This is a genomic window from Methylovorus sp. SPW-M1 (genome assembly GCF_053848825.1).
Window position 1 is genome coordinate 1,151,501 of record NZ_CM132626.1, and the last position, 57,671, is coordinate 1,209,171.

Below are 57,671 nucleotides of genomic sequence, written 5' to 3' on the forward strand. Positions count from 1 at the left end.
CGCAGTGTAACGTGAATAAATCGATACAAAAAGCACCTCGTGTTGATAGGGCAGCAAAGCGGGTGACGAATAAAAAAACAGCCACTGCCCAGACAGGCACGTGGCTGTTTTGCTCAGGGTGTAGCTATTGCTAGAAGTCGTACCGCAGGCTGGCACCTATGGTGCGCGGCTGGGCCGCGGAACCGGCATAGACGCCATTGCCGGAATTCACCAAACCCAGGAAGTAGTGTTTATCAAACGCGTTCTTGGCCCAGATGGATAAATCCCACTGATTCTTGCCTTGCGGGATGCGGAACCCTGTTGTCAGGTTGAACACGCCATAGCTCGGAATTTTGGAATAAATCGAGTTGTTGATATCGGCATAGGTCTCGGAGCGCCAGCTATAGTTGGCGGAGGTGTAGTGCTCGACATTGCTCGTGATATTCCACTTGTGCACAAGGCCGGTATTGGCCGTCCAGCGTGGGGCACCATTGACCCGGTTGCCGGCAATGCTGCGATAGCCACGACCGTAACCCACGCCGTCAAACTCTTCAAATGGGGTGGGAGCCGTGCCTTTATCAAACGTGGCATCGGTGTAAGCCGCATTGAAATTGAGTTCCAGGTGATTATTTGGCTGTGCCTTGATATCCAGCTCGACGCCCTTGCTGGTGAGGTCGCCCACATTGGTGAGCAGGCCCACATAGGTGCCGTTGAAATCCGTCGTGGTGATGGCTTGATAGTCGGATATCTTGGTCAGGAATAGATTGGCATTGATATTCAGGCGATTGTTCAGCCAGTTTGTCTTCAGCCCAAACTCCAGATTGCGTGCTTTTTCCGGATCAATATACAGCGCCTGGCTGCCGAGGATGGCGCCGGGACTGGCCACGCTATTCACGTTGAAGCCGCCCGATTTTTCTCCTGTGGAATAGGTAATAAAGCCCAGCAGATCATTGGTGAAGTGGTAGCTCGCGGTCAGTAATCCAGCCAGATTTTCATCGGTACGGCTCATGGTGCCTGAGTCGTATGCCCGGAACAGCGGGCTCAGCCCGCCATAGATGCTGGGTGAAATCGTATTCTGGTCAACGCGGCCTTCTTTCTTTTCCTGGGTGTAGCGCAAACCTCCCGTGAAGTCCAGCTTCTGGGTGGCATGCCAGGTAGCCTGGCCAAACACGGCATAACTATCCGTTTTGGAAGTGCCCTGCCCAGATAGCGAAGCATTGGGCGGGTAGGCAAACGTCAGGGCCGATGCACGCGCGCCTGTTTCGTAGGCATTGTCACTGGTAATGTCCTGATGGTAGTAATACCCGCCAACAACATAGTCGTAGACCTCACCCAGCGGCGAAGCCAGCCGGACTTCCTGCGAATATTGGCTTTCGTCAATCTTGAAGCCGCCGGTAATGCCGGCTAGGCGGGTGAAATCCAGATCATTTTCCGGGCTGAATTTCCAGTCGCGCCATGCCGTAATGGAAGTGAGCTTGTAGCCATTGATATCCCAGTTGGCTTCTGCAGACAAGGCATCCTGATTGACCTTGGCACGCTGCCTGCCATCAAAATCCACCTTGTAATCATAAGGGCTGCGCGCAATATTCACGGCTCCCAGCGCGGTGGCATTCTGCGCATAGGTCGTGCCGTTGGGGCGCCATGGTGCGAAGCTGTATGGAATAAGGCTGCCGGTGCTGGAGTCTTCTTCGTTGTGCTCGCCAATCAGGCGCAGGCTGAAAGTCTCGCTGGGCTTGATCAGCACTTGGCCGCGTGCGCCCTGACGATTGATCTCATTCAGGTTTTTTCCATTGTATGTGTTCTTGATCCACCCATCGTCATGGGTGTCATACGCGGAAAGGCGCACGGCCACATTGTCGCTCAGGGGCTGGTTGATGCTGGCTTTTACCTGGCGATAGCCGCGTTCGCCTCCGGACACTTCCACCGAACGCTCTTCCTTGAAGGATGGCTGGCGTGAGGAAATATTAAGAACGCCAGCGGTGGTGTTCTTGCCGAACAGCGTACCTTGCGGGCCGCGCAGCAGGTCGACTTGCTCAATATCCAGCAAGTCAAAAACGGCCTGACCTGGGCGTCCCAGGTAAACGTTATCGAGATAGATGCCGACGCTGCCTTCCAGGCCCTCATTCGCCGTATTGTTGCCGATACCGCGCACTGCCACGCTGGATTGGCGGGCGTGAATGAATTGCGATGTGAAGTTGGGCAGCAGTTGCTGCAAATCCTGCACCTGATAGATTTTGGTTGCTTCTAGCTGGTCGCCCTTGACTACGCTGATAGGGGCCGGGACATCCTGCTCTTTTTCCGTCCGCCTTCTGGCGGTCACGGTAATGCTGCTCAGTGGATTGCTGTCCCTGGCTTCCTCGGTCTGATTGCTGTTCGCGACCGGCTGCTCCTCGGCATACGCCGGGCTATACGCCGCCTGGATCGCCAGCGCAAGACTGCTGATGATAAATGGATGGTGAAACTTCATACTTCGATTCCCCTTTGATTTGCCTATGGTTGGTTTATGCATTAATGACATCGTTGTTCTGGTGTGCTCTTCATGACTAGGCTGCCTGGGGCCGGTAGTGGACGACTTTTTCCAGGTCACGCGCATAAAAACGCAAGGCGGCGACGAGAAGAATCACCGCGAGCGTGCCGCTCACGAGAGGCAGGATGAACAGGGCTTGCCCCAGGCCGTAATGATCGGAAATCAGGCCTGCAAGAAAGGGCCCGGGCACTGATCCCAAGAGGTGCAGTGTCATCACGGAAGTGGTTCCCGAGAGGGCGCGCCCCGATGGATGCGCCAGTTCCTGTGTCATGCTCAATGGGCCTGATCCGCTAATGCTGCCAGCGAAGCTCGCGAGCAGAATCAACAGATATTGCTGCTGGTAATCATGACCAGTGCTGAACGCCAGGGCATACAGCGCTGCGGCGGCGGCAAACGCTGTTGCCGAGAAGTAAATCTTGGCATTGCGGTGGCGCTGGGTGAGTCGGTCCATGAGCCAGCCGCCCAGCGGGATGGCAATCACACCAACGATCAACAAGCCACTGGTCATGAGCGAAGCCTGTTGCAGGGCAATACCGTGGATACGATTCAGATAGGTGGGCAGGAAGAACACAATCGGCACCCACTGCAAGGTGGCCATGGCACCGCTCAGATAGGCGAGCAGCAACGATGGCGTGCGGATAATCGCCTTCCAGTTCTGGCGGATGACTTGCCAGTGACTGAGCGTTTGCGGGGTGTTCTCGTCTACGCCGGGTGGGGGTGGGTTGCGGTAGTCGCGGCAGCGGTAAAGGGCGATCGCCACCAGAATGCCAGGAATGGCCAGCAATCCCAGGGCATGGCGCCAGCCATAATGTGCCGCAATAAAACCACCCAGTGCAATGCCTAGCGCCATGCCGATAGGCTGGCTGGCAGAAAATACGCCCAGGGCTAATTGCAGCCTGCGTCTGGAGAAGGCTGCTGTGATCCAGGCATAAGAAGCAGGCGCATAGGCCGCTTCGCCAGCGCCGACCAATGCACGACTGGCCGCCAGCTGCGTGAAGTTATGAGCAAAGGCGCCGCTGGCCGATGCCAGACCTCAGAATATGCCCATCAGGCTGGCGGTCTTGATTCTGCTCCAGCGATCAATGGCGATTGATACCGGAAATGCGAACAGGACCATGCCCAGTGTCAGCAGGGAACTCAGCAGGCCGGATTGCGCATCGCTCAATCCCCACTCGGCCTTGATGTAAGGCAGCAGGCCGGCAATGATGAGTCTGTCGGCAAAATCAAACACCATCAGCAGGCACAGCAAAGAGAAAATCCCCAGCGTGCCTGCTTTGCCAAACAGATAGGTATTGGAATGGGCGGCGCCAGAGGTTATCTTGGCCGATTCAAGGGTAGGGGTGCTCATTGATATTGACTCCGGGGGCGAGGTAGTTCCAGGTGTTCACGCAATGTGTTGCCTGTGTATTCAGTACGGAAAAGGCCGCGGCGTTGCAGCTCGGGAATGACCTGATCTACAAACTCACTTAAGCCATGTGGGAAGGTGGGTGCCAGAATATTGAAGCCATCGGCTGCGCCCTCGGTAAACCATAGTTCCAGTTGGTCGGCGATGCTGCTGGCGGTGCCGATGACAATGCGATGCCCGCGCGCACCGGCGACTTTTTGATAGAGCTGGCGTATGGTGAGGTTTTCGCGCCTTGCCAGATCGATGAGTAATTGCTGACGGCTTTGCCAACCTTCGGTATTGGGAAAATCAGGCACCGGGTCGTCAATGCCATGCTTGCTGAGATCGATATTGCCCAGAAATGCCGATAGCAGGGCAATCCCCACCGCCGGATCAATCAGGGACTGCAATTGCTCATATTTTTCCTGCGCCTCTGCTTCGGTTCTGCCGATGATAGGCATCACCCCCGGCATGACCTTGAGGCTGTCCTGTTCACGACCATGCTGTGCCAGTTGGGCTTTCAGGCCGCGGTAGAAGCCTTGGGCATCCTGTAGAGACTGTTGGGCAGTAAAGACGATTTCGGCCGTGGCGGCTGCCAGCGCCTGCCCGTCGCTCGATGAGCCTGCTTGCACGATAACCGGATACCCCTGCACTGGCCTGGCTGATTGCAAGGCGGCATGGACGGAAAAATACTCCCCTTGGTGATGAAGGAAATGGAGCTTTTGCGGATCAAAGAAATTGCCTGAGGTTTGATCGAAAAGATAAGGCTGATCCCCCCAGCTATCCCATAAGCCTTTCACCACATCGACATATTCACGAGCACGCAGATATCGCTCTGTATGCGGTATCTGGTTGTTGAGGCCAAAGGCATTTGCTTCAAAGTCAGTCCCAGACGTGACCAGGTTCCAGCCCGCGCGCCCCTCGCTGATATGATCAAGGGAGGCAAATAGTCGTGCCAGATGAAACGGGTGCAGATAAGAGGTGGATACCGTGCTGATGAGGCCGATTTTTTCTGTGCTGCCTGCAATCGCGGCCAGCGTGGTCAGGGGTTCCCAGAAATAGGCGATAGCGCCTTTTGCCAGCAGCCGATTGTCTATCTCGGGCAAGCCAAGGACATCGGCAAAGAAAATGGCATCAAATTTTCCGCGCTCGGCAATCTGGGCCAGGTTTTTCAAGTGCGACAACCGGGTGGCATCAGCGGGATTTACATCCGGATGGCGCCACGCTGCCACGTGATGTCCGACGCCTTGTAAAAACGCCCCTAGTTTCATTTGTTTTTTGGTGGTTACCATGCGCTGCCTAATGCAAAATAGTCGTCGTAAAAGCTTGAGGAAAGCTTGTTGTTTGTCATTAAGTAAACGATACTGTTTACTTAATTGAGCCCAATGTAATGCAATATTTTTATAATTAAAAATATTTATTTGTAATATTTATATTCTTTTATCGAATATTAGAAGGGCTGTCGGCAACTACAGGCAGCATCAGAAAAGCCGCATTGAAAAATGCAACATGGAGTCTTAAGTTGATGAGTACAAAGGCGAATAGTGGAAGGCCAACGCGGGAAGGGTCCGAGTTGCTGGGGCGGCATATGATGGACATTGCCGCCCAGACCTTTCTGGAGAAAGGATTTCACGGGGCCAGCATTGAAGGTATTGCCAAGGCGGCGGAGGTCTCAAAACTGACCATTTACCGGCATTTCGAATCCAAGAGCAGTCTGTTCCTGGCGGTAATCAAGGTTCACATGGATATTTATGTCTCGGCATTGCTGGAAAAAATCAACACGCAAAAACCTCCTGCCGAAGCCTTGTTCGAGATCGGCTATTTCATTTCGAACCAATGGTTCAAACCGGACAATATCAAGCTGAGTCGTATGGTGATTGCCGAGGTGCACCGGATTGAAGGCTTGTCGGCGCTGATCGACCAGATGCTGAACGAAGCACGCCAGCCTGTTGAAAAGTACCTGGTGCAGTTGATGGATGCGGGCTTGGTGCGGTTTACCGATGTGCGGGCCGCGACCATCCAGTTTGTGCAGCTCTGTGTTTCGGGGCACTATTTTCTGTTACGCGATGATGCGCTGACGCCCAACGCAGAAGAGCGTGCCCGGCTGGTGAAATCCGCGGTGGATGTCTTCATGTACGGACATTTCAAACAGCCCCCGTCGGCGGTCTGAGCATGTGATCTTGTAAGCAAGCGGATATAGACGCTATTTGTCTGTGCAAGCAGGCATGGCACTTCATTCATTCACTCCGGCGCTTGAAATCCGAGCGCTACTCCCCAATATTGCAAACACAATCCAAATTTAGCCTATGGGAGCTTTACCAATGTCCGCTGAGACACTAACCAAAGAAACGCTAGGTTTTCAGGCCGAAGTAAAACAACTGCTGCAGTTGATGATTCATTCGCTCTACAGCAACAAGGAAATTGTGCTGCGTGAGCTGATTTCCAATGCCTCGGATGCGGCAGACAAATTGCGCTTTGAGGCGCTGTCTGACAACAGCCTGTATGGCAATGACAGTGATTTGAAGATTCGTGTGTCCTTTGATAAGGATGCCCGTACGCTGACAATTTCGGATAACGGTATCGGCATGAACCGCGCTGAAGTCATCAGCAATATCGGCACCATTGCCAAGTCTGGTACCAAGGAGTTTTTCCAGTCGCTGACCGGTGATCAGGCCAAGGATGCTAATCTGATTGGTCAGTTTGGCGTGGGCTTTTACTCGGCATTCATTCTGGCTGACAAGGTCACCCTGATTACCCGCCGCGCGGGCAGCGATGAAGCCGTGAAGTGGGAATCGGCAGGCGAGGGCGACTACACCCTGGAAGCCGTTGAGAAAGCTGGCCGTGGCACCGATATCATCCTGCACCTGCGTGAAGGTGAAGATGAATTCCTGAATGACTGGAAGCTGAAGAGCATCATCCGCAAGTATTCCGACCATATCACGCTGCCCATCATCATGAAGAAGTCGGAATGGAAAGACGGCGAGCAGGTGCCAACCGATGAAGATGAAACCGTCAACAAGGCGTCTGCCTTGTGGGCGCGCTCTAAGAGCGATATCAGCGACGAGGAATACCAGGAGTTTTACAAGCATGTATCGCATGACTTTGAAAATCCGCTGGCCTGGAGCCATAACCGCGTAGAAGGCAAGCAGGAATATATCTCGCTGCTGTATGTGCCTAGCCGTGCGCCGCTTGATCTGTATGACCGCGAGCGCAAGCATGGCATCAAGCTTTACGTGAAGCGCGTGTTCATTATGGACGATGCGGAGAAGCTGATGCCGCAATACCTGCGCTTTGTACGCGGGGTGATCGATAGCGCGGATTTGCCACTGAATGTGTCGCGCGAAATCCTGCAGTCCAGCCGGGATATCGACAATATCAAGGCCGGTTCGGTGAAAAAGGTATTGGGTCTGCTGGAGGATCTGGCAGAAAACAAGCCGGAAGAGTATGCCGGTTTCTGGAAGGAATTTGGCCGCGTGCTGAAAGAAGGCCCGGGCGAAGATTTTGCCAATCGCGAAAAGATCGCAGGCCTGCTGCGCTTTGCTTCCACCCATGCCGATACCGATGCGCAAGTGGTGTCCCTGAAGGATTACATCGGCCGCATGAAGGAAGGCCAGGACAAGATTTACTACATCACGGCTGATAGCTTCGCAGCCGCCCAGCATAGCCCGCACCTGGAAATCTTCCGCAAGAAGGGCATTGAGGTGCTGCTGATGTCTGACCGCGTGGACGAATGGATGCTGTCCAGCCTGACCGAGTTTGATGGCAAGGCCTTGCAGTCGGTAGCCAAGGGCGACCTCGATCTGGGCAATCTGGAAGACGAAGCCGAAAAAGAGCAGCAGAAGAAGGTGGAAGAAGAGGCGCGTGACTTGATTGAGCGCGTGAAAACGACGCTGGGTGAACGCGTGAAGGAAGTGCGCGTAACGCACCGCCTGACTGATTCCCCGGCTTGTCTGGTGGCCGGTGAAAACGATCTCTCGGGTAATCTGGAGCGGCTGCTCAAGGCTGCCGGACAGAAAACGCCGGATAACAAACCTATCCTGGAAGTGAATCCTGAGCACAAGCTGGTTGCCAAGCTCAAGACCGAGTCGGATGACGGCCGTTTTGCCGACCTGGCAAACCTGCTGTTTGATCAGGCTTTGCTGGCAGAAGGTGGGCAACTGGAAGATCCTGCCAGTTTTGTGCGTCGCATGAATAGCCTGATTAGCTAAATACATCGCGCACAGTGATGATCCCCAATGCCCCGCTTGTCGGGGCATTTTTATGCCTGCAATCCTTTGTAACTGCTCGGTTTCATCATCCTGTCACACATCATCTTTACATTTATTAACATTGCCTGTTGCACGCAGGCATTTAACACACACACCAATCACACACCTAATAACAAGGATGGGAAGATGAAAAAGAAACTGATCACACTGGCGGTTTTCGCCCTTTGCCTGCCGGCGATGTCGTACGCTGCAGACACGCTGAGTCTGAGCAAACTCTGGACATATAACCACGCATCCACCGGCGTGGCTGGTCAAACCTCTGAAATTTCCGCCTATGACAAAGTCACCAACACGGTATGGGTGGCTGGTATCAATGGCGTTGATGTATTGAACGCGACCAGCGGCAGTCTGGTGCAGCATATTGATACGACCGCCTATGGCTCGATCAACAGTGTAGCCATTCACAATGGCCTGGCCGCTTTCGCCATCGAATCCACCGTGGATCGTACCGCCCCTGGTGTGGTCAAGCTGTTTGATACTTCCAGCCGCGCGCTGACGTCTGGCGTGAACTCAATCACAGTTGGCGCCTTGCCTGATATGCTGACCTTTACAGCAGATGGCTCGCGTCTGCTGGTGGCCAATGAAGCCACGCCGACCAACTATGCAGGATATGACCCTGCTGGCAGTGTCAGCATCATCAACATGACATCACGCAGTGTGATCACAAATGCTGGCTTCACCGGCGTACCGACCACCGGCAGCAACATCCGCACCAATACGGGCATGGATTACGAGCCCGAATATATTGCGGTGAACAAGGCAGGCACCAAAGCCTACGTATCCCTGCAGGAAGCCAACGCGATGGGTGTGCTGGATCTCAAGACCAATAGCTTCAGCAGTGTGATTGGTCTTGGCACCAAGGATTTCAGTCAGGTTGGCAACTGGATCGATCCCAACCATAAGGATGGCAAGGTTGAGCTGCGCGCCAGCGACGTGAAAGGTCTGTACCAGCCAGATTCAATGGCAGCATATGAAGTGGGTGGCAAAACTTTTATCGTGATGGCGAACGAAGGGGATACCCGTGAAGATGACGGCGACAAGGCACGCGTAAAAGATGTTCCAGCTCTGAAAGCATCTGCACCGGCAGATTTGAAAGAGCTGAATATTTCTGTGCCGGATTCCACCCCGGGCAATCTGGTCACCTTTGGTGCCCGCTCCTTCTCGATTCGCGATGCTTCTGGCGCCATTGTGTTTGATAGTGGTAATCAGCTGGATGCCAAGGCCATTGAGCTCGGCATCTACGATGATGGTCGCAGCGATGACAAGGGCGTAGAGCCGGAAGGTGTTGCCTTGCTCGAACTGGGTGGCCGCACCCTGGCCTTCATCGGTCTGGAGCGCACCCTGAAAAGTGCGGTGGCGATTTATGACATTACCGACCCCAGCAAAGCCAGCTTCCTGGACATGATCGTGACCGATGGCGATGTGGCACCTGAAGGCCTGATGACCTTTGTGCGTGATGGCAAATACTATCTGTCGATTGCCAACGAAGTCAGCGGCACGACCAGTCTTTACAGTATTTCTGGTGTATCGCCAGTGCCAGAAGCCCAGACCTACGGTATGCTGCTCTTGGGGATGGGGCTGATGGGTTTTGTGACATATCGTCGTAAAGTCTGATTTCCCTTAGATTGCCACGCTAGAAACACAAGCCACCGCAGTTGCGGTGGCTTTTTTATTTGAGGCGGTTTTACCCGAATTTTCATGATGCGTGTTGACTTAACAAATGCGAATCATTATCATTATTAAAACTTGGTTAACAAGGATAGTCCGTGAAACCCAAAGAAGCGATATTTGATCCAGAATTGCCGAATGCGAATGCCGTGCTGGCTTCGCTGTGCTGCGTGACGGCGCGTTATGCAAGTCATCCATCGGCTGAACTTGCCGAGCTGGCACTGGATCTTTCACGCAAGCTGACTGCTCCGCAATATGCCGAATCCAAACTGGTATCGGAAGTGGCCCAGCGGCTGATGCGCGACTGGGAAGCGATTGCCCATGAGCAGCATGCCATGCAGGCGGTGGTAGTGCCTGGCAGTCGTCATCTGCAATAAAACTAACATTATCGATATCGGAGTATAGAGTATGTCCCGTTTTACCGGCCCCCGTCTGAAAGTCATGCGCGCATTGGGCGTCGATCTGCCAGGCCTTTCCCGTAAAAGCATAGAGCAGCGCCCAACGCCGCCTGGTCAGCATGGTGCCAAGGCTGTGCGCCGCAAGAAATCAGACTTCGGCATCAAACTGATGGAAAAGCAGAAGCTGCGTTTCAACTACGGTTTGTCCGAGCGCCAATTGCGTCGCCTGATGGTGGATGCGCGCCGTGGCAAGGCACCTACCGGTGAAACATTGCTGCAGTTGCTGGAGCGTCGTCTGGATAACGTGGTATTCCGTGCGGGCTTTGCCCCCACCATTGCAGCTGCCCGCCAGCTGGTATCGCATCGTCACCTGCAATTGAATGGCAAGGTGGTAAGCATTCCTTCCATCCGGTTGCGAGTAGGGGATGAAATCAGCCTGAAGCCTGCGAGTGCACAGATTCCTATTGTGAATGAAACACTTAAAGATATGCCCTTGATTCGGCCTGAGTGGCTGAGTTGGGATGATACGCAGCGCGTTGCCCGTATCGCGCATTTGCCTGCTGCTGAAGATGTGCCATTCCCCGTGGATGTGCAGCAGGTGGTTGAGTATTACGCCAACAGACTCTAGTTCTGCTGGTTGTTCCTGGTCTCCTCTCTCGGTCGTCGTTGCTGGCGGCCGTTTTTTTTAGGGAAAAATTCCCTGTTCTCATGGCTATTCAAGGTGAATAATCAATTGTAAAATTAGGCTTGACCGTCTAATTGAGAATCGTTATCATTTGTTTTATCCTGAGTGACTAGGCTCAGGTTCAATTATTTCAGGTTCAAGTGAGGGTCATATGACAGCGACGACATTGTTAACAGATGCACCTCGAGGAGCGGATGCCGGCGTGCAACCGTCCATGACGAACGCGAAACTGCGTCAGCTCGACAGCAAGGAGCTGTTTAATGGGCAACGCGAACTGGAGATTGCGCACGGCGATCAAACCTATCGTCTGCGGCTCACCCGTCAGGGCAAGCTGATTCTGACGAAGTAAGGAGTTCGCATGAAACCGGAAAATCCTTGTAAGCGCATTGTGCTCGCGGGTAACGAAGGCTGCAGGATATTATTCTGCGAAGAGTGCAATGTGGCTGAGCTGGAAGTAGGTGCGCTTAGTCTTAGGCTGGACATGCAGGCGTTTGGCTCCCTGGCTGAATTGCTGCAGGAGGGCGCGGCCAGAATGGCTATATATAATGCTGTACGAGAAAGAAACGATGCAATGATGAATGGGGTAGGGAATGTACACTGAAATGAGGCTGGTAAAGCCTTCATTCCAACCAGCGCAAGCGCCGATTGCCATGATCCGTGGCCTCAAGCCGCGCGGTGGCAATCAGGGTGGGCAAACACCATCGCGTGCTTCGTATTCGGCCTTGCTGGCAGTATTGCTGGCACATGCCGCGATCTTTGCAGCAGTGGTCTGGCTCAAGCCAGAAGAAGTGCGCATTGAGCAGCCGGATACGCCTATGGTGGTCAATCTCGTGAGCGACCCCAAGTCCATCACCGAAGAGCCACAACCCGAACCCACTCCCCCCAAGCCGGTCGTCAAGATTCAAAAACAAAAGCCGGTCAAACAGCAAATCAAGCCCACGCCCGAACCGCAGCCACAAGTGGCTGAACCTCAGCCTGCTGCCCCGGTAGAAGCGCCGCGCGCAGTAGAGGAGGCCAAGCCTACGCCCCCACCGCCGCCAGCCGAGATCGTGGAAAAAGCACCACCTCCACCGCCACCTGAAACGCATGAACCAGAACTGGTGACGGGCGTCGCTTACCTGTATGAGCCTGAGCGCAAATACCCCACGCTCTCCAAGCGTTTGAAAGAGGAGGGCAAGGTCAAGATGAAGGTACGTATTTCAGCCACTGGAATGCCGGAAGACATTCAGCTGCTGGAACGCTCCGGATTTGAACGACTGGACAATGCGGCGGTAGAGTGGCTGAAGGCAGCCCGCTTCACGCCGTATCGCAAGAATGGCAAGGCGGTAAGTGTGTACGCGATTGTGCCGATGAGCTATTCGCTGCACGACTAGTCAGAATATTGTCAAAAGCACCATTATTATTTAGTTAAAACAAGAAGGAATATTGCATGCAAAGCGGTTACGAGTTTAATAGTCTGGCCTTTATTACCGATGGCGGCGTGGTTTCGATCACCGTTGCACTCTGTCTGCTGGTCATGTCCGTCGCCAGCTGGTACCTGATTATCGTGAAAGGCATCCAGTCCCTGCGCCTGCGTGCAGCGTCGCGCAATTACAGCCAGCGTTTCTGGGATGCCAGCTCGCTGGAAGTGGCTATCCGTGAAAACGGTGTCTCCACTCCGATGTCACGCCTCGCCAATCAGGCAGTCGAAGCCGCAGAACATCATCAGCGTCACGCCTCCAAGCGTCTGGCGGATGCCTGCAATCAGGATGAATTTGTCGCACGCAGCATGCGTCGCGTTATCAGCGATGAAGGTGCGCGGCTGGAAAACGGCTTGACCATCCTGGCGTCGGTCGGCAGCGTGTCACCCTTCGTTGGTCTGTTTGGTACCGTATGGGGTATTTACCACGCGCTGGCCAGCATCAGCATGAGCGGTCAGGCGACACTGGATAAGGTGGCAGGCCCGGTAGGTGAAGCGCTGATCATGACGGCATTTGGTCTGGCCGTGGCGATTCCTGCAGTGCTGGCTTACAACGCCTTGGTGCGCAGTAATCGCGTGCTGATGGCGCAACTGGATAGCTTTGCCAACGATCTGCATGTCCTGCTGACCACCGGTGCTCCGCTGACTCATGGCAATACGCCAGGAGAAAGCGCACTAAAGCCCCAAAGTCACCTTAAAGAGGTGACAGCATGATAGGTTCAGGCAACGGTTTTGGCTCGGGCAGCCATTCTGCCCCGATGGCCGAGATTAACACCACGCCGCTGGTGGATGTGATGCTGGTGCTGCTGGTGATCTTCATCATCACCGCGCCTTTGCTGACCCACGCTGTGCGCATTGACTTGCCGCAAGCCAGCAGCCAGCCTCTTCCAGAAAAACCCGAGTCATTCACCATCTCGATTGATAACGCCGGGCAGATTTACTGGAACGATACCCCGCTGGTGGAAGGCGAACTGGTGCTCAAGCTGGAGCAGGCTTCCAAGAAAGAGCCGCAGCCTGATATCAATCTGCGCGCCGACAAGGAAACCCGCTACGAAGTCATCGCCAAGGTGATGGCAGATGCCAAGAATGCGGGCGTGCAAAAGCTGGGGTTTGTTAGCGAACCTGCTGCAAACTAAGCTCTGTCTGCTGTCTCTTGCATCAACAAAACCCCGTCTCTTGACGGGGTTTTGCTTTTGGGTGGTCCACATTCGCACATTAAACGGGCTTGTTTTTTGCTAGACTAGATGACAAGTCGTCACTGTGCGCTGCGCGCCTGCTGGTATTTTGAGCGGATTTTCCTGCCTGGGAATGTCATCTCCAGATCACGGTGGGCCGTTAGCCTGTACTGAATCTCCAGATATATGACAGGAATCTAACCGCCATGATAAGTTCAAATGCGTCCCAGCCCTCCGAGTTCACTCCCACCGTTACTACTGAAAAAACCCCGATAGCACAGGCTTTACAGAACCACCTGATATTTTCGGCATTCAAAACCAGTGCAACGGCAACGCCTCGTGACTGGTATGCCACGACCGCCTATACCGTTCGCGACCATGTGGTGGAACGCTGGGTCAAGACCTCTGAGGCTTATCAAGAGCGTGACCCCAAGCGCGTGTATTACCTCTCGCTGGAGTTCCTGATTGGGCGCATGTTGTCCAATGCTGCCCTAAATCTGGGCATAGCACCGGAAGTGAGCGAAGGCCTGCACGCGCTGGGGCGCGATATGGAGCAGGTGGTGGAGATGGAAACCGACGCTGCGCTGGGTAATGGCGGCCTGGGGCGTCTGGCCGCCTGTTTCCTTGATTCCATGGCCAGCATGGATATTCCCGGCACTGGCTATGGCATTCGCTATGAATACGGCATGTTCCGCCAGTCCATCAGCCATGGTCAGCAGATCGAAAATCCGGACAACTGGCTGCGCTACGGCAATATCTGGGAATTCCAGCGCCCTGAGAGCACCTATATCGTGCGCTTCTTCGGGCATGTGGTGGAGTTCCCCACCGAGCAGGGCATTGAATATCATTGGGTGGATTCCGAGGCTGTCGTCGCCATGGCCTATGATGTGCCGATTCCCGGCTATGGTACGGAAACCGTGAACAACCTGCGTTTGTGGTCGGCCAAGGCCACGCGCGAGTTTGACCTCATGCATTTCAACGATGGCAATTACGAAAAAGCCGTGGAAGAGCGCAATGCCACCGAGAATATCTCCAAGGTGCTTTATCCAAACGACACCTCGGTCTCAGGCAAGGAGCTACGCCTCAAACAGCAGTATTTCTTTGTCTCCGCCTCGATTCAGGACATCCTGCGCCGTTTCCTTGCCAGTCATCACGACTGGAACATGCTGCCGGAAAAAGTGGCGATTCAGCTGAACGACACCCATCCGGCCATTGCCGTGGCCGAAATGATGTATCAGCTGGTCGATGTACACCGGCTGGAGTGGAGCCATGCGTGGAAGCTGGTGGTCAAGATCTTTGCCTACACCAACCACACGCTGATGCCGGAAGCGCTGGAGACCTGGTCGGTTGATCTGTTCGGCCGTCTGTTGCCGCGCCACCTGGGCATCATTTACAAGATCAATCATGAATTTTTGCAGATGGTTAATCACCGCTTCCCCGGCGATACCGATCTGCTGAGCCGCGTATCCATCATTGATGAAACTCACGGCCGCCGCGTGCGCATGGCGCACCTGGCTGTGATCGGCAGTCACACGGTTAATGGCGTGGCGGCGCTGCATAGTGAGCTGCTCAAAACCACCTTGTTTGCCGATTTCAACCGGATTTATCCCGGCAAGTTCATCAACATCACCAACGGCATTACCCCGCGTCGCTGGCTCAACCAGTGCAACCCTGGGCTCACCGCCTTGCTTGCCAAGGTGATAGGCGAGGGTTTCCACAAAGACCTGAGCAAGTTGCAGGGCATCGTGCCGCTGGCCGAGGATGCCGATTTCCGTCAGGCATTTCGCGAGATCAAGCTGCAGAACAAGATCCGCCTCGCTGCCCGCATCACCAAGCTCACGGGCATCAGCCTCAACCCCAATAGCCTGTTCGATGTGCAGATCAAGCGCATACACGAATACAAGCGTCAGCTGCTCAACATGCTGCATGTCATCACCCTGTACAACCGCATTCGTAGTGGCAAGGCCGAGAGCATTACGCCGCGCACGGTGATTTTTGGCGGCAAGGCTGCCCCGGGCTACTGGATGGCCAAGCTGATTATTCGCTTGATCAACGATGTCGCCGCTATCGTCAACGATGACCCGGCAGTGGGCGATAAGCTCAAGGTGGTGTTCTATCCCAACTACGAAGTTTCCGCTGCCGAATTGCTGTTCCCCGGCAGCGATCTTTCCGAGCAGATTTCCACCGCAGGTACCGAGGCCTCGGGCACGGGCAACATGAAAATGGCGCTGAATGGCGCTCTCACCATCGGTACTCTGGATGGCGCCAATGTTGAAATCAAGGAAGAGGTGGGTGATGAGAATATCTTCATCTTCGGCCTCACCACGCCGGAAGTCGCCGAGCTCAAGGCGCGTGGTTACAACCCCTGGGATTATTACCATGGCAATGAAGAGCTGCGCCAGGTGCTGGATATGATTGCCGGCGGTTTCTTCTCGGTGGATGAGCCAGACCGCTATCAGCCGATTTTTGACACTCTGCTGCACAAAGGCGACAACTACCTGCTGCTGGCGGATTACCAGAGCTATATTGATGCGCAGGATGCCGTGGGCCGGCTGTATGAGGATCAGGAGGAGTGGACGCGCCGCGCCATTCTGAATGTCGCCCGCGTAGGCAAATTCTCCAGTGACCGTACCATAGGCGAATACGCCAACAACATCTGGAAAGTGCATCCCATCCGCGGTTGATCATTTTAAGCCGTCATAAAAACCTCGGGGCGTGCAAGCTTGCACGCCCTTTCTTTTGCGGTAGACTGTGATTCCCTCATGCCCTTTATGGATATTCATCATGTCCCGTTTGCTCACAACCCTGACCCTGCTTGCTTTTACCCTGAGCGCTTACAGTGCTGACCTTAGCTCGCTCAGTAACAAGGATGCCAGCAATGGGCTCAAGGAAGCGCTGATTCAAGGCGCAGGCAAGGCCGTGGGCAAACTGGGGGCCGTGGATGGATTTCTGAATAATCCGCAGGTAAAAATCCCCCTGCCAGATAATCTGAAGAAAGCCGAAAAAGCCATGCGCATGTTTGGCATGGGCGACCAGGCAGATGAACTGGTGCTCAAGATGAACCGCGCGGCCGAAGCTGCTGTGCCTGAAGCCAAGACGCTGCTGGTTAACTCGGTAAAAAGCATGAGTGTTACCGATGCCAAGAATATCCTTACCGGTGGTGACGACGCCGCCACGCAATATTTCAAACGAACCACCTCCGGCCCCATGGCCGAGAAATTCCTGCCTATCGTCAAAAAAGCCACCGAGAATGTCGCACTGGCGCAGCAATACAACAAGTTTGCCGAAATGGGCAGCCAGTTTGGCCTGGTGAAAAAAGATCAGGCGACCCTTGAACAATATGTGACCCAGAAAACACTCGATGGCGTCTACCTGATGATGGCGGAAGAAGAAAAAGCCATCCGCCAGGACCCGATGGGGCAAGCCAGCAGCTTGCTTAAAAAGGTATTTGGCGCCCTCTAGTCCGCTGGTCCCAAGGTGGTTATAAACAGCCATGTTGGCTGCTCGTCCTGGCTGATTACAGCCAGTTTCAACCAACTTCTAAATTGGTGAAATTAATAAGTCAATAATAATCAACATCTTATGGTGTTGGTATCCATTTTGCACTGTCAGCTCATAATTTCATGATACAGAGCTGGCCATGCAAGCAATTGAGCAGCACGATTTAATTCAACGCTTATACCAGGACCATCAGCTTTGGCTGCAAGCCTGGCTGCGTCGCAAGTTGGGTAACCCTACGGGTGCCGCCGACCTGGCGCAGGATACTTTCCTCACCTTGCTTCTCAAGCGTGATCTCTCAGCCATCCTCGAGCCGCGGGCTTACCTGACGACCATCGCACATGGCCTGATGGTGAGCCAATTGCGCCGCAATGATCTTGAGAAGGCTTATCTCGAAGCGCTCATGCATATTGCCCCTACAGAAGTGCCATCGCCTGAAACACGGGCCATGGTGCTGCAAACACTGATCAAGCTGGACAATATGCTCAACGGTTTGCCCGCGCATATCCGTAATGCCTATCTGATGTTGCAGCTGGAGGGGCTTAGCTATCTGGAAATAAGCCAGCGCCTGGGCGTATCCACGCGCACGGTGGGCAGTTATATCAGCAAAGCATTGCTGCATTGTCTGCTGGTCAAACAGGATGCCGGATGGGAATGAAGGCCTCAGGCGCTCTGGTCGCCGCCAGTCGCTGGTACGCCAAGCTGGCGGATGAACATGCGACTTCGCGTGATCGACAGCTGTGGCAAGCCTGGCTTGATGCCAGCCCGGAGCATCGTGAAGCCTGGCGGCAGCTCGAATCGATCAATCAGCAATTCAGTGAAATCTCGCCTGACATTGGTCTCGCCACGTTGGGCCTGCCATCGCCGTCCCGTCGTCGCGCCATCAAGCAGCTGGCGGGGATTGTGGCGATCGGCATACTCGGCGCTTATGGCTGGCGTGCGCAACCATGGCAGGAGTTACTGGCGGATTACGATACCGGGATTGGAGAGCGGCGCGAACTGGTGCTGGAAGATGGCACCCGCCTGGTGCTGAACACGGATACCACGATCAATATCGAATACAGCGCGGAGCATCGTGTTGTGCAACTTCTGCAAGGCGAATTGCTGATTGAGACCGGCCATGCAGATCCGCAGAATCGGCCATTCAGCGTGCATACCCGCTACGGCAGAATTACCGCGCTTGGCACGCGCTACATGGTGCGCGATACCCAGGACTTCAGTCGGGTGAGCGTATTCGAGGGCGCAGTGGCGATCAGGCCTGCCGACGGCTCGCAAGTGCGCATCACGCTCTATCCCGGTCAGCGTGTCGATTTCAATGATGAGACTCTGGGGCCGACCGTCGTTGCGCGAAGCACCGATAGCGCATGGAGCAAAGGCATGCTGGTGGCTTATGAAATGCCACTGGGCGACTTTATCAAGGAGTTGGCACGCTATCGGCGTGGCCGCCTGCAATGTGACCCCGCCGTGCAATCCCTGCAGATTTCCGGTGCTTTCCCGCTCGATGATATTGACTCCGTATTGCAAACCCTGGTGCGCACTCTGCCGGTGAGGGTGGAAAGTTTTACCCGGCTCTGGACCACTATCCGGCCGGTTTAAGTTGATCGTCATTTGCGATCTGAAATTTTTTTCAGTTTTACCTTCCGCTTTTTTAATCTCGTTCGGCATACCAGCAAAGACCTCTTGCTGGGAGAAAAAGCGTGCTGAACAATTTTCGTATACCAACCAAGCCGTGGCAGATCGGGCTGGGCATGTCGGGCTGGCGCTGCCTGTTGGCGATTCAACTGCTTTGCCTGCCCGGGCTGGTCACTGCCGCTGAGCCGATCAAGACCGGCCTGGTACAAAAAGACTATGCCATTGCCCCGGGCAGCCTGAGCGATGCGCTACCTTCATACGCTGCAGAAGCGGGAGTGCTGCTGGGATTCGACCCCTTGCTCACCCGCAACAAGCAAACGCAGGGGCTCAAGGGGCACTACAGCATTGAGCAGGGCTTTTCCATTCTGCTGCAAGGCAGTGGCCTCGAGGTGATTGAAGAGGGGGCCGGGAAATATAAACTTCAACGCGCTACCCCAAAAAACGACGATGCCAAGACACTGCCCGAGATGGGAGGACAGGGCGGCGTGCTCAAGCTGAAAGAGATTCAAGTGCGTGCCAGGCGCCTGCAAGATGTTGGCCCCATGCCGGGACTAGCGCTGACCAAGGACCAGATTGCCGGCAATCTGCAAAGCATTTCTGCCAAGGAAATCAAAGAAGCCAATTCGATCAGTCTGGCCGAGTTGCGGGAGCGTCAACGCCGCATGGAGCTGGGCAAGGATGGCGTGGTACAGGTGCGCATGGCGGATTTAAGTATTGAGCCCAACGGCGAGCGCATGCTGGCGCTGTTTACGCAAACGCGGCAGGAAAACGGTCATGACGAGGCGGTGCAAAAAGTGGTAGATCTGGAGCAGCGCGGCGGCCGCTGGCTGATCGTGCGCGAAGACAGCATTCCGCTGAGCGAGTGATGCCATGTTACGGGGGCAAATCTGGCGACGCTTGCGGGCTTATATGGCGCGCGTGGCTATGACGCTGTTTGTGGGATGCCTGCTATATGAAATGGGGATGCTGGTGATGATGATGCTGGGTTAGCGGTGGGAGAAACAGGCGGCAGTCTGAGCTGCCGCCCGACGATGTGATTACAAAACAGCTAAAGCTGCATCGTAGTCAGGCTCGTTGGCGATTTCGGAAACGAGTTCGCTGTGCAATACCTTGTTGTTTTCATCCAGCACGACCACGGCACGGGCGGTGAGGCCAGCCAGGCTGCTGTCGGCGATTTGCACGCCGTAGTCTTTGGAGAACTTGGCGGTGTCACGGAAGGTGGACAGGGTCACTACATTTTCCAGGCCTTCAGCACCGCAGAAACGGCTTTGTGCGAAAGGCAGGTCAGCGGAGATGCAGAGCACGGCGGTGTTGGGCACTTCAGCGGCGCGCTTGTTGAACGTGCGTACCGAGGTGGCGCAAGTGGGGGTATCCACACTTGGGAAAATGTTCAGTACTTTGCGCTTGCCGGCGTAGTCAGCCAGGGATTGCAATTCGCGCTTGGCGTTGGCCAATTGAAAGTCAGGGGCGGTCTGGCCGACTTTGGGGAAGTCGCCAGCTACGGTTACCGGGTTGCCTTTAAGCGTTACTGTGCTGGTCATGGATAATGTCCTTAGTTAGAAATTGAGGGCGGGATTGCCAATCAGAAAGCGTAGGGGGCTAATGGTTCCACTTGAACTGATGCTTACACCCGGGCGTCATGCCGTTGCAGGATGGCTGCTCATGGATTTTCCGGAAGTGCGATCAGCCCACGCTTTCTTGCACTGTATCGCCCTTGCGTGAAGGGCGGATGAAAGATGATACACCAGCAGTGACCACCATCAGGACGATAAATTCTCGCTGAGGTAGCCTATGGTCATGGTCTGGTTGTGCAGCACGCTGTCCGAGGTGTTGGGGCGCGGGGCAAATTCACCATAGGAATAAAAGCCGGTGAGGGTGGTTTGTGGCCCGAGGATGGTTTTGATGGCCGCGATCTCATCCGCTGTCTGTTCGTTCATCACGCCCTTGCGGCCTACACAGCTCACGCACAGCGCCAGCCCCGGCTGGGTATTGTTGAGCGATTGCAGGTTACCGGTGACCAGCCGGGCGGCCTCGCTGGCACCTTCCACCAGGCGGTCGTGATTGGTCTGGCACAGGCGCACGATTTCGCCTTCTTCCACATTGCCGGCGAAGGTCAGGCTGTTGCGCGCCGTATCTATGGCGAGCAGGGTGCGGATTTTTTCCACCTCGCGCTTGCCTTCCTCGACGATGGCAAAGGGGAACTTGAGGCCTGTGCCGGGCAGGCCTTTGGCGTAATGCTCGCCTATGTACATGCGGTAAAGCGGCAATGCGGGTTTGCCGTCCATTTCGTACACCACGTTTTTTTCGGATTTGGTGATCTTGCGTGGCGGGCCGTAAGGCTTCCAGCCACCGAGTGCGCCGCTGGCGGTAATCAGGCTATCGCCATAGAGGCCCACCGCAATCACCAGATTGTCGGAAATGACGCTATTGCAGATTTGCAGGGTACTTTCAAAGGCGGCGTTATCGCCTGCCATGCCGCCTACAATCGGGATATCGCCCAGCACGCTCTGAAAGCCTTGCAGCAATTCGGAACCATTGACATGCAAGCCATCGGAGAACAGCAGCACGGTGCGAAGAGCCGGGGTTTGCAGTTGCCTGGCGAGATTGGTGGCGACTTCAAATGAGCTTTGCATGTTGTTCATGCGGGTGTGCACGACACGTTGCTCGGTTTTATTCCACTGGATGGCGGTGATCTGCAGGCTATCGTCAAAGACGCCGCTGCCATGTATCTCGCCGGACGTTGTGCAGCCGACGATCTGGGCGGCGGGGTAGCGGTCACGCAGGATATTTTGCAGCTTGCTTTCACTGAAGCGGCGCACCGAGCCAAATACCAGCACCAGGTCGGCCGTGAGTAGCGGGGGATTCGCCGCCAGCTCTTTCAGCGTCATTTTGGCGGTCAGTGATTCCTGTCGTATCTGCATTGTTCCCTTCCCGTGAGCCTCCTTCTGTGAGAGGTCTTTCATCTTGATGGATGCGGCGCAGCCATGATGACTGCAAGCTTGCGATATTTAACCTGTTTGACACTGGAATGACAACAGAATGTGACCGGCTGCGTCAGCACGAGTCTTGCACCATCGTGAATTCTGGATAGAATGATGTGAGTGCATGGCCTCCCGCCGTGCACGGCAAAAGTGCACTACACAATAAAAGGGGATGCAGGTGGGGGAAACCAGTTTAGCGGGCGTGAAAGTCATGGTGATCGATGACAGTAATACCATACGCCGTAGTGCCGAGCTTTTTCTCAAGCAGTCCGGCTGCGAAGTGATTCTGGCCGAAGATGGCTTTGAAGCCTTGTCCAAGATTGCCAACTATCATCCTGACCTCATTTTCGTCGACATCATGATGCCGCGACTCGATGGCTACCAGACCTGCACCCTGATCAAGCGCAACCCGCGCTACAAAGCCACGCCCGTGGTCATGCTATCCAGCAAGGATGGCCTGTTTGACCGCGCTCGCGGCCGCATGGCGGGCTCAGACCAATACTTAACCAAGCCCTTTACCCAAGAGTCGCTGCTGCATGCGGTGACCAATCACGCCCGCGTGGAAACGGACGAGGACTAGGCATGGCGATTCAAAAAATTCTGGTCGTGGATGATTCCTTTACCGATCGTTTTTACCTGACGGAATTGCTGGTGGATGCCGGCTTTACCGTGATGACCGCCGAGAATGGCGAAGAGTGTCTGGAAAAAGTCGCGGCCGAAGCGCCCGATCTGGTACTGATGGATGTGGTGATGCCGGGCCTCAATGGCTTTCAGGCCACGCGTGCACTCTCAAAAAACCCGCTCACGGCGCATATCCCTGTCATCATGTGCACCGGCAAGGAGCAAGCCACCGATCGCCTGTGGGCCTTGCGTCAGGGCGCCAAGGATTGCGCCATCAAGCCAGTGCAGCTGGACGAATTGCTGAACAAGATACGGGCTCTGGAAAATGGCCAGACTTAACCTGCACGAATACCAGCAGGATATTCTGGCCCGCCTGCAAGAGGTGACGGCCAACGCCGGCAGCACCAGCAGCTCGCGCCTGGGCGTGGAAGTCGGCGGACAGCATTGGCTGATCAACCTGCGCGACATCAGCGAAGTGCTGCCAGTGCCGGACATCAGCCCGGTGCCGCTGACGCGCAGCTGGTTTCTCGGTATGGCCAACGTGCGCGGCAATCTTTACGGCATTACCGATCTGGCAGCCTTTATGGGCGGGCCATTCACGGCGATGACCGCGCAAAGCCGCATATTGCTGGTACACGAACGTTATCAGGTTAACGCCGCCTTGCTGATTGACCGTCTGGTGGGGCTGCGCACGCTGGAAAGCATGACTGTGCAGACGCCTGAGCCAGGCGAGCCTGATACTCACGGTGAGCATTACAAGGATGAGCATGGCCAGGTCTGGCAAGTGCTCGCGCTGGAAGGCTTGCTGACGGGCAGCGAATTCATGCAGGTGGCTGCCTAGTCTTCGCTGATATTCCGGTCGCTTGCCCAACGCAACGGGAGCCCGGGTCAGGCGGAGCCAGTGACAGACAGGTGGTACAGAATTTACCTTGAGCCCTACCAGGCTTGAGGCCGCAACATACAAAGGGGTGATATGGCATTGAATGCAGCAAAAAAGGGAAACACACCGTCACTGCTGGCGCGCTTGCGCTCCGGGGTGAAGTCCGCATTGACAGGGCAGGGAGACAGCTCGGCCTCGGGTATTCCCAAGACCTTGCTGGTATTTTTCCTGATCGCCGCTGCCGTGGCTTTCCTCAATCTGCTGTTCAACATCACTCAGGTCGAGCGCGATAACCGTTTTTCCATCCTCTCGGGCGATGTGCAGGTGTTTGTGCAGCAGGCTGCGCGCGATGCCGTGCTGGCCACGCATAGCCGTGAAGCGGCCAGCGTGCGTCTGGTGAATGTCATGGGCAGTGTGGAGAGCGACCTCAAGCAGATGCGCAAGCTGGAAGCCGACACGCTGTTCCGCGGGCAGGAAGTGGTGCCCGCCCTCAACAAGCTGGAGGCTTCCTGGCAGCAGTTGCACAATTCGCTTAAAACGCTGAGCCCCGGTGTGTTGGCGGATGAAGCCAATAAGGCCCAGCTCATCAGCATTGTCAACACCAGTGATGAGATCGTCGCCACCGCCCGCCGCATGGTGGATCAATACAAGCAGCAGGGCCGCGCCAACCTGTTTCTGATTCTCTCCGTGTTATCCGGGCTGCTGGCCTTGCTGATGCTGATTGTGGTGGGCTATCGTCAGGTGCTGTCGGCGCGCCGCCAGTTCCTGGAGATCGAACAGACCAACCTCGGCAACCAGGAAGCCATTCTGCACTTGCTGGATGAAATGGGCGATCTGGCCGACGGTGATCTCACGGTCAAGGCGCAAGTCTCGGAGAACATCACCGGCGCCATTGCCGATTCCATCAACTACACCATCGACAGTTTGCGTGACCTGGTAGCCGAGATCAACCGCGCGACCGAGCAGGTGAACCAAGCGACGGCGCAAACGCGTACCACCTCCGATTACCTGTTGAAAGCGACTGAGGAGCAGTCCAAGCAGATTGGCGAAACCAGTGACGCTATCAACAACATGACGCGCTCCATCCTGCATGTGTCCAGCAACGCCGGTCAGGCCTCGCAAGTGGCGCAACGCTCGCTGCAAGCGGCGACCCAGGGCGCGAAGGCGGTGCAGAACACCATCTCCGGCATGAACGAAATCCGCACGCAGATTCAGGAAACCTCCAAGCGCATCAAGCGCCTGGGTGAAAGCTCGCAGGAAATTAGCGAAATCGTGGAGCTGATTTCCGACATTACCGAGCAGACCAATATTCTGGCGCTGAATGCCGCGATTCAGGCGGCCTCCGCCGGTGAAGCTGGCCGTGGCTTTACCGTGGTGGCAGAAGAAGTGCAGCGACTGGCCGAACGTTCATCAGAAGCGACCAAGCAGATCAGCGCCATTGTGAAAACCATTCAGACCGATACCAATAGTGCCGTGGTGGCGATGGAGAAAAGCACCGAGGGTGTGGTCGATGGCGCGCGCCTGTCGGATGCGGCCGGTCAGGCCCTGAATGAAATTGAAACAGTGAGTACCAATCTGGCACGCCTGATCCAGGCGATTTCCGAAGCGACGGTAGCGCAGACCGAAGTGGCGTCTACCGTCAGCCGCAACATGCAGAAGATTCAGAACATCACCTCGCAAACCACGGAGGGCACCAAGCTGACCGCGCAATCGGTCGAGCAGCTTGCCACGCTGGCCGAAGAACTCCGCGCCTCTGTTGCCGGCTTCAAGTTGTCCTGATGGTTAAGCCTTACAGGAGCTAGCCGTGGTTGACGATTTCGACATAGGGCCCCTTAACTGGGTCAAGGGTGAGATAGACCAGGCGCTGAAAAGCGTGCTGGAGAATCTGGCCACCCTGCAGCAAACCCCGGAAGATGCCGCCAGCCTGAAGTTTTCGCAAACCCATCTTTACCAGGTGAGCGGTGCGCTCGACATGGTAGGGCTGGAGGGCTGCAAACGCTTCTGTGCCGAGATCGAATATGTAGCCGCGGCCCTGCAAAAGGGCGAGATTGCCATGAGCCCCGCGGCACTGGAGGCCATGATAAACGCCGTCCAGGCCTTGAGTCGTTATCTGCAGGCGCTGGTGGATGGGGCGTCGGATCGGCCCCTGCTCTTATTTCCCGCCTTTGCCGCGTTGCAAGCCTTGCATGGCGAAGAAGCCGAAGAGAGTGAACTGTTTTTCCCGGATACCGATGTGCGTGCGCCGCGTGATTTGCCCACGCAAGCATTGCCTGAAGAGGCGCTGCCGGGTTTTCTGGCCGAGCAGCGCTCTGCATTCCAGAAAGGCCTGCTGACCTGGCTGAAATCGCAAGGCGCCGAAGGTCAGGACATCCTGCGTGCTGCGTTGCAGCAAGTGCAGCAGGTACAAAAGCAGGGCGGCCAGAAAACCCTGTGGTGGGTCGCCACCGTGTTTGTCGATATCCTGCAGCAGCCCGAGCATGCAGCGAATGCCAGCATCAAAAAACTCTGCCGCCGCATAGACCAGCAACTACGCAGCCTGTATGACGGCGCTACGCGCGCCAGTGGCAATCTGTTGCGTGACCTCCTGTATTTCATCGCCATCAGCCCGGCCGAGACCGACGCCCTGCAGCAGGTGCAGGCCGCCTTTGAGCTGCAGGCTTATCTGCCTGAGCCGCCGCGGACGCCGCAGGATGTCAAAGTCGAAAGCGAAGACCGCGAGCTCGCCAAGCGTATGCTGGCCTTGCTGCGCGCCCTGCAGGATGCCTGGGCCGCCTATGAAGAATACAAATTCAAGGCGCTGCTGGAGCAGTTCAGCATTCAGCTGCGCGATAGCCTGGTCAAGCAGACCTTTCGTTACGACAGCCTGAATACCATGCTGCAAGCCTTGCAGCGCATGAATATGCGCGTGCTGGCAGGCGCGGACGTGGTCAGCAATTCGGCCATGCTGGAGGTCGCCTCCACCCTGGCGCTGCTGGAAGAGACCTTCAATCATTATGTGGACTTGAGCGATGCGCTGATCCAGCGCCAGCATCAGCAGGCTGCCCGCCTGCAGGAGCTGGCAGAAGGGCGTCAGCCCACGCCTGGCGCCGATCTTAGCGGAACGCCGCTGTCAGCAGACTTGCTGGCGACCATGGGCAAGCATATCCACCAGGTGCTGGAAACCATCGAGCCCTTGCTGGATGGCTATTTCCGCAAACCGGACCAGCGCGATGCCGTACTGCAATGCCAGCCACTGTTGACCCAGATTACCGGCGCCTTTGATTTGCTGGATCTCACGCTGCCCGCCACCTTGTCGCGCTTTACCGAGGCGACCCTCGAAAGCTTGCAGCATGATGCGGTGGCACCTTCTACCGGGATTTTCGAGGCACTGGCCGAAGCGCTGAGCGCCATGGATTTTTATGTCAGCGGCTTCCCGCGTTTGCGCCCCGAGGCCGAGACCGCCATGCGCGTAGCGCTGGAAATGCTGCAGGCCCAGATGTCGCCCGATGCCCTGGCCGATGACGCGGAAGAGGACCTGCATGCGCTGGTAGAAGACCATGTGCCCACGCTGCAGGAAAGCTTCGCTGCCGCCAATGAAGCCGCTGCCAGCGCCGCACAGGAAGAAGAAACGCCTGAACCCGAGCCCGCGCTGGTGCCGGATCGCGCCCACGATGCCGAGTTGCTGGATGTATTCCTGACCGAATCGGAAGAAGTGCTCGCCAGCATTGCGCAGCAACAGCAAGCCCTGCGCGTCAATGCCACCGACCGTCGCGCCATGGTCGATCTGCGGCGCGGCTTTCATACGCTGAAAGGCAGTGGCCGCACCATAGGTCTGGTGAATCTGGGTGAAGTCGGCTGGGCAGTGGAAAAACTGCTGAATCGCGTGATTGATAGCCGCGTAGTGCCTAGCCCCAATCAGCTGGCGTTTGCCGAATCCGCCGCCAGCACCTTTGCCGGATGGGCCGATACCCTGCGCCAGAGCGCTGAAGTCACCATAGACCCCGCCCCCTGGCTTGCCCAGGCGGCTGAACTCGAAGACGAGTGCGCCAGCCAGCCCGGCCTCAGCAGCGCAGCCGAAGTCATTATTGGCGGGACCCGCAAGCTCAGCCGTGCGCTGTTTGATATTTTCATGGGCGAGGCCAATCAGCATCTCGCCATGCTCAAGGCCTGGGTCGACGGCCTGAAGGACAAGGACGAAGCCCCGCCCGAGGCGAGCCGCCGCGCCGCACATACGCTAGCCAGCAATGCGGGGACCGCAGGCTTCAAAGCCATTGCCGATCTCGCCCGTGCGCTGGAGCATTGGCTGGATGTACAAGGCGCCGAATGGACGCCACAGCAGCGCAAGCTGGCCGACAACGTGGTATCGGTATTGGCCGATATGCTGCGCAAGGCAGGTCAGTTCCGCCAGCCACGCCAGAATATGGGCCTGCTTGCCGCCCTGCGCGAAGCCATTGAAGCGGCTAATGCCCCAACTGAAGCCGATGCAGAAGTGGCAGTCGATATGCCAGCCGAGGCCGTGGAGGATGTAGACACCGCAGTGCAAGCCCTCAGCGATGGCCTTGAGATTGAGGCCTTGCCTTCCGATGCGACGGCAGACGACGAAGCGCTGGATACAGAAGAGTTTGCAGAAGAAGAACCAGAAGTTGAAGAGGCGCCGGAGGAAAGTCCGACTGAGGATCAGTCGGACTCTGGCCCGTCCGCTGACGCGATGAGTGCAGCGGCTAAAGTGATCGAACTCTTCAAGGATATTGATTTCGGGCCAGAGCCAGAGCCAGAGCCAGAGCCAGAGCCAGAGCCAGAGCCAGAGCCAGAGCCAGAGCCAGAGCCAGAGCCAGAGCCAGAGCCAGAGCCAGAGCCAGAGCCAGAGCCAGAGCCAGAGCCAGAGCCAGAGCCAGAGCCAGAGCCAGAGCCAGAGCCAGAGCCAGAGCCAGAGCCAGAGCCAGAGCCAGAGCCAGAGCCAGAGCCAGAGCCAGAGCCAGAGCCAGAGCCAGAGCCAGAGCCAGAGCCAGAGCCAGAGCCAGAGCCAGAGCCAGAGCCAGAGCCAGAGCCAGAGCCAGAGCCAGAGCCAGAGCCAGAGCCAGAGCCAGAGCCAGAGCCAGAGCCAGAGCCAGAGCCAGAGCCAGAGCCAGAGCCAGAGCCAGAGCCAGAGCCAGAGCCAGAGCCAGAGCTATCCATCGAGAGCGAATTGCATGGCATCTTCATGATCGAAGCGCATGAGCTGGTGCCGCGCATCGGTTCCGAGTTGCGCGCCTGGCGTCATGCACCTGAGGCCCATGAGCATCCCGAAGAGCTGCAGCGCGCGCTGCACACCCTGAAGGGCAGTGCCCGCATGGCAGGCCAGATGGCTTTGGCCGATGTGGTGCACGATATGGAAGACACCATTGTGCGTGCCCGCAAGCAGGATGGGCAGGCGCTGGACTTTGAGCATTTGTTCAATGATCTGGACCAGATCGGCAGTCTGCTGGAAGCCGCCGAACAAGGTCCGGTGGCGGCCGATGCGCCTCCCGTGGCCCCCGGCATGCCTGCCGAGCGGCAGGCGCAATACCTGCGCTTGCGTGGCGATGTGCTGGACAGGCTGATCAACGAAGCCGGGGAAATCAGTATCGCCCGCTCGCGCATGGAGCGCGAGATGCTGGCATTCAAGCAATATTCGCAGGACCTGACCGAGAGCGTGGCACGCTTGCGCAACCAGTTGCGCGAAATGGAAATCGAGGCCGAGAGCCAGATGCAGTCGCGCATGGCGCATCTGCAGGAGACCAGCGAAACCTTTGATCCGCTGGAGTTTGACCGCTTTACCCGCCTGCAGGAGCTGACCCGCATGATGGCGGAAAGCGTGAACGACGTTTCCACCATCCAGCATGGCCTGCTCGGCAATCTGGGCGAGACCGAATCTGCCCTGCAGCAGCAGGCGCGCATGAACCGTGAGCTGCAATATGGCCTCATGGATGTGCGCATGGTGCCGTTTTCCATGATCAGCGAGCGGCTGCAACGCATTGTGCGGCAGACAGCGCGTACGCTGGGCAAGCCCGCCGAACTGCTGATTGAGGGCGAAACGGTGCAGATTGACCGCACCGTGCTGGACAAGATAGGGGCGCCGCTGGAGCATCTGTTGCGCAACGCGGTTGCGCATGGCCTGGAGTCCGTCGCGGAGCGCCGGGCGACCGGCAAGCCCGAGACGGGCACCATACGCTTGCAGGTCAAGAGTGAAAACGATGAAATTACCCTCACCGTGACCGATGACGGCGGAGGCATTCCGCTGGCGCAGGTGCGGCAAAAAGCCATAGAGCGCGGTTTGCTGGTGGCGGATCAAAAGCTTAGCGATGCGACCTTGCTGGCGGTGATTTTCGAGCCTGGATTCTCCACGGCCGATAATGTCACGCAGATTGCCGGCCGTGGCGTGGGGCTGGATTCCGTGCGCAGCGATATTACCGGTCTGGGTGGGCGCATTGATATCGCCAATCAGGCCGGGCAGGGTGCTACGTTCAGCATTTACCTGCCGGTGACGCTATCAGTGGCGCAGGTGGTGATGGTGCGTGCCGGTCAGCATGTGTTCGCCTTGCCTGCAGTGATGGTGGAGCAAGTGCAGAAACTGAAGCCCGATGCGCTGGCACAAGCCAGGGCAGAAGGGCAGCTTGCCTGGGCCGAGCAGTCGTACGGGCTGTATTACCTCGCGCAGCTGATTGGCGATAACGCGACACAGCCGCAAGACCAGCGCTATACGCCGCTGATTTTGCTGCGCAGCGGCAGTTACCACATTGCGCTGCATGTGGATGAGGTGCTGGGCAATGTCGAAGTAGTGATGAAGCCGATAGGCCCGCAGCTGGCACGGGTGCCGGGCATGGCCGGTGCCAGTGTGATGGGCGATGGCAATATCGTGCTTATCATCAATCCGGTGCAGCTTGCCAACCGTGAAGCGCTGGCCGTCGGTAGCGTGCAGGTGGTCAATGTGGACACCGTGCCGCCACGTGCGCCCGAGATCATGGTGGTGGATGACTCGCTGACCATGCGCAAGGTGTTGAGCCGCCTGCTGGAGCGCGAAGGCTATCGCGTGGTGGTCGCCAAGGATGGCATGGATGCGCTGCAACTCTTGCAGGATAGCCTGCCCGACCTGATCCTGAGCGATATTGAAATGCCGCGCATGGATGGCTTTGAACTGGTGCGCAATATCCGTGGCGATAGCCGCACAGCCAATATTCCGCTGTTGATCATCAGCTCGCGCACGGCAGAGAAGCACCGCAGCCTTGCGCGCGAATTAGGCGTGAATGCCTATCTTGGCAAACCCGTGCAGGATGAGGAGTTGCTGGCGCAAGTGAAAGCCCTGCTGGACGCTCAGTAACAGAACAGTGGCCGTAGGCGGGCGCGCGCTGCTTCGGCTCGCGATGGCTTGCTGCTTTGCGCTAAGCTGGCCTCCCGCGCCCCCGCAAAGCGGCTCAAAGTCAAGTCTGATCTCTCGCTTTTTGTGCATGCCCAGGGCGGAAAAAGTGCCCCGAATCGGGTAAAATTGGCCTCATGTCACAACCCACTTTCATACACCTGCGTTGCCACAGTGAATACTCCGTGGTGGATGGCACGGTGCGCATTGGCGACTACGTCAAGGCGGCCGCCGCTGACCGCATGCCAGCGCTGGCGCTGACCGATCTCAGCAATCTCTTTGGTGCCGTCAAGTTTTACAAATCTGCTCGTGGTAAAGGCCTCAAGCCCGTACTGGGCTGCGATCTGTGGCTGGAAAATGAAACCAACCGCGATCAGCCTTATCGATTGCTGCTGTTATGCCAGACGCACGCAGGCTATCTCAAGTTATGTGAATTACTCAGCCGCGCCTATCTGGAAAACCAGCATCGCGGCCGCGCCGAAATCAAGCGCCAGTGGCTGGTAGAAGCGGGTGGCGAAGGCCTGATCATGCTGTCTGGCGCCATGGCGGGCGATGTTGGGCAGGCGATATTGCAGGGTAACCAGCAGGCGGCCTTGGCCCTGGCCCAGCAATGGGCAGCGTTATTCCCCAACCGTTTTTACATCGAGCTGCAACGCGCAGGCCATGCCCAGCAGGAGTTTTATATCAGCCGCGCCCTGGCGCTTGCTGGTGAGCTGGATCTGCCGGTGGTGGCAACACATCCCGTGCAGTTCATGCAGGCGGACGACTTCAAGGCACACGAGGCCCGCGTCTGTATTGCCGAAGGCTATGTGCTGGCCGATAACCGTCGCCCTAAGCATTTCACACCCGAGCAGTTTTTCAAGACCCAGGCCGAGATGGCGACTCTGTTCGCCGATGTGCCACAGGCGCTGGCCAATAGCGTGGAAATCGCCAAGCGTTGCAACCTGACGCTGACGCTGGGCAAAAACTACCTGCCGCAGTTCCCTACGCCGAATGGCGAAAGCCTGGACGAATACCTGGTAGTGCAGGCCAAGCTGGGGCTGGAGAAGCGCCTGCAGGTGTTGTATCCGGATGAAGCCGTGCGCGATGCCAAGCGGCCTGTCTACCTCACCCGCCTGGAGTTCGAGACCAATATCATCATCCAGATGGGCTTCCCCGGCTACTTCCTCATCGTGGCCGACTTTATCAACTGGGCCAAGAACAATGGCGTGCCAGTGGGGCCGGGCCGGGGTTCCGGTGCGGGCTCGGTGGTGGCTTACAGCCTGGGCATTACCGATCTGGATCCGTTGCAATACGCTTTGCTGTTTGAGCGTTTCCTGAATCCTGAGCGGGTTTCCATGCCCGACTTCGATATCGACTTCTGTCAGGAAGGCCGCGATCGCGTCATTGATTACGTGAAGCATAAATACGGCCTGGCATCGGTATCGCAAATTGCCACCTTCGGTACCATGGCCGCCAAGGCCGTGATCCGCGACGTGGGCCGGGTGCTGGACCTGCCGTTCAATTTTGTGGATGGTATTGCCAAGCTGATTCCGAATGAGCTGGGCATTACCTTGTCCGATGCGCTGGAAAAAGAGCCGCAACTCAAGGAGCGGCGCGAGCAGGAAGAGGAAGTCAACGAGCTGCTGGAGCTGGCGCTCAGGCTGGAAGGCCTGACCCGCAATATCGGCATGCACGCTGGCGGGGTGCTGATCTCGCCCGGCAAGATTTCGGATTTTTCGCCTATCTATTGCCAGCAAAATGGCGAAAGCCTGGTTAGCCAGTACGATAAGGATGACGTGGAAGCCGTTGGCCTGGTGAAGTTCGACTTTCTGGGCTTGCGCACGCTGACCATACTGGCAATGGCGCTGGAAAATGCGAATGCCCAGCGCGCGCTCAAGGAGCTGCCGCCGCTCGATTTTGAGACCTTGCCGATCAACGACAAGCCGACCTACCAGCTGTTGAAGTCTGCTAATACCACGGCGGTGTTCCAGCTGGAATCGCGCGGCATGAAAGACATGCTGAAGCAGGCCAAGCCGGACTGCTTTGAGGACATTATCGCCCTGGTGGCGCTGTATCGTCCGGGCCCGATGGACCTGATCCCCGATTTCTGCCGCCGCAAGCACGGCCAGCAGCGTGTGGAGTATCCGCACCCGGCCACCGAGCCCATCCTGAAAGAAACCTACGGCATCATGGTGTATCAGGAGCAGGTGATGCAGATTGCCCAGGTGGTGGCGGGGTACAGCCTCGGTGGCGCCGACTTGCTGCGCCGCGCCATGGGTAAAAAGAAAAAAGAGGAAATGGACGCGCAGCGTGCCGTTTTCGTTGAAGGTGCGGTGAAGAACGGCACGCCGGAAAAGCAGGCGGCCGAGCTGTTTGACCTGATGGAAAAGTTCGCCAGCTACGGCTTCAACAAGTCGCACGCGGCAGCTTACGCCCTGGTGGCGTACCACACGGCTTACCTCAAGGCGCATTACCCGGCTGCGTTCCTCGCGGCCACCATGTCGGCGGACATGAACAATACCGACAGCGTGCACATCTTTTACGATGATTGCGCGGCAAATGGCGTGGAAGTGCTGGCGCCGGATATCAACCAGAGTGAATTCCGCTTCAAGCCTATCAGCGACAAGCAGGTGCTGTATGGCCTGGGTGCCGTCAAAGGCACTGGCTGGGCGGCGATTGAGGTGATCCTTGCTGCACGCGAAGCCGAGGGGCCATTCAAGGACCTGTTCGATTTCTGTCGCCGTCTGGATCTGCGCAAGGTCAATCGCCGTGTGATCGAGTCGCTGATACGCGCAGGTGCCTTCGACAAGCTGGAACCCAACCGCGCGGCCTTGCTGGCTGGCGTGAGCCTTGCCATTAGCGCGGCAGAGCAGAGTGGGGCGGCCAGCGGGCAGAATAGCCTGTTCGGTGAAATGTCCGATAGCGTGGCGCACACCCTGCCCAAGGTGAATGCCTGGAGCGAGCAGGAAAAACTGCAGCAGGAAAAATCAGCCCTGGGTTTCTATTTCAGCGGTCACCCGTATGAAGGTTACAAGCGCGAGCTGGCGACATTTGTCCGCACCACACTAGGCAATCTCAAGCCGCAGGATCAGCCGCAGCTGCTGGCTGGCGTGGTCATGGGCATACGCATCCGCATGACGCAACGCGGCAAAATGGCGATAGTGACGCTGGATGATGCAACATCGCGCATAGAAATTGTGGTGGGCAATGAGCTGCTCAACCAGAGCCAGCACCTGTTGAAGGAAGATGCGCTGGTGATTGTGGAGGGGCGCGTCAGCAATGATGATTTCTCCGGTGGCTTGCGCGTTAATGCCCGCAAGGTCTACGATCTGGCGGCGGCCCGCAGTGCCAATGCCAGCCTGCTCAAGATTTCGTGCAATGGTCAGGCCGATGCCGGACGCCTGCGCGAGATTCTCGCGCCGTATTGCCGGCAGGGTGGCGAAGAAGACCGCCGCCATTGCGCCGTGAAGATCGAATATCACAACGGCAGTGCCCGCGTGGAGCTCATGCTGGGCGAGCAGTGGCGGGTGGAATTGCATGACGAGCTGTTAAGCAATCTTAAGGGCTGGTTAAGCGAAGATAATGTTAAAATCCTTTATAATTAAACCAGTTTAGAAAACGGTAGAGTTTGCATGGCCAAAGATATGAAAACGAGTTTCCTGGAGTTTGAGCAGCCGATCGCCGAGCTGGAAGGCAAGATCGAAGAGCTGCGTTACGTTCAGGACGACTCTGCGCTGGATATTTCGGAAGAAATTGACCGCTTGCAGCAAAAAAACCAGACGCTGACCAAGGAAATCTACAGCAAGCTCAATGCCTGGCAGATTTCCCAGGTGGCACGCCATCCGCAGCGCCCCTACACCCTGGATTACATTCAGGGCATGTTTACCGATTTTGAAGAATTGCACGGCGACCGTGCCTTTGCCGATGATCCTGCGATTGTCGGTGGCCTGGCCCGTTTTGAAGGCCAGCCCGTGGTCGTGATCGGCCATCAAAAAGGCCGTGATGTGAAAGAGCGGCAATACCGCAACTTTGGCATGCCACGCCCTGAAGGCTATCGCAAGGCCCTGCGTCTTTATCGCCTGGCCGAGAAATTTGGCCTGCCGATTATTACCCTGATTGATACCCCGGGTGCTTATCCTGGTATTGGAGCGGAAGAGCGCGGCCAGTCTGAAGCCATTGCCCGCAACCTGTTCGTCATGGCCGAACTGAAGACCCCGATCATTGGCGTTATTATCGGTGAGGGTGGCTCTGGCGGTGCGCTGGCACTGGGCGTGGTTGACCACCTCATGATGCTGCAATACTCCACTTACTCCGTGATCTCGCCTGAAGGTTGTGCTTCCATTCTGTGGAAGAGCGCCGACAAGGCATCGGTGGCCGCGGAAACCCTGGGCATTACCGCCACCCGTCTGAAGACAGCCGGTCTGGTGGATCGTATCGTTAGCGAGCCTATGGGCGGCGCCCACCGTAACCCGGAAGTCATGATGCAGAATCTGCGTCGTGCCATTGCCGAAGAGCTGCTGCGCTTGCAGGCCGTGCCTGTTGATCAGTTGCTGACGATCCGGTATGAGCGCCTGATGAGCTACGGCGAATTCAAGGAAGTTACCGTCAAATAGACAAGTCGCCGCCTCCGTCGATGTCACATTCTGCCGCCCCGGGTTCTGCCGGGGCGCTTCATTCCTCCCGCTTGCAGCAACATCTGCAGCAATTCATTACCCAACACCATATTGAAGGCCATTTGCTCGTCGCGCTGAGCGGTGGGCTGGATTCCTGCGTTTTGCTGCACCTGCTTGCGACGCTGCCAAATAACCCCGGCATCCGGCTCTCTGCCATGCATGTCCATCATGGCTTGAGTCCGCATGCCGATCAGTGGGCGGAGCATTGCCAGCGCCTGTGTGCCAGCCATGCTATCCCCTTGCAGGTCGTGCATGTGCAGGTGCCGCGCGATAGCGGGCAGGGGCTGGAGGCCGCTGCAAGGCATCTGCGCTATGAAGCCCTGCGGGCGGCCCACGCCGATTATGTGGTACTGGCCCATCATCAGGATGACCAGGCGGAAACCGTCATGCTGCAACTGCTGCGCGGCGCAGGCATGCGCGGCCTTGCCGCCATGGCGAGTTACGATGCCCAGCAAGGTCTGCTGCGTCCTTTGCTGGATATTTCACGCGCGCAGCTGGCTGAATATGCCGCACAGCATCAGCTGGAATGGGTGGAAGATGAAAGCAATCAAGATACCCATTACGACCGCAATTTTTGTCGCCAGCAAGTGTTGCCGCTGCTGGAACAGCGATTCCCTGGCGCAGGCAAGGCGCTTGCACGCAGTGCGCTGCATGCGGCTGAAGCCGAGAGTCTGCAGATGGCGCTGGCAGAGCTGGATGCCGCAGATGCCCTGCGTGGTGATGCTTTGAATGTGGCCCGCTTGCAGGCGCTGGGCGAGGCGCGCGCGCGCAATCTGCTGCGCTGGTGGTTATCGTCGCGCTTGCGTTACCTGCCGCACCGCGAGCATTTGCAGGAAATGCTGCGGCAACTGCTAACGGCCGCAGATGATGCCAAACTCGCCTTGCTGCTGGATGGCGAGCAGGGCTTGTGGCTGCGGCGCTATCGCGGGCATGCTTATGTGGTAGCCCAACGCAAGTCTGCCGATCTGGATCTCATCTGGGATCAACAGCCTGTGGTCGCCTTGCCTGACGGTAGCCAGCTCAAGTTTGAACAACAGCGGGGCGCAGGGTTGTCATTGAACCGGCTGTCCGGGAAACCCCTTCATATTCGCCACCGGCAAGGCGGTGAGCATTTCAAGCCCTATGCCAATCGACCAGGCCGCTCTCTCAAGCATTGGCTGCAGGAGGCTGACATGCCACCCTGGCAGCGCGAGCAGTTACCGCTGGTGTTTGCTGAGGATCAACTGATCTGGGTGCCGGGCATCGGCATGGCGAGCCATTTGCGGGCGCAGTCGCATGAAGACGGGCTGCTGATATGCTGGAGTGGCAGCCCCTTGAAAGATGCCAATTAAGGCGCGATTTTCAATGCAGGTGCCAGCACCTTCCATACGTTATCCAGCAATCGCTCCTGGGCTTCGGCACGTGGGTGCAGCCCATCGTCCTGATTCAGGCTGGCATTGCCTGCCACGCCTTCCAGCAGAAAGGGCACCAGCGGCAATTTGTGCGCTTCTGCCAACTCGCGGAAGCTGCCATTGAACGATTGCGTATAACGAGGGCCATAGTTGGGGGGAATCATCATGCCGATCAGGATGGTCCTGGCCTTGGCAGCCTCGTTGGTGGCGATGATCTTGTTGAGGTTTTGCTGCATCTGCTCAACGGGAAGGCCACGCAGGCCGTCATTCGCCCCCAGCTCCACCAGCACCAGCGAGGGCTGATGCGTACGCACGGCGTCGGCGATGCGGCTCAGGCCACCGCTGGTGGTTTCGCCACTGATGCTGGCGTTGACGACACGATGCGGCAGCCCGCGTTGTTGCAGGCGTTGCTGCAGCAGGCTGACCCAGCCCGATTCACGCGGAATACCATAGCCAGCAGAAAGGCTGTCGCCGAACACCAGAATGACAGGTGCAGTATTGCTGGATGGCGCGGCCGCCATGGAGGTGAGCGCGGTGCAACACGAAAAAAACGTAATGATCAGTAAACGGAAAATCATGCAGAAACCTTTGGCAGTTGAAGCAGTAAAACTCGATAAACATGTTAACAGTAATGGTAACCCGCTGGTCATCCTGAGTGGACTGGATCTGGCGATTGCAGCAGGGGAGCGGATTGCCATTGTCGGCAGTTCTGGCTCTGGCAAGTCCACCTTGCTGGGCTTGCTCGCCGGGTTGGACAACCCCACGCAGGGGAAAGTGCTGATCCAGGGGCAGGATATCGCACCGCTGGATGAAGATGGACGCGCGGCCCTGCGTGCACGCAGCATGGGATTTGTATTTCAGTCGTTTCAACTCTTGCCTACGCTGACGGCGCTGGAAAATGTCATGCTGCCCTTGCAGCTGGCGGGGCGTGACGATGCCAAATCGCAGGCCATGGCCGCGCTGGAACGTGTCGGGCTGGCGCATCGCCTCTCGCATTACCCACGTCATCTTTCCGGAGGTGAGCAGCAGCGGGTCGCCATCGCACGGGCATTTGCACCTCGACCTGCCATCCTGTTTGCCGATGAGCCCACAGGCAATCTGGATGCGGCCACTGGCGAAAACATCATCGAGCTCCTGTTCGCGCTCAATGCCGAATCCGGCACCACGCTGGTACTGGTGACGCATGATCTCAAGCTGGCGAATCGCTGCAGCCGCGTCCTGAGCCTGCAGCAGGGCCGTATTGTTGAGCTGGAAGGTGTGGCATGAGTCTGGCATTCAACCTGGCCTGGCGTCAGCTGCGCAGCCAGTGGGCCGCAGGCGAAATACGGGTGCTGTTGCTCGCCCTGGTGATGGCGGTGGCGGCGACGACTTCCGTCGGATTTTTTACAGACCGCATTCAATCCACGCTGGCGCGCCAAGGGGCCATGCTGCTGGGCGCCGATGCCGTCATTGTGGCGGATCATCCCATTCCATCGCGCTTTGCCGAAGAGGCCAGGCAGTCCAATATACAGATCAGCCATACGCTGGAATTCCCCAGCATGGTCCTGAGCGGCGAGCGCAGCCAGCTTAGTGAAATCAAGGCACTGGGGGAGGGCTTTCCTTTACGTGGCGCGCTGATGATCCAGCAGAACGGCGGAACTGCGCATGAGGCACAAACGATTCCCGCGCCAGGTACGGTGTGGATAGAACCCCGCCTGGCGAATAGCCTGCAATTGCAAGAAGGGGATAGCCTGGAGCTCGGCAATAGTCGTTTCAAGGTGAGCGCTATTCTTTATAGCGAGGCATCGCGTGGCGGCGATATGTTCAGCTTTGCCCCCCGGGTGATGATGAACGCGGCGGATGTGCAGGCCACGGGTTTGATCCAGTTTGGCAGCCGGGTGAAATACCAGCTGCTGCTGGCAGCCGATGCCGGTGCCATGAAAACCTATACCGACTGGGCGCAGCCGCTGCTGGCCCGCGGCGAACGTTTGCAGGATCTGGCGACAGCCCGGCCGGAAATCCGCAATGCCCTGGAGAAAACCCAGCAATTTCTCGGGTTGGCCGCCATGGTGAGCGTGGTATTGGCGATGGTGGCGATGTTTCTGGCGGCCATGCCCTATGTGCAGAGCAGTCAGGATAGCTATGCGCTGATGCGTTGCTTTGGCGCCTCCGGCAAGCTCATCTCGCGAATTCTTTTATTACAGACGCTGATGCTGGCGGTGATCGGCAGTGCGCTCGGCAGCCTGCTCGGGTTTGTTGGGCAACTGGGCCTGGGCTGGCTGGCGGGTAAACTGTTTGTCGAGACTTTGCCGGCCCCGAGCTGGCAACCCGCACTCGCCGGATTTATTGTTGGCTTTGCGACCTTGCTGGCGGTGATGTGGCCCAGCCTGCTGCGTTTGCGCAACGTGCCGGCCTTGCATATTTTGCGGCAGGATATTGCTTTGCCATCATGGTCTGCGGTCTGGCAATACACGCCCAGCGTGTTGCTGGCATTTGGGCTGATTGCCTGGCATGCCGGGGATATCAAATTGGCCCTGGCCGCGATTGGTGGTTTCTCTGCCCTGATCATTGCCGTGCTCGCTTTAACCCGCTTGTTGCGGCGCTTGCTGCTGGCCTTGCCGCAACAGCAATCGGGGGCCGTGCAACTGGGTCTTGCTGCCATACGGCGTCGGCCCCGACTCTTCATGGCACAGGTGCTGGGTTTCAGCCTGGGCATGGCGGCGCTCATGTTGCTGGCCCTGATACGCGGCGATTTGCTGCATAACTGGCAATCTTCCCTGCCGCCGGATGCGCCTAACCGGTTTGTCATTAACATCCAGGCGGATCAGCTGGACGCGATCAAGGCATTTTTTAAACAGGAAGGCCTGCCGACGCCAGAGCTGCACCCCATGGTGAGGGCGCGCCTGACCGCGATTAACGGCAAGCCGCTGGACATTGCCAGCTATAAGGATGAGCGCGCCAAGCGGCTGGCCGAGCGCGAGTTCAATTTATCCTGGGCTGCGGACATGCAAGACGACAATCGCTTGCTGGCAGGGCAGTGGTGGACGCCAGATCAGGCGGGCCAACCGTTGCTTTCGCTGGAGCAGGGCATCGCCGATATGTTGCATGTGAAGCTGGGTGATCATCTGAGCTATGACGTCGCCGGGCAACCGCTGGAACTGACGGTCAGCAGCCTGCGCAAGGTGGAGTGGGATACCATGCGGGCGAATTTCTTTGCCCTGACACCGCCCGGTGTGCTGGATGCCATGCCCGCCAATTACCTGACCAGTCTGCATGTCCCGCGTGACCGGGAAAACATGCTCAATCGCCTGGTGCAGCAGTTCACCAACCTGACGGTGATTGATGTCGCGGCGGTGCTGGAGCAGGTGCAGGCGATCATCAACAAGATGACGAGTGCCTTGCAATACATTTTTGGCTTTAGCGTATTGGCTGGCTTGATTGTGCTCTATGCGGCGCTGGTGGCGACCAGGCGCGAGCGAGTGAAGGAGGCGACCCTGTTGCGGGTCCTCGGCGCCTCGACCAGACAGATCCGGCAAAGTGTATGGGTCGAATATCTCGCCGTCGGCTTGATGGCAGCGCTGGTGGCCAGCCTGATCGCCAATGGCCTGGCGTTTTATATCAGTCAGCAGGTGCTGAATATTCCTTTCAGCTTTAACTGGCAGACCAGTATCCTGACCATCGTCCTGGCAATGGTATTGATCCCGATGGCGTCCTGGTGGGTGCTCCGGCGCTTTTTGCGTTTTTCACCGCGCGAAATTCTGCATAGCACCTGACCACCGAGGTGGTTGTAATTGGTTGTATACAGCCAATGTGGTGGTTGTATACAACCAATTTGGTTGTAGAATGCAACCATGTCATATGCGCTGAAATTTTATTTCCATGTTTAGTATTAAAGGCTTATCTCTTTCTCTCGTTCACTGGCATGAAACTTGTGTAGCAGCTAACGTTTTTAACAGTGGAAATTAGTGGAGAGACCATGAATCAAACAACCAGATTCCGCCTCAACGCGGGAGCGGTGATAGTGGCCAGTTTGTTTGCTGTTCCGCATTTTGCGGTGGCAGAAACAACGACGCAATCTGCCGAAGAGCAGAAGGCCGATACCCTCAAAGTTAAAAAGCTGGAAGTTGTCAGCACGACACCTTTGCAGTCTATCGGTTTGCCTCTTGAGCAAGTGCCTGCGAATATTCAGGTCGTCAAGGGCGAAGATATGCGCAATCAGGGCAGCCTGACCATTGCCGATTACATGAACCAGAACCTGGCCGGTGTAAACGTCAATGACACCCAGAACAATCCTTTCCAGCCTGATATCAACTTCCGTGGTTACTCCGCATCGCCATTGCTCGGCACACCGCAAGGTCTGTCCGTGTTTGTGGATGGCGTGCGTGTGAATGAGCCTTTCGGTGATGTTGTCAGCTGGGATCTGATCCCGATGAATGCGATTCAGGGCATGTCGCTGATTCCTGGTTCCAATCCCTTGTTCGGTTTGAATACCCTGGGCGGTGCCATTTCCATCCAGACCAAGAGCGGTCGTACCAACCCTGGTGGTGCCGTGGAAGCCTACACTGGCTCCTGGGGCCGCAAGGCAGCCTCTGCCGAATACGGCGGTGTTTCCAAGGATGGTTCGGTGGATTACTTCTTCTCCGCCAACTCCTTCACGGAAGATGGCTGGCGTAAATACTCCCCCACCGATGTTCGCCAGGTATTTGGCAAGGTGGGCTGGCAGAATGAAACCACCCAGATCAACCTCAGCTACACCGGTGCTGATAACGACATGATCGGTAACGGTCTTACGCCTAACAGCATGCTGCGCACGCTGGGTCGCGAGACTATCCTGACGCGTCCTGACCAGACCAAAAACACCATGTCCATGCTGAATTTGAACGGCGCACACTGGTTCAACGATGATGTGATGCTGAGCGGTAATGCCTATTACCGTCATGCCAAAACCAAGACCTTGAATGGTGATGGTAATGATGATGTGGTTGCCGCTGGCACTGGTTCTGGCGCTGAGTTCGGCGATGGTTCCTGTGTGGCTGGTGGAGATGCTGAGGATGCGGAATCTTCATGTGCTGGTGCTTTGAATCGCAGCACATCCAAGAAAGACAGCTATGGGTTCACTACGCAGCTGACCTTCAATCAGGACTGGCTGCAAAAGAAGAACCAGTTCATCGTTGGTATGGGCTATGACTATAGTAAAACGCGTTTCACCCAATCCACTGAATATGGCGACTTGACGGATTCCCGTTCGGTAACTGGCCTGGGTCTGTTCTCGGATGAAGCCGCTGTGAACCTGACCGGCAAGACCAAGACCTGGAGCGTGTTCGCGACCGATACCCTGTCGCTGAATGAGTTCTGGCATCTGACTGGTTCTGCCCGTTACAACCACACCAAGGTGGAAAATACAGACAAGCTGATTCCGGATGGCGAGGAGTCTTTGTCGGGTGACCATAGTTTCAATCGTATCAATCCGGCGATTGGCTTGACCTTCACACCTACGCGTGATCTGACGGCTTATGCTTCATATAACGAAGGCAGCCGTGCTCCTACCGCGATTGAGTTGGGTTGTGCCAATCCTGACCAGCCTTGCAGACTGCCTAACGCCATGGCCGGGGATCCACCGCTCAAGCAAGTGGTTGCCAAGACCTATGAGGCTGGTTTGCGCGGTAATCTGACGCAGGATGTTCGCTGGAATGCCAGCGTATATCGTGCGCAGAATACCGACGACATTCAGTTCATTTATGCCAACGTGCCTGGTCGCGGTTACTTCGATAACGTAGGCAGGACCCGTCGTATTGGTCTGGACACTGGTCTGAGCGGTCATTATGGTGCGTTTGACTGGAATGTCGGCTATAGCTACATCAAGGCCACCTATGAAAGCGACTTCACCATTGCCAATGAAGTGAATACATCCTCGGATGGTGATTCCATTCAAGTGCGCAAGGGTGACAACATGGTGGGTATCCCCCGCCATCAGTTGAAGTTCCGCGGTCAATACTCGATCACGCCTAAATGGGTGGTTGGTACCAATATCGTGACCTTCTCTGACCAGTATGCCCGTGGTAACGAAAACAACCAGGACGAAGGTGAAGGCGCCAAGATCGGCGGTTACACCATTGTTAACCTGGATACACGTTACAACATTGGCAAGGGCTGGAGCGTATTCGCCAAGGCAATCAATGTATTTGATCGTGAATACAGCAATGGCGGCATGATAGGCGAAACCTTCTTCGGTGCGAATGGTGCATACCTGAGTGGTGATGACGAGCGTGCAAGCTTACGTTCACCAGGTGCTCCTCGTGCCGGCTGGATCGGTGTGCGCTGGGAATTTGGCGGTGCCAAGCCTAGCGTTGCGGATGCTAACTAAGCGCTAAAGCACATGCAAGCAACCATCATGGAAGAATCGGCTGCACATCATGCAAATGTGAAACCCAGGATGCGTATCTTGCTTGTTGAAGATGAAGCAGTATTTGCTCGTGCCGTAGCCAAACGCCTGCAAAAGGCGGGCTACGAGTGCGAGCATGCAGAATCGATTGCAGACGGCCGTGCATTGGCACGGCAGTTTGCACCCGATCTGGCATTGCTGGATATGCGATTGCCAGATGGAAACGGATTGGAGCTGCTCTCTGATCTGGTGGCAAAAGGTGTAGCCGTGATTGTGCTCACCGCCCATGGCGATGTGATGGATGCCGTCAATGCCATGAAGCAAGGGGCGACCGATTACATTAAAAAACCGGTGGACCTTGAAGAATTACTCTTGGCGATAGAGAAAGCGGAAAACGCGACCAACCTCAAACGCCAGCTGGACTACTCGCGCCAGCGCAATTCCCACGAAACTGAAAATATTGAAATGCTGGGGGAAAGTGCCCCCATACAAGCTATCCGAACACAGGTGGAGCGCATTGCCCAATTGGTGTCAGTTGAGGCTGCTCCGCCTACCATCCTGATTTCCGGCGAGACCGGAACCGGAAAGGACGTGGTGGCACGCCTGCTACACCAGTCCTGCAAAAATAGTGATCGTCCGTTTGTGCATGTGGATTGTGCATCCCTGCCGAGCGAGCTGATCGAAAACGAGTTGTTTGGTCATGAGAAGGGCGCATTCACCAGTGCGCAGAATGCGCGTTGCGGCCTGATTGAAGCGGCCGAAGATGGCACGCTGTTTCTGGATGAAATCGGCGAGCTGCCATTGACCCTGCAAGCCAAGCTCTTGAATGTGCTGGAGCGGCGGGTGGTGCGCCGCATAGGCTCCACCAAGGAGCGCCCGGTGATGGCGCGCTTTATTGCTGCAACCAATCGCGACTTGCAGCAAATGGTGATTGACGGTCGCTTTCGTTCCGACCTGTTTTATCGCCTGAATGTGTTATCCCTCAATATGCCGCCGCTGCGCGACCGCGGTGGTGATGTTCTTCTGCTTGCCCAACATTTTGCGACGCAGACCGAGCGCCGGTATGGCCTGGAAAAGCGCGTATTTTCCCCGGAAGTGACCGAGATGCTGATGCGCTATCGCTGGCCTGGCAATGTGCGCGAGCTGCGGCATCAGATCAGCCGGGCGGTGTTGCTTAGCAAGACCGCTCAAATCAGGCTACAGGATGTGGCGCTGCCCGTGGAACTGGTGGCAAACGTCAAGCTGACTACGACAGCGACAGAAGATGTGGCGGCAGCTACCCGCATGACGCTGGATGCTGCTGAAAAGCTTATGATCGAAAAAACCCTGGAACAAACCCATTTCAATATTTCCGAAGCGGCGCGTCAGTTGGGGATTACCCGCATGGCAATGCGCTATCGCATGGAAAAACACGGCATTCGTGCCTGATTTATCTCCCATCAGCTAATCCAGACACGCCGCACGCGGCATAGGTCAAGCACCTGCCCGCATGATAAAATGCACGCTTCATTCCCCCGGAGCGATCATGAATATTGGTACCCCCCTCACGCCCAGTGCCACCCGCGTCATGCTGCTTGGTAGCGGTGAGCTAGGCAAGGAAGTCATCATCGCGCTACAGCGCCTGGGTGTTGAAGTGATTGCCGTGGACCGTTATGCCAATGCACCGGGGCATCAAGTGGCGCACCGCAGCCATGTGATCGACATGACCGATGCTGACGCCCTGCAGGCGCTGGTCGCCCTGGAAAAGCCGCATCTGATCGTTCCCGAAATTGAAGCCTTGAATACCGAGGTGCTCGCCCGTATTGAAGAGCAGGGCCTGTCGACGGTGGTGCCCACGGTAAAAGCGGTGCAACTCACCATGAATCGTGAGGGCATACGCCGCCTGGCCGCCGAAACCTTAAGTCTGCCTACTTCCCCTTATGCATTTGCCCGTAGCGAGCAGGAACTGCAGGCCGCGATTGATAACGGCATCGGTTATCCCTGTTTTGTGAAGCCGACCATGTCGTCTTCCGGCAAGGGGCAATCGCGCATTACCTCTCAGGATCAGGTAGCAAAAGCGTGGGATTACGCCGCCAGTGCAGGACGGGTCAATCAGGGTGTCGTGATTGTGGAGGGCCAGATTGCGTTTGATTTTGAAATTACCCTGCTGACCCTGCGCGCAAAAGATTCCACTGGCGCTATCCAGACCTATTTTTGCGAGCCGATTGGCCACCGCCAGGAAAGTGGCGATTACGTGGAAAGCTGGCAGCCGCAGGTCATGACCTCCCAGGCGCTGGCTGAAGCACAACGTATCGCCAAGGCGGTCACCGATAGTCTGGGCGGGCTGGGTTTATTTGGCGTGGAATTGTTCATCAAAGGCGACCAGGTCTGGTTCTCCGAAGTCAGTCCGCGTCCGCATGATACCGGCATGGTGACCATGGCCAGCCAGCGCTTTAACGAATTCGAACTGCACGCCCGCGCCATTCTTGGCTTGCCGGTGGATACCCGCATGCTGGCGCCCGGTGCCAGTGCCGTTATCTATGGCGGTGTGGATACCGATGCCCTGGTCTTTGAAGGGCTGGACGCCGCATTGCGCGTGCCGGAGAGCGATATTCGCCTGTTCGGCAAGCCCGAATCCTTTGTACGTCGTCGCATGGGGGTTGCGCTGGCAACGGCGCCTGGTGTTGATGAAGCCCGCGCCCGCGCGCACTTGGCGGCCTCGTTGGTCAAACCCAGAGAAGCATGATGCTGGACAAGATAGGCGAACCCGGCAGCAGCAAGGCTACGTTTTTCGAGTTACTGGGTGGTGTGGATCAGATTCGCGCGCTGGTCGAGCGTTTTTACGATGTCATGGACAGCGACCCCAAAGCCGCCAATCTCCGCGCCATTCATGCGGCTGACCTCACCGAAGCGCGTGAAAAGCTGTTCATGTTCCTGACTGGCTGGACGGGTGGTCCGCAGCTTTATATTGAGCGTTATGGTCATCCCTTTTTGCGTCGTCGCCATCTGCCATTTGCGATTGGCGAAGAGCAGCGCGATCAATGGATGTACTGCATGGTGAGAGCCATGCATGATATAGGCGTGGAAGAAGAGGTCATGCGCAAACTGGCTGAGGCCCTGTGGGGTGTGGCCGATTTTATGCGGAATAAACCTGGTTGAGCTGCAAGCTTGAATATCCGTCACGACAGCCATCGGCTACCGTGACGGATGCGAGAGTTAAGGCGTAACCGCTGCGACAGGTTCCGCTTTCACCTTCTGCATGACGATGGTGACTTCCTCAGGGTAGCGATACATGGCACCCGTAATCATGTCGGTAATGCCAAAATCAATCAAAACGCCGGTAACGCCTGCGCCTGTGGCACCCGAAACGACCTTGGTGGTGGATTGCTCATAGCCCTCGGCATTGCAGGTCACCACGATGTCATCCTTATCCTTGCCGACAAAGATGGTATTTGACGTACCGCTAACGCGCCCTAGTTTTCCGTCCCCTACACGCATGATTTCGCAAATGGCTTCTTTGGGCTCTAGCTTGAAGGAAATAGCTTGTTGTGTGCCTTGAGTGATGGTCGCGCAGCCCGAAAGCGACGCTACCGCCGTCATGATGGCGATAGTGATTTTTTTCATTCGTAAAATTCCCTGACTCTGATTTTTAGTTTTTTAGAAGGTATTAACCCTTGTTTTTCTACAACAAAAAGGCCGCATTATGCGGCCTATGAGTAGATGTTCTGATTATAAAGGCTAGTCGCGCTTTAGCAAGCCACCTAATAGCGCTGCCACTTCTTTTTTCTGCTTGTTGCGTGCCAGGCCCATGGATTGTTTCACCTCGGCATTGCCGGAGGGTTCATAGGGCTTGTCAAACCAGGGGTCCTGATTTTTGCGTGGGGCAGGGGAGCGTGGAGCAGCGGGTTTGCGATCTGCCGAGTCGGCGCGTGGCTCGCGGGCTTCTCTTGCGCGCTCGCGAGGCCGTTCTGCTACTACGGCCGTTTCCCGCGGGATCTCGCGCTTGATCAGCTTTTCGATTTCCTTCAGGTATTTTTCTTCCTCTGGGCATACCAGCGAAATTGCCGTGCCTGAAGCGCCAGCCCGGCCTGTACGACCAATGCGATGCACATAGTCTTCTGGCGCGCTAGGCAGTTCAAAGTTGATCACCATGGGCAGCTGGTCAATGTCCAGTCCGCGTGCAGCAACATCGGTTGCTACCAGGGTGGTTACCTTGCCCTGCTTGAAAGCTTCCAGCGCCTGCATGCGTTCCTGCTGACTCTTGTCGCCATGGATCGCATCTGCTGCAATGCCTTCGCGTACCAGTTGCCGCGCCAGACGACTTGCCGTCAGCTTGGTTTTGGTAAATACGATGGTTTGCTCGCTGTTGCTTTCCAGCAGCAGCTTGGCCAGAAAGCTGTCTTTGCTGTCTTTGTCGAGCTGATACACCTTCTGCGTCACTTTGTCAGACGCTGCATTGCTGCGAGCGACTTCGATCAGCTTGGGGTTGGTCAGAAACTCTTCGGACAGTTTTTTGATGTCATTGGAGAAGGTGGCCGAGAACATCAGGTTTTGCCGCTTTTTAGGCAGCAACGCCAGAATGCGCTTGAGGTCAGGCATAAAGCCCATGTCCAGCATGCGGTCTGCTTCATCCAGAATCAGCATTTGCACTTGTCCGAGCTGCACGGTGCGCTGTTCTACGTGATCCAGCAGGCGACCGGGGGTCGCTACCAGAATTTCCACACCCTTCATCAGGCTGGGGGTTTGCGTCTTGATGTCCACGCCGCCGAATACCACCAGCGAACGCAGGGCCGTATGCTTGGCATACACCTTGACGCTTTCCTCTACCTGAATGGCGAGCTCCCGTGTCGGCGTCAGAATCAACGCCCGCACCGGATGGCGAGCTGGCGATGCACTGCTGCTCGCCTGCGGCAATAGCTTTTGCAGCAAGGGGAGTGAAAAGGCGGCGGTTTTACCGGTACCGGTCTGGGCACCGGCCATCAGGTCGTGCCCTTGGAGCACGACGGGAATGGCCTGCGCCTGAATCGGCGTGGGCACGGTGTAGCCAAACTCTTCCAGCGCCTTGAGAATTTCAGGCGCCAACCCCAGGTCTGCGAAACGAATGTTTTCTGTACTCAATGTAGTCTATGGGCTTTATTGTTGGTTAACAGGGCATTTTACGCAAAATTGCGTGGACGGCGAGGCGCATCAGCACGCTTCTGGCCACCAAACTTGTCATTGCCACGGTTGCCTTCGTTGCGATTACCTTCGCTACGGCCACCGAAGCCACGATTGCCTTCGGAATTGCCTGCGCCGGAAGCCGAGCGTGGGTTATTGCCAGCATAGCCGCCCTGGCCGCGTGGCTTGAAGCCACTCTTGCTGCCAGGATTGCCGCTACGTGGACGACCATTGCTGCCGCGGTCATCGGTGCGTGGGGCTGGACGCTTGGGTTCAAAACCTTCGATCACCGTGATCTCAATGCGCTGACCAGTATATTGCTCAATTTTGCGTAATTGATGACGGTCTGCATGGGAAGCGAAAGAAACAGCGACACCGGTGTTGCCAGCGCGGCCAGTACGGCCGATACGGTGAACGTAGTCTTCGGCAAACTTCGGCAGATCGTAATTGATTACGTGGGTAATGCCTTGTACGTCAATACCACGGGCTGCCACATCGGTAGCTACCAGTACACGTACATCGCCGTGACGCAGCTTGGTCAGCGTGCGGTTGCGGGCACCCTGGGTCATGTCGCCATGCAGCGCGGCAGACTTGTGGCCGGCAGCATACAGATCTTCAGCCAGCAGGTCAGCGTGACGCTTGGTGGAGGTGAAGACGATAGCCTGGTTAACATCAGGAGCGATCAGGAGATGTTCCAGCAGCTTGTTCTTGTGGTTCATGTCGTCTACAAAGTGCAGGCGCTGTTCGATATTGGCGTGCTTTTCTTTTTGTGCGGCGATCTGGATGACTTTAGGATCCTTCAGCAGCGTTTTGGCGATGTTGGCGATAGGGCCTTCAAAGGTGGCCGAGAACATCAGGGTCTGACGCTCACGTGGCAGGGCTTCGTTGATGCGTTCGATATCGGGCATGAAACCCATGTCCAGCATGCGATCCGCTTCATCCAGGATCAGCATTTGCAAACGGGACATATCAATACGGCCGCGTTCCATGTGGTCCAGCAGACGGCCTGGAGTCGCTACCAGAATATCCAGTGGCTGCGACAGCAGCTTGTTTTGCAGCGGGTAAGGCATGCCACCGACGATGCTGACGGTACGGGCACGCATGAACTTGCCGTATTTGCGGGCAGCATCATTTACCTGGGCTGCCAGTTCGCGGGTTGGGGTCAATACCAGAATACGTGGGCCACGGCTCTTGGACGGATGGATGTCAGCCAGGAGATTCAGGGCTGGCAGCGTGAACGCTGCGGTTTTGCCGGTGCCGGTCTGGGCAGAAGCCATCAGATCGTGACCAGCCAGGACTTCAGGAATTGCCTGAGCCTGAATAGGAGTAGGGGTGGAATAGCCAGCTTCCTCCAGCGCACGCAGGATGGAAGGATGCAGATTCAGAGTTTCAAAAGTTACGGACACAATTTTCCCTTAAGGTGAATTACTAAAACAAAGGGCGCAAGCAGGACGCAATCAGCTACACAACATAAGTTGTCAGCAACGTTAGGCGCAATACACTAAATTTTGGAGGTGTATTTCTACCGGCGCACGGGCATAGCCACTAACCGGTAAAAAACTGGAGAGCCACAAATACAGCAATGGGCTTCGAGAGGGCTAGGGCGATGAATTACCGAAATATTTGCAGAACAGGCCTTTGAGGGCTACGCTACAAATTCATCGAAGGCCGAAGTATATAGATAGTCATCAGTTTGTCAAAGCTTTTGTGTTAAAATCGCGCCCTTTCTAATGGACTGGCTCAAAACACATGTCGCGCAATCTTCGTAATATCGCCATCATCGCTCACGTTGACCATGGCAAAACCACTATGGTGGACAAGCTCCTGCAGCAGGCAGGCACCTTTGCATCGCATCAGCAGGTATCTGAACGCGTGATGGATTCCAACGATCTGGAAAAAGAGCGCGGCATTACCATTCTTGCCAAGAACACTGCTGTTAACTATGAAGGCACCCACATCAATATCGTGGATACGCCAGGGCACGCCGACTTCGGCGGCGAAGTTGAGCGCGTTCTCGGCATGGTGGATGGTGTGGTGCTGCTGGTTGACGCGGTGGAAGGCCCCATGCCGCAAACCCGCTTCGTAACCAAGAAGGCACTGGCACTTGGTCTGCGTCCTATCGTGGTCATCAATAAGGTGGACCGCCCAGGCGCACGTACTGACTGGGTGATCAACCAGACCTTTGATCTGTTCGCCAATCTGGGCGCGACGGATGAACAGCTGGATTTCCCTGTGGTTTATGCTTCCGCACTGAATGGCTTTGCGACGCTGGACCTCAAGAACGAGTCGGACAATATGCGTCCACTGTTCGAAACCATCCTGAGCCACGTGCAACCGCCACAAGGCGATAGCAATGCGCCTCTGCAATTGCAGATTTCCGCGCTGGATTACTCCAGCTACACCGGTCGTCTGGGCGTTGGCCGTATTCTGAATGGCCGTATCAAGCCAGGCCAAGTGGTTGTCGTCATGAATGGCGATACGCAAACCGGCCAGGGCCGTATCAATCAGGTGCTGGGTTTCCGCGGCCTTGAGCGTGTGCCAGTCGAAGAAGCCGAAGCTGGCGACATCGTGATTATTTCCGGTATCGAAGAAATCGGTATCGGCGTGACCATTGCTGACCGTGAAAAGCCGGTTGGCCTGCCAATCCTGGGTGTGGACGAGCCTACCCTGACCATGGACTTCATGGTGAACTCCTCCCCATTGGCCGGTACTGAAGGCAAGTTCATCACCAGCCGCCAGATTCGTGACCGCCTGACCAAGGAACTGCTGGTTAACGTGGCCTTGCGTGTTGAAGATACCGCCGATGCTGACGTATTCCGCGTGTCCGGTCGTGGTGAGTTGCACCTGACCATTCTGCTGGAAAACATGCGCCGTGAAGGTTTTGAAATCGCCGTGGGTAAGCCACGTGTGGTGTACCGTGAAATTGACGGCCAGAAGTGTGAGCCTTATGAAATCCTGACCGTGGACCTGGAAGATGACACCCAGGGCGCCGTGATGGAAGAGCTGGGCCGCCGCCGTGGCGAACTGCAAAACATGGAATCGGATGGCAATGGCCGTACCCGCCTGGAATACAAGATTCCTGCACGTGGCCTGATCGGCTTCCAGAGCGAATTCCTGACCCTGACCCGTGGTACTGGTCTGATGGCACACATTTTTGATGAATATGCACCGGTAAAAGCCGACATGCCAGGTCGTCGCAATGGTGTGCTGATTTCCTCCGAGCAGGGCGAAGCCGTTGCCTATGCCTTGTGGAAGCTGCAAGACCGCGGCCGTATGTTCTCCGTACCTGGTGACCGCCTGTACGAAGGCATGGTGATCGGTATCCATAGTCGCGACAATGATCTGGTTGTTAACCCGATCAAGGGCAAGCAACTGACCAACGTGCGTGCTTCCGGTACCGATGAAGCCGTACGTCTGGTGCCTGCCGTGCAGTTGACACTGGAGTCCGCCGTGGAGTTTATCGATGATGATGAACTGGTGGAATTGACACCGAAATCCATCCGTATCCGCAAGCGCTACCTGCAAGAGCACGAGCGCAAGCGCGCATCCAAGGACTAAGTTCCGAGAGTTGCACGGTTCCTGACAAGGAATGAAAAAAGGCACTGCATCTGCAGTGCCTTTTTTATTGCCCGGATGCCGCTGAATTTATGGGAGCGGTAGCAAGCGTTTTTCCAGTGTTTTACCAGTGGGCAGGTTGCCGGATTTTGCCGTGGCAGCACCCAGTGCCGCCAGGCGCTCTTCAGGTGCAGGGTGTGTCTTGAATAGCAGGGCAATGCTGCCATCGTTACTGCTGATATCTTCCAGACCACTCAATACCTCTGGCAAGCCATAAGGATCATATCCAGCGCGAGCTGCCAGTATCAGACCCATGCGGTCGGCTTCGTATTCGGCATCCTTGTCCAGGCTGCGTGCGCTGATTTCGGCGCCACTGCCGATGACTTTCTCGATGGTCTGGTTGCCTTTGGCGACCTTGCCGCTAAGCAGGCCAGCCCCCACGCTCAGCAATTGCTGTTTTTGCAGTACCTTGAGCTGATGCTTTTGCACGATGTGGGCTATTTCATGCCCTAGCACACCGGCCAGCTGGGCCTCGTTTTGCAGGCGTTTATACAAGCCTTTGGTAATCAATACATAGCCGCCGGGGGCGGCAAAGGCATTGATGTCATCGCTATCAATCACGCCAAAATGCCATGGTAGATCGCTACGCTCACTCTGGCTGGCTACCCAGCGACCCACCCGGTTGACGTATTGCTGCAATGCCGGATTTTTCACCAGCGGCGCGGCGCCCAGCAGATTGCCTGCAATTTCACGCCCAAGTTTGATTTCTTCGTCCCTGGACGGGCTTTTCCAGTTGATGCTGGCAAGGCTGTTGGCTTCCGGGTTGGCTGGCGTGGTATCGGCGTCGTTCGAGTTCTTGTTGTTGATCAGGTCGCCCGCATTTTTTTCAACCGCATCTTTCAGTGCGCCCCCCAGATCAAATGCCATGGCTTGTGGCGGGAGGCTGAACAGCGAAGCGAAGAGGCATGCCCATGCGGTTTTTTTCATGGATTTTCTCCCTGCGTTGCCACGGGTTTGGGCAAGTAACCCAGTTTGATGGACCTGAGGCCACCTGCTTTGGCATACTGCGCGCCATCGGCTGCCGATACGCTGTAGCTTTCCAGCAGCTTGATTTCAGGCTCGCTGAATTGGGCCTGTTTCAGTTCATCTTCTGTCAGTCCGCGCACGCCGGTAGTGGCGACAACCTGGCCAGTACCTGCACGGCCACTGGCGACACTCAGAACGCCAGCTGCCTGATTGCCGGTGCTGGCGGCACGCTTGACCGACAGCAGCCTTACCCAGCCAGAAGCCTTGCTGGTTTTAACTTGCAGCCAGGCGCCTTGTTTGCTGAGGATGTCGACCTTGTCGCCACGTACCAGCTTGCCGCTGGTTTTTGCATCGTTATAGGGTTCTTTGCGCAAGCTGTCGTTTTTGAGCGCTGTGCCACTTTCGGCATGTGCCAGCGTACTGGCCAGCAAGGCGGCTGCCAGTATGGCAGTCAGGGAATATCGCATGTCTAAAGCTCCGGAGATGGGGTGGGGGTATCTGCTTGAACAGGCGTTGCGTCAGGTTTGATAGCTTCGAGTTGCAATAGTGCTGCCGCAAATGCGCTGCGCCATTGTCTGCCGAGTGGCGCTCTGCCATCCAGCCTGTTTTCGTAAACGGTATGCACAGCCTGCGGCTTGCCGGGCAAGTCCAGGCTGGCAATCATGCTGGGCAAGGCCTTGGCGATCCGTTCGGCATCCATGTGTGCTTCGCTGGCGTATTCCTGCCGGCCTTCGGCAAAGGTCCAGCTCACCATGGTCAATTCGCCAAACAGGCCCCAGATGCCGGATTGCACGCCTTTAAGTATATCGACGCTGCTGGGTGTGCGGCTGGTCAGCTCAATCTGGCGCTTCAGTTTCTTCATGATGCTGTCGCCCAGAGGCTCATCGCTTTCGATCAGGATGGGCATGATCATGACGTGGGTGTCGCTGGCGCCTTCCTTGACGCCATAGGCCAGCCAGCGCTGCAAGGCGCGGTCCGTTGCCAGGGCATATATCTTGGCGATACTGAAGTAAAACAGCGCCCAGGTAATGGGGCCAGTAAAGTCGAGATAGAAGTTGCTGAGGTTGATGCCGATGTATGACAGCACCAATAGCCCGATCTGACTGAAACTGAACACTTTGTTGAAACGGTCACGGTCGGCATTCAGGTAAAACGCCAGGGTGGTGAGCCAGATCAGCAACAGGCTGATCAGGATATAGGGTATCGCCCCGCGCCATACTTTCAGATAATCCTGATGTTTGACGTTATCGATAGCTGTCGCCAGGATTTCCACCCCGGGATGCGCCTTGGCCATGGCGGTGGCTTTAAGATCAAACAGGCTGGGCGCGGTGGAACCGATGATGACGATTTTGTCGGTGAACTCGTTCTGTGGGCGCTTTTTGTCTTTGCTGCCCATGTCCTGCATGACATCGCTGAACGATACATACTGATAGCTGAATGGCTTGCCGCGCCAGTTGAGCAGAATGTTCTGGTCTGGTGGCAGCGTATAACCAAGCTTGCCTGCCACCGTCATGGGCAGCGAAGGCAGGCGCCAGCCGTAAGCATCCTGATACAGCTGGTATTCGCGAACAATGCCATCCTTGTCAGGGTAGATGTTGTGGGTGCCCAGCCGCCCCGAATTCAGGGCCGCATCAAAATGTGGCAGCACCACTGCGATCGTGGCCTGCATGTCGCCCTGGCTGGGCTGGCTTTCGCTGATGCCAGCAATCATGTTGGGTTTGACCTGGCTCAGCTTGTCACTTGATTCTGGCAGGCGCAGGAAGGGGAAAAACGAGTTATCGGTACCGCTGATGACGTCGTTGAAATAGGCATCGCTATCGGGGTTGTAAACATCGGCATCGCTGAACAGGATGTCGAAGATCACGGCCTTGGGGTGCTGGGCTTCAATGTTTTCAAGGAACTCACCAAACACCTGGCGTGGCCAGGGCCAGCGGCCGTATTCCTTGGCCATGGCAGCCAGGCTGGCCTCATTGACATCCACGATCACGATGTCTTTGTCCGGCGCGGGCGCCAGCACACGGCTGCGCACCATGAAATCAAACGCTTTCTGCCGCATGTTTTCGCCAACATGAAACAGCCCTGCATCCAGCAGCACAAACACCGTCAGCAACGCCGCAAGATAAATGTAGAAGTTGTTGTGCAAGCGAAGGGTCACGTTGGCCAGCCATTGCCCTATGCGCAGTTTCAGTCGTATCACCGGAGGGCTCCCGCATTTTTCAAGAGCCTGAGTGTGGCATAAATGTCGCGGGTTTTAAAGGCTGATCCCGGCTGCGAACGGGGATATCGCCAGCGCTTCAGGTATAATTTCACGCATGATGCAAATTGTGATTTTAGTGCTTGTGATTGCCTGCCTGCTGGCATTGATCGTGTTGTTGTTACGTCAATCCAGAACCCCGGATGCTGCCAGCGAGCTGCTGGCACAGCTGATGCCGCAGTTTGAGGAAAAGCACCGCGCCATGCTGCGCGACCTGCATGATGGCCTCAATAAACTCGGTGATCGCTTGAGTCTGTCTTCAGTAGATAGCAGCGAGCGTCTGCGGCAAGCCGTCGCGCAGGAACTCAAGGAAACACGCGACGCCATGCAGGCCTTGCAGGCCGCGCAAACCAACAGCCTTGCCCAGACCCGTGAAACCGTGCTGGAAAAACTGCACACCACGCTCGCCGAGCAGGGCAAGGCCGAGCAAACGCTGATCCAGGACACCATGCTGAAGGCTACTTCGCAGCTGACTGCCAGCATTGAAACGCTGACCAAAGCCGTGGATGCCCGCCTGGAAGAAATCGGCGGCAAGGTATCAGAGCGCCTGGATGAAGGCTTCAAGAAAACCAACGATACCTTTGTGCGCGTGATGGAGCGTCTGGCGACCATCGACGAAGCCCAGAAAAAGATCGATGGACTGACCACCAATGTGGTCAGCCTGCAAGAGCTGCTGGGTGACAAGCGCTCGCGCGGTGCCTTTGGTGAGGTGCAGCTGGAAGCCCTGGTGCGCAATGTGCTGCCTAATAGCGGCTTTGCCATGCAGCATGTGCTGCCCAATGGTACCCGTGTCGACTGCGCACTCTTTTTACCCGAGCCTACCGGCACGGTAGCGGTCGATTCCAAATTCCCGCTGGAAAACTACCATCGCATGCTGGAAAGCGGCATCTCCGAGGTAGAGCGCGCGCTGGCGCAACGCCAGTTCAAGGCTGATGTCAAAAAACACGTGGATGATATTGCCAGCAAGTACATCATTCCCAATGTCACCTCCGATGGTGCGGTGATGTTTATCCCGGCTGAAGCGGTGTTTGCCGAGATTCACGCTTATCACCCCGATGTGGTGGATTACGCCATGGCCAAACGGGTGTGGGTGGTCTCGCCGACGACATTGATGGCCGTGCTGAATACTGCCCGCGCAGTATTGAAAGATGTGGAAACCCGCAAGCAGGTGCACATTATCAAGGATGAGCTGGGCAAACTGGGCAAGGAATTCGGTCGCTTTGACGTACGCATGAAAAAACTGGCTGACCATATTCGCCAGGCCCATGAAGATGCCCTGGATGTGCATACCACCAGCCAGAAGATTTCACGGCGCTTTGCCCAGATTGAGCGGGTAGAGCTGCAAGGCGATGCCGAGGCGGCTCTGGCCTTGCCTGATTTGCCGGACGATATACTCGCAGACGACAACCAGTAAGACGATTTGCAGGATGAAAGGAACACCATGAGCGACGAATCCACCATGATTATGCTGGTGCAGCAATACGCTGCCCGGTTTGGCATTACCTTCAGCTCCAGCCTGATGGCCGACGAGCAGCACAAGGCCCGCGTCATCACGCTGATGGCCGAAGCCCTGAGTGGCAAGCGCGGCGCCTTCACCGACGAAGATGTGCTGCAATGATACGCCTTCTGTATTTCGCACGTTTGCGCGAAGCCCTGGGCTCGGTGGGCGAGGAGCTGACACCACAGGCTGGCCTCACGATCGAGGCTCTGATGCAGCAGCTCGCGGCGCGTGGTGGTGTATGGGCGGAAGAGTTTGGCAGTGGCAAATCACTGCGCGCGGCGGTAAACCAGACACTGGCTCCGGTGAAGACCGAGATCCACGACGGGGACGAAGTCGCGTTCTTTCCCCCGGTGACAGGCGGGTAATCGCGCATGACGATACGCGTGCAGGCCGACGACTTTGATGTCGGTGCCGAGATAAACCGCCTCCGTCAGCAACGTCCGGACATTGGCGCAGTGGCCGCCTTTGTCGGTCAGGTGCGGGACTTGAATCAGGGCGACGCCATTGCCGGCATGACGCTGGAGCACTATCCCGGCATGACGGAAAAGTCTCTGGAAGCCATCGTGCAACAAGCCAAAGCACGCTGGGATATCATGGATGCTGTCGTGATACATCGTATTGGCGAGCTGAAGCCCCTGGACCAGATTGTGCTGGTGGCCGTGGCTGGCGCCCATAGAGGTGAAGCATTCCACGCTTGCGAATTCATTATGGATTACCTGAAAACCGAAGCTCCCTTCTGGAAGAAGGAACAAACACCTGAAGGGGAGCGCTGGGTAGATGCCCGCAGCAGCGATGATGCCGCCCGCGCACGGTGGCAGGATGCTTGAGTTGTCCTGTTTCCCCATTTTATTCACTCACCCGTAAAGCACTTTTCGCTCATGCTACACAGGCTTAATTCCTCCTCTCTTACCGCCGCGGTGATTCCGCAATCCCTGGGCTTCGAAGATACCTCCCACCTGGATGGTCAGCCCGATGCCACCTGGCTGGGCCAAGCCGATGCCCAGCAGGCTGCCGAGTTTGGCCTGGGCATGCGCGCGCAGGGATTCAACTTGCTGGTATTGGGCGAGCCTGGAAGCGGGCGCACGGTATTAATGCAGTCCGCCATGCAGGCTGCAGCGGCGCGCTGGCCGGTAGCGCCTGATCTGGTATTGCTGATGAATATTGGTCAGGCCGACAAGCCCATCAGCCTTTATCTGCCAGCAGGCGTGGGAGCGCGTCTGCGCCAGGCCATGGAGCAGTATCTGCGCCAATTGGGCAAAGGGCTGCCGCTTCTCCTGGGCGAGCTG

Annotated in this window: 46 protein-coding genes and 1 pseudogene (1 of these 47 cut by a window edge); 35 read left to right on the forward strand and 12 right to left on the reverse strand. The window is 56.5% G+C overall.

The window, feature by feature from the left end:
- Positions 1 to 130: 130 nt before the first annotated feature.
- From ACWWD9_RS05420 to ACWWD9_RS05430, 3 genes and pseudogenes are all read right to left on the reverse strand, one after another.
- Complete coding sequence (locus ACWWD9_RS05420; RefSeq protein WP_455867963.1) at positions 131 to 2,446, reverse strand: TonB-dependent receptor; 2,316 nt, start codon at positions 2,444 to 2,446, stop codon at positions 131 to 133.
- A gap of 76 nt (positions 2,447 to 2,522) precedes the next feature.
- Positions 2,523 to 3,854, reverse strand: a pseudogene (locus ACWWD9_RS05425) (MFS transporter).
- Positions 3,851 to 5,182: an LLM class flavin-dependent oxidoreductase gene (locus ACWWD9_RS05430; RefSeq protein ID WP_455867964.1), complete on the reverse strand. Its 1,332-nt coding sequence runs from the start codon at positions 5,180 to 5,182 to the stop codon at positions 3,851 to 3,853. Before ACWWD9_RS05430 ends, ACWWD9_RS05425 begins: the two are co-directional and overlap by 4 nt.
- A 296-nt stretch (positions 5,183 to 5,478) precedes the next feature.
- Here ACWWD9_RS05430 and ACWWD9_RS05435 point away from each other — a divergent pair, with 296 nt between their 5' ends.
- The 15 genes from ACWWD9_RS05435 to ACWWD9_RS05505 all read left to right on the forward strand — a co-directional run bounded on the left by ACWWD9_RS05435 (position 5,479) and on the right by ACWWD9_RS05505 (position 19,539).
- Positions 5,479 to 6,060, forward strand: a complete 582-nt coding sequence (locus ACWWD9_RS05435; RefSeq protein WP_455867965.1) for a TetR/AcrR family transcriptional regulator — start codon at positions 5,479 to 5,481, stop codon at positions 6,058 to 6,060.
- Positions 6,061 to 6,211: 151 nt separating this feature from the next.
- Entirely contained in the window at positions 6,212 to 8,098 is a 1,887-nt protein-coding gene (gene htpG / locus ACWWD9_RS05440; RefSeq protein ID WP_455867966.1) for a molecular chaperone HtpG, read from the forward strand.
- Positions 8,099 to 8,284: 186 nt separating this feature from the next.
- Positions 8,285 to 9,772 (forward strand): choice-of-anchor I family protein, encoded by a 1,488-nt coding sequence (locus ACWWD9_RS05445; protein WP_455867967.1) that lies wholly within the window; start codon positions 8,285 to 8,287, stop codon positions 9,770 to 9,772.
- Between the two features lie 152 nt (positions 9,773 to 9,924).
- Positions 9,925 to 10,203, forward strand: a complete 279-nt coding sequence (locus tag ACWWD9_RS05450; RefSeq protein WP_013442547.1) for a hypothetical protein — start codon at positions 9,925 to 9,927, stop codon at positions 10,201 to 10,203.
- A gap of 31 nt (positions 10,204 to 10,234) precedes the next feature.
- Positions 10,235 to 10,852 (forward strand): 30S ribosomal protein S4, encoded by a 618-nt coding sequence (rpsD, locus tag ACWWD9_RS05455; protein WP_013442546.1) that lies wholly within the window; start codon positions 10,235 to 10,237, stop codon positions 10,850 to 10,852.
- A 271-nt stretch (positions 10,853 to 11,123) separates the two neighbouring features.
- Positions 11,124 to 11,258, forward strand: coding sequence for a hemin uptake protein HemP (gene hemP / locus ACWWD9_RS05460; protein ID WP_202943907.1), 135 nt, complete (start codon positions 11,124 to 11,126; stop codon positions 11,256 to 11,258).
- A 9-nt stretch (positions 11,259 to 11,267) separates the two neighbouring features.
- A complete protein-coding gene (locus ACWWD9_RS05465) occupies positions 11,268 to 11,510 on the forward strand; it encodes a hypothetical protein (protein ID WP_015830401.1) in 243 nt (80 codons plus the stop codon).
- The gene (locus tag ACWWD9_RS05470) at positions 11,500 to 12,282 is read left to right on the forward strand and encodes an energy transducer TonB (RefSeq protein WP_238525292.1); all 783 of its coding nucleotides are present in this window, start codon (positions 11,500 to 11,502) and stop codon (positions 12,280 to 12,282) included. Before ACWWD9_RS05465 ends, ACWWD9_RS05470 begins: the two co-directional genes overlap by 11 nt.
- Positions 12,283 to 12,338: 56 nt before the next feature.
- Positions 12,339 to 13,082 (forward strand): MotA/TolQ/ExbB proton channel family protein, encoded by a 744-nt coding sequence (locus ACWWD9_RS05475; RefSeq protein ID WP_013442542.1) that lies wholly within the window; start codon positions 12,339 to 12,341, stop codon positions 13,080 to 13,082.
- Positions 13,079 to 13,504: an ExbD/TolR family protein gene (locus ACWWD9_RS05480; RefSeq protein ID WP_015830400.1), complete on the forward strand. Its 426-nt coding sequence runs from the start codon at positions 13,079 to 13,081 to the stop codon at positions 13,502 to 13,504. The genes ACWWD9_RS05475 and ACWWD9_RS05480 overlap by 4 nt, the downstream gene beginning before the upstream one ends.
- A gap of 245 nt (positions 13,505 to 13,749) precedes the next feature.
- The gene (locus ACWWD9_RS05485; protein ID WP_455867968.1) at positions 13,750 to 16,227 is read left to right on the forward strand and encodes a glycogen/starch/alpha-glucan phosphorylase; all 2,478 of its coding nucleotides are present in this window, start codon (positions 13,750 to 13,752) and stop codon (positions 16,225 to 16,227) included.
- Between the two features lie 100 nt (positions 16,228 to 16,327).
- Positions 16,328 to 17,005, forward strand: coding sequence for a DUF4197 domain-containing protein (locus tag ACWWD9_RS05490; RefSeq protein WP_455867969.1), 678 nt, complete (start codon positions 16,328 to 16,330; stop codon positions 17,003 to 17,005).
- A 178-nt stretch (positions 17,006 to 17,183) separates the two neighbouring features.
- The gene (locus ACWWD9_RS05495) at positions 17,184 to 17,699 is read left to right on the forward strand and encodes a sigma-70 family RNA polymerase sigma factor (RefSeq protein ID WP_013442538.1); all 516 of its coding nucleotides are present in this window, start codon (positions 17,184 to 17,186) and stop codon (positions 17,697 to 17,699) included.
- Positions 17,690 to 18,637: a FecR domain-containing protein gene (locus ACWWD9_RS05500; protein WP_455867970.1), complete on the forward strand. Its 948-nt coding sequence runs from the start codon at positions 17,690 to 17,692 to the stop codon at positions 18,635 to 18,637. Before ACWWD9_RS05495 ends, ACWWD9_RS05500 begins: the two co-directional genes overlap by 10 nt.
- Before the next feature lie 101 nt (positions 18,638 to 18,738).
- Complete coding sequence (locus ACWWD9_RS05505; RefSeq protein ID WP_455867971.1) at positions 18,739 to 19,539, forward strand: STN domain-containing protein; 801 nt, start codon at positions 18,739 to 18,741, stop codon at positions 19,537 to 19,539.
- A gap of 171 nt (positions 19,540 to 19,710) precedes the next feature.
- Here ACWWD9_RS05505 and tpx read toward each other — a convergent pair whose 3' ends face one another.
- Positions 19,711 to 20,214: a thiol peroxidase gene (gene tpx, locus ACWWD9_RS05510; RefSeq protein ID WP_013442532.1), complete on the reverse strand. Its 504-nt coding sequence runs from the start codon at positions 20,212 to 20,214 to the stop codon at positions 19,711 to 19,713.
- A gap of 219 nt (positions 20,215 to 20,433) precedes the next feature.
- A complete protein-coding gene (locus tag ACWWD9_RS05515; protein WP_015830397.1) occupies positions 20,434 to 21,594 on the reverse strand; it encodes an FIST signal transduction protein in 1,161 nt (386 codons plus the stop codon).
- Between the two features lie 232 nt (positions 21,595 to 21,826).
- Here ACWWD9_RS05515 and ACWWD9_RS05520 point away from each other — a divergent pair, with 232 nt between their 5' ends.
- The 8 genes from ACWWD9_RS05520 (at position 21,827) to tilS (ending at position 36,492) form a co-directional block, all read left to right on the forward strand.
- Complete coding sequence (locus ACWWD9_RS05520) at positions 21,827 to 22,234, forward strand: response regulator (protein ID WP_013442530.1); 408 nt, start codon at positions 21,827 to 21,829, stop codon at positions 22,232 to 22,234.
- Positions 22,235 to 22,236: 2 nt separating this feature from the next.
- Entirely contained in the window at positions 22,237 to 22,614 is a 378-nt protein-coding gene (locus tag ACWWD9_RS05525; RefSeq protein ID WP_013442529.1) for a response regulator, read from the forward strand.
- Entirely contained in the window at positions 22,601 to 23,116 is a 516-nt protein-coding gene (locus tag ACWWD9_RS05530; RefSeq protein ID WP_455867972.1) for a chemotaxis protein CheW, read from the forward strand. Before ACWWD9_RS05525 ends, ACWWD9_RS05530 begins: the two co-directional genes overlap by 14 nt.
- Positions 23,117 to 23,248: 132 nt before the next feature.
- Complete coding sequence (locus tag ACWWD9_RS05535) at positions 23,249 to 24,934, forward strand: methyl-accepting chemotaxis protein (protein ID WP_455867973.1); 1,686 nt, start codon at positions 23,249 to 23,251, stop codon at positions 24,932 to 24,934.
- Between the two features lie 25 nt (positions 24,935 to 24,959).
- Positions 24,960 to 30,470 carry an Hpt domain-containing protein gene (locus ACWWD9_RS05540; protein WP_455867974.1) on the forward strand — a complete coding sequence of 1,837 codons (5,511 nt, stop codon included), beginning with the start codon at positions 24,960 to 24,962 and terminating at the stop codon, positions 30,468 to 30,470.
- Between the two features lie 173 nt (positions 30,471 to 30,643).
- On the forward strand, positions 30,644 to 34,093 hold the full coding sequence (gene dnaE / locus ACWWD9_RS05545) for a DNA polymerase III subunit alpha (protein WP_455867975.1): 3,450 nt from the start codon (positions 30,644 to 30,646) through the stop codon (positions 34,091 to 34,093).
- Between the two features lie 39 nt (positions 34,094 to 34,132).
- Complete coding sequence (locus tag ACWWD9_RS05550; protein ID WP_170291269.1) at positions 34,133 to 35,101, forward strand: acetyl-CoA carboxylase carboxyltransferase subunit alpha; 969 nt, start codon at positions 34,133 to 34,135, stop codon at positions 35,099 to 35,101.
- A 20-nt stretch (positions 35,102 to 35,121) separates the two neighbouring features.
- The gene (gene tilS, locus ACWWD9_RS05555) at positions 35,122 to 36,492 is read left to right on the forward strand and encodes a tRNA lysidine(34) synthetase TilS (RefSeq protein WP_455867976.1); all 1,371 of its coding nucleotides are present in this window, start codon (positions 35,122 to 35,124) and stop codon (positions 36,490 to 36,492) included.
- Here tilS and ACWWD9_RS05560 read toward each other — a convergent pair.
- Positions 36,489 to 37,130, reverse strand: a complete 642-nt coding sequence (locus ACWWD9_RS05560; RefSeq protein WP_455867977.1) for an arylesterase — start codon at positions 37,128 to 37,130, stop codon at positions 36,489 to 36,491. The two genes, tilS and ACWWD9_RS05560, sit on opposite strands and share 4 nt — an antisense overlap.
- Between ACWWD9_RS05560 and ACWWD9_RS05565 the strand changes: the two genes are divergently transcribed.
- The 6 genes from ACWWD9_RS05565 (at position 37,129) to ACWWD9_RS05590 (ending at position 46,051) form a co-directional block, all read left to right on the forward strand.
- Positions 37,129 to 37,818 carry an ABC transporter ATP-binding protein gene (locus ACWWD9_RS05565; protein ID WP_013442521.1) on the forward strand — a complete coding sequence of 230 codons (690 nt, stop codon included), beginning with the start codon at positions 37,129 to 37,131 and terminating at the stop codon, positions 37,816 to 37,818. The two genes, ACWWD9_RS05560 and ACWWD9_RS05565, sit on opposite strands and share 2 nt — an antisense overlap.
- Positions 37,815 to 40,304: an ABC transporter permease gene (locus ACWWD9_RS05570; protein ID WP_455867978.1), complete on the forward strand. Its 2,490-nt coding sequence runs from the start codon at positions 37,815 to 37,817 to the stop codon at positions 40,302 to 40,304. The genes ACWWD9_RS05565 and ACWWD9_RS05570 overlap by 4 nt, the downstream gene beginning before the upstream one ends.
- A gap of 203 nt (positions 40,305 to 40,507) precedes the next feature.
- A complete protein-coding gene (locus ACWWD9_RS05575) occupies positions 40,508 to 42,895 on the forward strand; it encodes a TonB-dependent receptor (protein WP_455867979.1) in 2,388 nt (795 codons plus the stop codon).
- A 27-nt stretch (positions 42,896 to 42,922) separates the two neighbouring features.
- A complete protein-coding gene (locus ACWWD9_RS05580) occupies positions 42,923 to 44,341 on the forward strand; it encodes a sigma-54-dependent transcriptional regulator (RefSeq protein ID WP_013442518.1) in 1,419 nt (472 codons plus the stop codon).
- A gap of 97 nt (positions 44,342 to 44,438) precedes the next feature.
- Entirely contained in the window at positions 44,439 to 45,638 is a 1,200-nt protein-coding gene (purT, locus tag ACWWD9_RS05585) for a formate-dependent phosphoribosylglycinamide formyltransferase (protein WP_455867980.1), read from the forward strand.
- Positions 45,638 to 46,051, forward strand: coding sequence for a group II truncated hemoglobin (locus tag ACWWD9_RS05590; protein ID WP_041362747.1), 414 nt, complete (start codon positions 45,638 to 45,640; stop codon positions 46,049 to 46,051). Before purT ends, ACWWD9_RS05590 begins: the two co-directional genes overlap by 1 nt.
- A gap of 57 nt (positions 46,052 to 46,108) precedes the next feature.
- Here ACWWD9_RS05590 and ACWWD9_RS05595 read toward each other — a convergent pair whose 3' ends face one another.
- From ACWWD9_RS05595 to ACWWD9_RS05605, 3 genes are all read right to left on the reverse strand, one after another.
- Positions 46,109 to 46,516, reverse strand: coding sequence for a hypothetical protein (locus ACWWD9_RS05595; protein ID WP_013442515.1), 408 nt, complete (start codon positions 46,514 to 46,516; stop codon positions 46,109 to 46,111).
- 114 nt (positions 46,517 to 46,630) lie between these two features.
- Positions 46,631 to 48,010, reverse strand: coding sequence for a DEAD/DEAH box helicase (locus tag ACWWD9_RS05600; RefSeq protein WP_159355413.1), 1,380 nt, complete (start codon positions 48,008 to 48,010; stop codon positions 46,631 to 46,633).
- Positions 48,011 to 48,048: 38 nt separating this feature from the next.
- Positions 48,049 to 49,455 (reverse strand): DEAD/DEAH box helicase, encoded by a 1,407-nt coding sequence (locus ACWWD9_RS05605; protein WP_455867981.1) that lies wholly within the window; start codon positions 49,453 to 49,455, stop codon positions 48,049 to 48,051.
- A 343-nt stretch (positions 49,456 to 49,798) separates the two neighbouring features.
- Here ACWWD9_RS05605 and typA point away from each other — a divergent pair, with 343 nt between their 5' ends.
- Complete coding sequence (gene typA / locus ACWWD9_RS05610; protein ID WP_013442512.1) at positions 49,799 to 51,607, forward strand: translational GTPase TypA; 1,809 nt, start codon at positions 49,799 to 49,801, stop codon at positions 51,605 to 51,607.
- An 87-nt stretch (positions 51,608 to 51,694) separates the two neighbouring features.
- On the opposite strand, the gene ACWWD9_RS05615 is transcribed toward typA, so the two are convergent.
- The 3 genes from ACWWD9_RS05615 to ACWWD9_RS05625 are packed head-to-tail and all read right to left on the reverse strand — an operon-like array spanning position 51,695 to position 54,827.
- Positions 51,695 to 52,591, reverse strand: a complete 897-nt coding sequence (locus ACWWD9_RS05615; RefSeq protein WP_455867982.1) for a M48 family metallopeptidase — start codon at positions 52,589 to 52,591, stop codon at positions 51,695 to 51,697.
- Positions 52,588 to 53,097 (reverse strand): SH3 domain-containing protein, encoded by a 510-nt coding sequence (locus ACWWD9_RS05620; RefSeq protein WP_455867983.1) that lies wholly within the window; start codon positions 53,095 to 53,097, stop codon positions 52,588 to 52,590. Before ACWWD9_RS05620 ends, ACWWD9_RS05615 begins: the two co-directional genes overlap by 4 nt.
- Positions 53,098 to 53,099: 2 nt before the next feature.
- Positions 53,100 to 54,827 (reverse strand): CHASE2 domain-containing protein, encoded by a 1,728-nt coding sequence (locus ACWWD9_RS05625; protein ID WP_455867984.1) that lies wholly within the window; start codon positions 54,825 to 54,827, stop codon positions 53,100 to 53,102.
- A 115-nt stretch (positions 54,828 to 54,942) separates the two neighbouring features.
- On the opposite strand from ACWWD9_RS05625, the gene ACWWD9_RS05630 reads away from it, so the two are divergent.
- The 5 genes in view from ACWWD9_RS05630 to ACWWD9_RS05650 are tightly spaced (at most 51 nt apart) and all read left to right on the forward strand, a layout consistent with a single transcriptional unit that may run on beyond the window.
- Positions 54,943 to 56,298, forward strand: coding sequence for a DNA recombination protein RmuC (locus tag ACWWD9_RS05630; RefSeq protein WP_159355421.1), 1,356 nt, complete (start codon positions 54,943 to 54,945; stop codon positions 56,296 to 56,298).
- Between the two features lie 27 nt (positions 56,299 to 56,325).
- Positions 56,326 to 56,502 (forward strand): hypothetical protein, encoded by a 177-nt coding sequence (locus tag ACWWD9_RS05635; RefSeq protein WP_013442507.1) that lies wholly within the window; start codon positions 56,326 to 56,328, stop codon positions 56,500 to 56,502.
- Entirely contained in the window at positions 56,499 to 56,750 is a 252-nt protein-coding gene (gene moaD, locus ACWWD9_RS05640; RefSeq protein WP_013442506.1) for a molybdopterin converting factor subunit 1, read from the forward strand. Before ACWWD9_RS05635 ends, moaD begins: the two co-directional genes overlap by 4 nt.
- Positions 56,751 to 56,756: 6 nt before the next feature.
- Positions 56,757 to 57,212: a molybdopterin synthase catalytic subunit MoaE gene (gene moaE / locus ACWWD9_RS05645; RefSeq protein WP_013442505.1), complete on the forward strand. Its 456-nt coding sequence runs from the start codon at positions 56,757 to 56,759 to the stop codon at positions 57,210 to 57,212.
- A gap of 51 nt (positions 57,213 to 57,263) precedes the next feature.
- On the forward strand, positions 57,264 to 57,671 hold the start of the coding sequence (locus ACWWD9_RS05650; protein WP_455867985.1) for a Lon protease family protein. The gene runs 1,776 nt beyond the window's last position; 408 of the gene's 2,184 nt are visible here — the first part of the coding sequence; it begins with the start codon at positions 57,264 to 57,266; its stop codon lies off the right edge, out of view.

Coding starts and splice junctions, on each gene's coding strand:
- ACWWD9_RS05420 (WP_455867963.1), bottom strand. CDS start 2,446: ATGAAGTTTCACCATCCATTTATCATCAGCAGTCTTGCGCTGGCGATC.
- ACWWD9_RS05430 (WP_455867964.1), bottom strand. CDS start 5,182: ATGGTAACCACCAAAAAACAAATGAAACTAGGGGCGTTTTTACAAGGC.
- ACWWD9_RS05435 (WP_455867965.1), top strand. CDS start 5,479: ATGATGGACATTGCCGCCCAGACCTTTCTGGAGAAAGGATTTCACGGG.
- htpG (WP_455867966.1), top strand. CDS start 6,212: ATGTCCGCTGAGACACTAACCAAAGAAACGCTAGGTTTTCAGGCCGAA.
- ACWWD9_RS05445 (WP_455867967.1), top strand. CDS start 8,285: ATGAAAAAGAAACTGATCACACTGGCGGTTTTCGCCCTTTGCCTGCCG.
- rpsD (WP_013442546.1), top strand. CDS start 10,235: ATGTCCCGTTTTACCGGCCCCCGTCTGAAAGTCATGCGCGCATTGGGC.
- hemP (WP_202943907.1), top strand. CDS start 11,124: ATGACGAACGCGAAACTGCGTCAGCTCGACAGCAAGGAGCTGTTTAAT.
- ACWWD9_RS05465 (WP_015830401.1), top strand. CDS start 11,268: ATGAAACCGGAAAATCCTTGTAAGCGCATTGTGCTCGCGGGTAACGAA.
- ACWWD9_RS05470 (WP_238525292.1), top strand. CDS start 11,500: ATGTACACTGAAATGAGGCTGGTAAAGCCTTCATTCCAACCAGCGCAA.
- ACWWD9_RS05475 (WP_013442542.1), top strand. CDS start 12,339: ATGCAAAGCGGTTACGAGTTTAATAGTCTGGCCTTTATTACCGATGGC.
- ACWWD9_RS05480 (WP_015830400.1), top strand. CDS start 13,079: ATGATAGGTTCAGGCAACGGTTTTGGCTCGGGCAGCCATTCTGCCCCG.
- ACWWD9_RS05485 (WP_455867968.1), top strand. CDS start 13,750: ATGATAAGTTCAAATGCGTCCCAGCCCTCCGAGTTCACTCCCACCGTT.
- ACWWD9_RS05490 (WP_455867969.1), top strand. CDS start 16,328: ATGTCCCGTTTGCTCACAACCCTGACCCTGCTTGCTTTTACCCTGAGC.
- ACWWD9_RS05495 (WP_013442538.1), top strand. CDS start 17,184: ATGCAAGCAATTGAGCAGCACGATTTAATTCAACGCTTATACCAGGAC.
- ACWWD9_RS05500 (WP_455867970.1), top strand. CDS start 17,690: ATGGGAATGAAGGCCTCAGGCGCTCTGGTCGCCGCCAGTCGCTGGTAC.
- tpx (WP_013442532.1), bottom strand. CDS start 20,214: ATGACCAGCACAGTAACGCTTAAAGGCAACCCGGTAACCGTAGCTGGC.
- ACWWD9_RS05515 (WP_015830397.1), bottom strand. CDS start 21,594: ATGCAGATACGACAGGAATCACTGACCGCCAAAATGACGCTGAAAGAG.
- ACWWD9_RS05520 (WP_013442530.1), top strand. CDS start 21,827: ATGCAGGTGGGGGAAACCAGTTTAGCGGGCGTGAAAGTCATGGTGATC.
- ACWWD9_RS05525 (WP_013442529.1), top strand. CDS start 22,237: ATGGCGATTCAAAAAATTCTGGTCGTGGATGATTCCTTTACCGATCGT.
- ACWWD9_RS05530 (WP_455867972.1), top strand. CDS start 22,601: ATGGCCAGACTTAACCTGCACGAATACCAGCAGGATATTCTGGCCCGC.
- ACWWD9_RS05535 (WP_455867973.1), top strand. CDS start 23,249: ATGGCATTGAATGCAGCAAAAAAGGGAAACACACCGTCACTGCTGGCG.
- dnaE (WP_455867975.1), top strand. CDS start 30,644: ATGTCACAACCCACTTTCATACACCTGCGTTGCCACAGTGAATACTCC.
- ACWWD9_RS05550 (WP_170291269.1), top strand. CDS start 34,133: ATGAAAACGAGTTTCCTGGAGTTTGAGCAGCCGATCGCCGAGCTGGAA.
- tilS (WP_455867976.1), top strand. CDS start 35,122: ATGTCACATTCTGCCGCCCCGGGTTCTGCCGGGGCGCTTCATTCCTCC.
- ACWWD9_RS05565 (WP_013442521.1), top strand. CDS start 37,129: ATGCAGAAACCTTTGGCAGTTGAAGCAGTAAAACTCGATAAACATGTT.
- ACWWD9_RS05560 (WP_455867977.1), bottom strand. CDS start 37,130: ATGATTTTCCGTTTACTGATCATTACGTTTTTTTCGTGTTGCACCGCG.
- ACWWD9_RS05570 (WP_455867978.1), top strand. CDS start 37,815: ATGAGTCTGGCATTCAACCTGGCCTGGCGTCAGCTGCGCAGCCAGTGG.
- ACWWD9_RS05575 (WP_455867979.1), top strand. CDS start 40,508: ATGAATCAAACAACCAGATTCCGCCTCAACGCGGGAGCGGTGATAGTG.
- ACWWD9_RS05580 (WP_013442518.1), top strand. CDS start 42,923: ATGGAAGAATCGGCTGCACATCATGCAAATGTGAAACCCAGGATGCGT.
- purT (WP_455867980.1), top strand. CDS start 44,439: ATGAATATTGGTACCCCCCTCACGCCCAGTGCCACCCGCGTCATGCTG.
- ACWWD9_RS05590 (WP_041362747.1), top strand. CDS start 45,638: ATGCTGGACAAGATAGGCGAACCCGGCAGCAGCAAGGCTACGTTTTTC.
- ACWWD9_RS05595 (WP_013442515.1), bottom strand. CDS start 46,516: ATGAAAAAAATCACTATCGCCATCATGACGGCGGTAGCGTCGCTTTCG.
- typA (WP_013442512.1), top strand. CDS start 49,799: ATGTCGCGCAATCTTCGTAATATCGCCATCATCGCTCACGTTGACCAT.
- ACWWD9_RS05615 (WP_455867982.1), bottom strand. CDS start 52,591: ATGAAAAAAACCGCATGGGCATGCCTCTTCGCTTCGCTGTTCAGCCTC.
- ACWWD9_RS05620 (WP_455867983.1), bottom strand. CDS start 53,097: ATGCGATATTCCCTGACTGCCATACTGGCAGCCGCCTTGCTGGCCAGT.
- ACWWD9_RS05630 (WP_159355421.1), top strand. CDS start 54,943: ATGATGCAAATTGTGATTTTAGTGCTTGTGATTGCCTGCCTGCTGGCA.
- ACWWD9_RS05635 (WP_013442507.1), top strand. CDS start 56,326: ATGAGCGACGAATCCACCATGATTATGCTGGTGCAGCAATACGCTGCC.
- moaD (WP_013442506.1), top strand. CDS start 56,499: ATGATACGCCTTCTGTATTTCGCACGTTTGCGCGAAGCCCTGGGCTCG.
- moaE (WP_013442505.1), top strand. CDS start 56,757: ATGACGATACGCGTGCAGGCCGACGACTTTGATGTCGGTGCCGAGATA.